Source organism: Microbacterium sp. SCN 71-21 (assembly GCF_001725695.1).
Lineage (GTDB): Bacteria > Actinomycetota > Actinomycetes > Actinomycetales > Microbacteriaceae > Microbacterium > Microbacterium ginsengisoli.
In genome coordinates this window covers 1-40,806 of sequence record NZ_MEGA01000007.1, presented here as the reverse complement: position 1 = coordinate 40,806, position 40,806 = coordinate 1, and the positions used below count along the sequence as shown (strand labels likewise).

At 70.9% G+C, this 40,806-nt stretch carries 29 protein-coding genes; 17 read left to right on the top strand and 12 right to left on the bottom strand.

Annotation, left to right across the window (positions count from 1 at the left end; genetic code table 11):
• Positions 1-9: 9 nt before the first annotated feature.
• Both ABT08_RS01885 and ABT08_RS01880 read right to left on the bottom strand, forming a co-directional pair.
• The gene (locus ABT08_RS01885; protein ID WP_502668161.1) at positions 10-750 is read right to left on the bottom strand and encodes a transposase; all 741 of its coding nucleotides are present in this window, start codon (positions 748-750) and stop codon (positions 10-12) included.
• 206 nt (positions 751-956) lie between these two features.
• The gene (locus ABT08_RS01880) at positions 957-1,226 is read right to left on the bottom strand and encodes a helix-turn-helix domain-containing protein (RefSeq protein ID WP_288113826.1); all 270 of its coding nucleotides are present in this window, start codon (positions 1,224-1,226) and stop codon (positions 957-959) included.
• Between the two features lie 554 nt (positions 1,227-1,780).
• Between ABT08_RS01880 and ABT08_RS01875 the strand changes: the two genes are divergently transcribed.
• Complete coding sequence (locus ABT08_RS01875; RefSeq protein WP_288113824.1) at positions 1,781-6,820, top strand: carboxypeptidase regulatory-like domain-containing protein; 5,040 nt, start codon at positions 1,781-1,783, stop codon at positions 6,818-6,820.
• Between the two features lie 287 nt (positions 6,821-7,107).
• Here the strand turns inward: ABT08_RS01875 and ABT08_RS01870 are convergent, their stop codons facing one another.
• Positions 7,108-7,500 carry a hypothetical protein gene (locus ABT08_RS01870; RefSeq protein WP_045245946.1) on the bottom strand — a complete coding sequence of 131 codons (393 nt, stop codon included), beginning with the start codon at positions 7,498-7,500 and terminating at the stop codon, positions 7,108-7,110.
• A 284-nt stretch (positions 7,501-7,784) separates the two neighbouring features.
• On the opposite strand from ABT08_RS01870, the gene ABT08_RS01865 reads away from it, so the two are divergent.
• From ABT08_RS01865 to ABT08_RS01850, 4 genes are all read left to right on the top strand, one after another.
• Positions 7,785-9,245, top strand: coding sequence for a LuxR C-terminal-related transcriptional regulator (locus ABT08_RS01865; protein WP_288113820.1), 1,461 nt, complete (start codon positions 7,785-7,787; stop codon positions 9,243-9,245).
• Positions 9,246-9,324: 79 nt separating this feature from the next.
• Complete coding sequence (gene galU / locus ABT08_RS01860; RefSeq protein WP_045245949.1) at positions 9,325-10,206, top strand: UTP--glucose-1-phosphate uridylyltransferase GalU; 882 nt, start codon at positions 9,325-9,327, stop codon at positions 10,204-10,206.
• Positions 10,207-10,373: 167 nt separating this feature from the next.
• A complete protein-coding gene (locus tag ABT08_RS01855) occupies positions 10,374-11,114 on the top strand; it encodes a cohesin domain-containing protein (protein WP_082486252.1) in 741 nt (246 codons plus the stop codon).
• 50 nt (positions 11,115-11,164) lie between these two features.
• Positions 11,165-13,006, top strand: coding sequence for an amidase family protein (locus tag ABT08_RS01850; protein ID WP_056206089.1), 1,842 nt, complete (start codon positions 11,165-11,167; stop codon positions 13,004-13,006).
• A 319-nt stretch (positions 13,007-13,325) separates the two neighbouring features.
• Here the strand turns inward: ABT08_RS01850 and ABT08_RS01845 are convergent, their stop codons facing one another.
• Positions 13,326-13,709, bottom strand: coding sequence for a hypothetical protein (locus ABT08_RS01845; protein WP_288113814.1), 384 nt, complete (start codon positions 13,707-13,709; stop codon positions 13,326-13,328).
• A 251-nt stretch (positions 13,710-13,960) separates the two neighbouring features.
• Here ABT08_RS01845 and ABT08_RS01840 point away from each other — a divergent pair, with 251 nt between their 5' ends.
• Genes ABT08_RS01840 through panB form a run of 4 tightly spaced genes read left to right on the top strand, consistent with a single transcriptional unit; the run spans position 13,961 to position 17,515 of the window.
• Positions 13,961-14,944: a TerC family protein gene (locus ABT08_RS01840; protein ID WP_288113813.1), complete on the top strand. Its 984-nt coding sequence runs from the start codon at positions 13,961-13,963 to the stop codon at positions 14,942-14,944.
• A gap of 44 nt (positions 14,945-14,988) precedes the next feature.
• On the top strand, positions 14,989-15,753 hold the full coding sequence (locus ABT08_RS01835) for a DUF2520 domain-containing protein (protein ID WP_288113811.1): 765 nt from the start codon (positions 14,989-14,991) through the stop codon (positions 15,751-15,753).
• Complete coding sequence (gene panC, locus ABT08_RS01830; protein WP_288113809.1) at positions 15,750-16,655, top strand: pantoate--beta-alanine ligase; 906 nt, start codon at positions 15,750-15,752, stop codon at positions 16,653-16,655. The genes ABT08_RS01835 and panC overlap by 4 nt, the downstream gene beginning before the upstream one ends.
• The gene (gene panB, locus ABT08_RS01825; RefSeq protein ID WP_288113808.1) at positions 16,652-17,515 is read left to right on the top strand and encodes a 3-methyl-2-oxobutanoate hydroxymethyltransferase; all 864 of its coding nucleotides are present in this window, start codon (positions 16,652-16,654) and stop codon (positions 17,513-17,515) included. The genes panC and panB overlap by 4 nt, the downstream gene beginning before the upstream one ends.
• Before the next feature lie 37 nt (positions 17,516-17,552).
• On the opposite strand, the gene ABT08_RS01820 is transcribed toward panB, so the two are convergent.
• Positions 17,553-17,696: a hypothetical protein gene (locus tag ABT08_RS01820; RefSeq protein WP_288113806.1), complete on the bottom strand. Its 144-nt coding sequence runs from the start codon at positions 17,694-17,696 to the stop codon at positions 17,553-17,555.
• A 58-nt stretch (positions 17,697-17,754) separates the two neighbouring features.
• Positions 17,755-18,582 carry a universal stress protein gene (locus tag ABT08_RS01815; RefSeq protein WP_288113804.1) on the bottom strand — a complete coding sequence of 276 codons (828 nt, stop codon included), beginning with the start codon at positions 18,580-18,582 and terminating at the stop codon, positions 17,755-17,757.
• Between the two features lie 153 nt (positions 18,583-18,735).
• Between ABT08_RS01815 and ABT08_RS01810 the strand changes: the two genes are divergently transcribed.
• Positions 18,736-20,268 (top strand): glycoside hydrolase family 6 protein, encoded by a 1,533-nt coding sequence (locus tag ABT08_RS01810; protein WP_288113802.1) that lies wholly within the window; start codon positions 18,736-18,738, stop codon positions 20,266-20,268.
• Positions 20,269-20,404: 136 nt separating this feature from the next.
• Positions 20,405-21,526, top strand: coding sequence for a response regulator transcription factor (locus ABT08_RS01805; protein ID WP_288113800.1), 1,122 nt, complete (start codon positions 20,405-20,407; stop codon positions 21,524-21,526).
• A 64-nt stretch (positions 21,527-21,590) separates the two neighbouring features.
• On the opposite strand, the gene ABT08_RS01800 is transcribed toward ABT08_RS01805, so the two are convergent.
• Together ABT08_RS01800 and ABT08_RS01795 are read right to left on the bottom strand one after the other, a co-directional pair.
• Positions 21,591-23,141, bottom strand: a complete 1,551-nt coding sequence (locus ABT08_RS01800) for a glycosyltransferase family 2 protein (RefSeq protein ID WP_084603768.1) — start codon at positions 23,139-23,141, stop codon at positions 21,591-21,593.
• Between the two features lie 225 nt (positions 23,142-23,366).
• The gene (locus ABT08_RS01795) at positions 23,367-24,035 is read right to left on the bottom strand and encodes a fructose 1,6-bisphosphatase (protein ID WP_288113798.1); all 669 of its coding nucleotides are present in this window, start codon (positions 24,033-24,035) and stop codon (positions 23,367-23,369) included.
• A gap of 243 nt (positions 24,036-24,278) precedes the next feature.
• Here ABT08_RS01795 and ABT08_RS01790 point away from each other — a divergent pair, with 243 nt between their 5' ends.
• Both ABT08_RS01790 and ABT08_RS01785 read left to right on the top strand, forming a co-directional pair.
• On the top strand, positions 24,279-25,883 hold the full coding sequence (locus ABT08_RS01790; RefSeq protein WP_288113797.1) for a sensor histidine kinase: 1,605 nt from the start codon (positions 24,279-24,281) through the stop codon (positions 25,881-25,883).
• Entirely contained in the window at positions 25,880-27,007 is a 1,128-nt protein-coding gene (locus ABT08_RS01785; RefSeq protein ID WP_288113795.1) for a hypothetical protein, read from the top strand. The genes ABT08_RS01790 and ABT08_RS01785 overlap by 4 nt, the downstream gene beginning before the upstream one ends.
• A 1-nt stretch (position 27,008) precedes the next feature.
• Here ABT08_RS01785 and ABT08_RS01780 read toward each other — a convergent pair whose 3' ends face one another.
• Positions 27,009-27,584 carry a hypothetical protein gene (locus ABT08_RS01780; RefSeq protein WP_045246296.1) on the bottom strand — a complete coding sequence of 192 codons (576 nt, stop codon included), beginning with the start codon at positions 27,582-27,584 and terminating at the stop codon, positions 27,009-27,011.
• A gap of 96 nt (positions 27,585-27,680) precedes the next feature.
• Positions 27,681-29,720 (bottom strand): acyltransferase family protein, encoded by a 2,040-nt coding sequence (locus ABT08_RS01775; RefSeq protein ID WP_288113794.1) that lies wholly within the window; start codon positions 29,718-29,720, stop codon positions 27,681-27,683.
• A gap of 124 nt (positions 29,721-29,844) precedes the next feature.
• Here ABT08_RS01775 and truA point away from each other — a divergent pair, with 124 nt between their 5' ends.
• Together truA and ABT08_RS01765 are read left to right on the top strand one after the other, a co-directional pair.
• On the top strand, positions 29,845-30,708 hold the full coding sequence (gene truA, locus ABT08_RS01770; protein WP_288113793.1) for a tRNA pseudouridine(38-40) synthase TruA: 864 nt from the start codon (positions 29,845-29,847) through the stop codon (positions 30,706-30,708).
• A gap of 52 nt (positions 30,709-30,760) precedes the next feature.
• A complete protein-coding gene (locus ABT08_RS01765) occupies positions 30,761-31,447 on the top strand; it encodes an endonuclease/exonuclease/phosphatase family protein (protein ID WP_056206066.1) in 687 nt (228 codons plus the stop codon).
• 56 nt (positions 31,448-31,503) lie between these two features.
• On the opposite strand, the gene ABT08_RS01760 is transcribed toward ABT08_RS01765, so the two are convergent.
• Positions 31,504-32,772, bottom strand: coding sequence for an MFS transporter (locus ABT08_RS01760; RefSeq protein WP_288113791.1), 1,269 nt, complete (start codon positions 32,770-32,772; stop codon positions 31,504-31,506).
• Between the two features lie 246 nt (positions 32,773-33,018).
• Here ABT08_RS01760 and ABT08_RS01755 point away from each other — a divergent pair, with 246 nt between their 5' ends.
• Positions 33,019-33,573, top strand: a complete 555-nt coding sequence (locus ABT08_RS01755) for a TetR/AcrR family transcriptional regulator (protein WP_288113828.1) — start codon at positions 33,019-33,021, stop codon at positions 33,571-33,573.
• Between the two features lie 4 nt (positions 33,574-33,577).
• On the opposite strand, the gene ABT08_RS01750 is transcribed toward ABT08_RS01755, so the two are convergent.
• The gene (locus tag ABT08_RS01750; protein ID WP_045246269.1) at positions 33,578-34,174 is read right to left on the bottom strand and encodes an arsenate reductase/protein-tyrosine-phosphatase family protein; all 597 of its coding nucleotides are present in this window, start codon (positions 34,172-34,174) and stop codon (positions 33,578-33,580) included.
• A gap of 365 nt (positions 34,175-34,539) precedes the next feature.
• Here ABT08_RS01750 and ABT08_RS01745 point away from each other — a divergent pair.
• The coding region (locus ABT08_RS01745) for a DUF5979 domain-containing protein (RefSeq protein ID WP_288113790.1) at positions 34,540-40,806 on the top strand (6,267 nt) is incomplete at its 3' end.

Here is a 40,806-nt window from a genome sequence, read left to right as displayed (position 1 = left end):
TGTCCCGCGTCAAGAAGTTGGCAGGGTTTCTTCGATTTCGAAGTTGGGGATGGTCGGGCTTGCGAGCCCGAGGTGGACGTCGGCGGGCCGGTTCCAGGCGATCGCCTCGTGCGGGCGGACGTGGTTGTAGTCGGCCCGGTACGCATTCACGTGCTCGACGAGCTGCAGGGCGTCGCCGATCTCTTCACGGAACAGCCACTCGTACTTCATCGACCCGAACCCGCGCTCGCGTGACCCGTTCTGCCCGGGCGTGCGCACCCGGGTGCGCACGTGCTTGAGCTCCGGGTGCGCGGTGATGAATGCCTCGAACGTGAACGACCGGAACGGGCCACCATTGTCAGTGACGATCGTCACGACGGGCTCGATCTCACCCGTGTCCGTGTCCACGGGCGCGTCATCGATCAGCGGGTGACCGAGCAGCTGCTCGGTCTCGTCGAGAGCCTTCTGCACGGCCTCGACGGCGTCGTGCTTGTTCGCCGTCGGAGACACGTGCGCGTCGAACTCGTACTTCGACCAGTAGTCCCGGCACGCCGCGATCCGCCACGTGCCGCCGGTCGTGGTCTCGTACTCGGAGAAGTCGAGCTGCCACACCTGGTTCGGGCCGGTCGGGTCCTTCGCGAACGCGGCCTTGCGCCGCTCGGCGCGCTTGCGCCGCTCCCGCTGGTACTCGGCGGGCAGGATCAGCCCCTCGTCGCGGAGGATCCGCAGCACGGTCGCCTGCGAGACCCGGTGACCATCGTGGCGGGTCATCGCCCAGACCTTCCGGTGCCCCCACGCCGGATGCGCCGACGCGTGCTTGACGACGACGTCGCGGACCGCGACACGCGCCGGCTGCGGCCACGGCCCTTTCGGCGGGCGGTCCAGCTTCGCTTTGGCCTGCCAGCGCCGATACGAGCGTTCGGGCACACCGATCAGCTCCACGAACCTCGCGGTCGGCATGCCCGCATCCCGGCGGATCACCTCGAGGTCCTCGAAGGGCCCAGCCGGCCCTCCGCGCTCTTCTTCCACACCCGGATCTCGACCGCGGCCTCACCGAGCGCCTGGGTCAGATCCGCGACCTCCGCCTCGAGCTGCTGCTCACGGGTCGACAGGCCAGACTTCCCCGCCGCGAGCCCCGTCTTCCCGGCCTCGAGGAAGTCCGCCTTCCACCGACCGATCGACTGCTCGCTCACCTTCTCGCGACGAGCGGCCTCCGCGATCGAGACCTCGCCAGCGAGGATGCTCAAGCGTCTTCTTCTCCACCGGGATCACTGGTGGTCTTCCCATGTCGGACTCTCCGTTCAGGACTCAACTAACAGCCCTGCCACTAAGTCTGACGCGCGACAGACCTGTTCAGCCCCCGGCAACAGCACCACGCGAACCGCAGACCTACCGCCGCCGAGGGTGACGCGCCGAACGCGGCCCGCGACAACGCGGCCCGCGACACGGCGTCACGCGCGTGGCGGAGTCGCGCGGGGAATTTTCCCCATGCCGACATTTGCTTGTGCATCGGCTGAATCGATACCTTGTTGCCAGGGGAGCCAGAAATGGCCGAAAACTGGGGGAAACATGGCACCGCGCCGTCGTCCGCGCACGCGGATTCTTCACACGCTCACCGCAGCGGCCATCACCGCAATCCTTGTCGGCGCGGGCGCGGGAATTGCCCACGCACAGAGCGCGGATCCCGCGCCAACGGCCTCATCGAGCGTCACCGCCGGAGCCGTCCCTATCGCGACCCCCGCGCCCGCAGCACCGTCAGACGCGACTTCCTCCGCGCCCAGCACACCCGCGTCCACGCCGGGTGAGACGACACCCGCAACCCCTCCGCCCCACTCCTGCGACCCCGCCGCCCACCCCCACGCCGACGTCATCCGCGCCCGCGCCTCTCGACCTGCCCTCGACGGGCGGCCCCGCCGCCGCTGACCGCAGCTTCACCGTCGACTCCAGCGCCGAATCCAACCCGCTCACCCCGATCACCGGCGCCCCGGGGGCCATCACCCTCACAGGCCGCGTCGTCGACTCGGTCAGCTCGGCCTCGATCAGCGGCATCGGCATCGCCGTCAGTGAGAACGACGGACCCGCCCGCGGCGCCACGACCGATGCCGACGGCCGATTTACGCTCGTGCTCGACCCGTCGACCTACTACTACATCGTCTTCCAGCAGTCGGTCCAGACCGCGCACATCGAACGCGACGCGAACGCCCAAGGATTCGTCGTCGGCGACGCCTACGACGTCGGCACCGTCACCATGGACCCTGGCGGCGTGATCTCCGGCACCCTCACCCTCCCCTCGCTCCCCGTCGACACCCTCTCCACGTGGGTCAGCGTCTCGCAGGCGAACGGCGGCTACTACGGCGGCTGGACCGGCGAGGCCGTCCCCGGCGGTGCCACCCCGTGGTCGGCCGTCGTTCCGGCGGGCTCCTACCGCGTGTCGTTCTCCAACGGCTTCGTGTTCCCCGAATTGTGGTGGAAGAACGCCACCAACGCCAACGCCGCGACCCTCGTGTCCGTGGCGCTCGGCGCGACGGTGACCGGCATCGACGGCACGCTCACCAGCGGCACGTACACCATCTCAGGCACCGTGCGCACCGTCGCGGGCTCACCCCTCGCGCAGGCGAGCGTTCTCGCCCTCAAACAGTCCGACTCGTCGGTGGTCTCCACGACGACGGATGCCGCGGGCCGCTACGTGTTCCCGAACCTCGCCGCGAGCACCTACAAGATCTGGGTCGTACCGAACCCCGGCGACGGCATCGCCACCTACTACGGCGGGCTCGCAGAAAGCGACGCGACGCCGATCACGCTCACCGCGGCATCCACCGCGGCAACCGCGATCGATGTGAGCATCGCCGCCGGCGGCAGGGTCGCAGGCACCATCCCCACGAGCCACCGCTCCGACGTGCAGGCTGTCGCCGTCGTTCCTACCACCGGCGGTGACCCCATCGGCTTCGGCTCGGTGAAGCCTGACGGAACATTCCTCCTGACCGACATCCCCGCCGGCGCGTACCGTCTGCAGTACTCGACCACGACGTTCTCCGACGCCTGGGGATCGCCCTTCACGGTGACGGACGGCGCCACCACCACACTCGATCTCGCCGCCTTCGACTACACGACGGGCTCCGTCACGGTCACTGTCAACACGGCCTCGAGCAACTGGTACTCGATCGGGTTCCTCGACGCCGTCACGCATCAGCAGATCGGCTACGGCTCGCAGACCGGCCAGAGCACCACAACCTACAGCCTCCCGGTCGGCACGTACATCGTGCGGTGGGGCGACTCGTCCACGCCCACCTACTACGGCGGAACCTCGCCCGAGACGGCGACCCCGATCACCGTGAGCGCCGACACCCCTGCGAGCATCACCCTGCAGGAGGGAAGCGGAACCATCTCCGGCACGATTCGGGACTCCGTCACCGGCCAGCCCGCCGCCGGTGTCGCAGTGGCACTGTACAACGCCAGCCAGCTCAGCTACCCCCTCTCGACCGCGACCACCGCGGCCGACGGCACCTATCGCTTCACCGGCCTCGCCGTGAACAACTACGCCGTCAAAGCCGGGGACACGAGCGGCTTCTACATCCCGCGCTGGCTCGGTGGCAGCGGAAACATGAGCGACACGACACCGATCTCCCTCGACGACGGCGGCAGCTACACCGCAGCCGATTTCTCGCTCACCCTCGGGGGGCGCATCACCGGCACGTTCACCGACGTCCTCAGCGCGTCCAACAGCTATGACTGGGCCTGGCTCACCCTCACCCCGCTCTCGACGACCACCACCGGAACCACGTCGATCAGCGGAACCGTCTCGCAGCTCTTCGGTGATGGCTGGACCATCGGCGGCGTCGCTCCCGGCACGTACTCCGTGAGCTACTCCTCGGGAACGACCAACGTCACCTTCCCCAACGCCGTGACGGTCGCCGCCGGGCAGACGACCGCCGGGGTCGCCCTCGCCCTCCCGCCCGTGCAGATCACCGGCACCATCCGCGCCGCCGCCGACGGAAGCCCCGTCGCCGCGACCGTCACCGCCTACTGGACGGTCACCGACTCCAACGGAAGCTGGACCCAATCCACCTCCGTCACCACCGACGACCAGACCGGTATCTACGCCTTCCGGTCGCTCGCGCCCGGAACCGACTACCGGCTGCGCATCGACACCCGCTCCTACAGCCCGTACATCGGTCAGTGGTGGCTCGGCGGCCACGACCAGGCGAGTGCCACGCCCATCACCGTCACCGCGGGCGCCGCCCCGGTCGTCGCCGATGCCGACCTCGCGAGCGCCATCCCAATCTCCGGCCGCGTCGTCGACGCGGTCACCGGCGACGGCATCCCGAACGTCTACGTCGGCGGCATCTACACCGACGTCTCTGGTCGCTTCACGACCTATGTGGATGCCGCGGGCCCCACGACCCTCACCGCCAACTCCACCAGCGCGAACACCGCGACCACGGTGTCGTTGACCGTGCCCGACGCGGGACTCGCCGACGTGCAGATCACCCTGCAGCGCGGTTACACGATATCGGGAACCGTCACAGCTGCGAACAATGGCGCGCCGCTCAGAAACGTGTGGATCACCGTCGTCCCCGAGAACGGCCCCGAATGGTCGAGCGTCGCGTCGGACTCGACCGGCTCGGACGGCACGTTCACCACCACTGCCCTCACGCCCGGACGGTACAAGATCCGCATCAGCAACCCGTCCGGCCTCTACGTCGCGCAATGGTTCGACGCCGTCGCGACAGCAGCCGGTGCCGCCACGGTCGCGATCGTCGATCGCAACCTCACCGGCATCGACGCGCGCCTCACCCTCGGCGGCGCGGTGAGCGGCCGCATCCTCGATCCGACCGGTCAGCCGCTCGCGGGCGTCACCGTCGGCGTCGCCACCGCGCCCACGCAGGTCGCGCCGCTCACGGCACGATTCTCGTTCGCGCCGACCGACACCCCCACCTCGAACCCGATCCTCGATATCCAGACCACGACGGACAGCAACGGCAACTTCGTGCTCCCGCCGCTGAACCCCGGCGACTACACCCTGTACGCCTACTCGCCGACGCTCGGAACCACCTGGTACGACGGCAAGTCGACCCGCGCCGATGCCGACATCATCCACATCGGCTCCGGTCAGACCGTCGCCCTGCCGAACACCGTGCAGTATCAGCCACTCGCCGACGGGCAGCAGCCGCTGACCCCCGAGCAGACACTGAGCTCCGAGTTCGCGATCGTCACGAACCCGACGGATGCCGCGGCCACCGCCGGCGACGAGGTCACGTTCCACGCGAACACCTCGGGGCTCCCGGTGCCCACCGTGCAATGGCAGCGCCTCGATGCATCCGCCACCGACTGGACCGACATCGAGGGCGCGACATCCACCGATCTCGCGCTGCCCGCCGTCAGCCTGGACGACGACGGCGCCCAGTTCCGTGCCATCTTCACCCAGGGCGATGAGCAGCTCGTCACCTCCACGGCGATGCTCACCGTGCAAGCCGCGGCCACCGCACCCGATGCACCCGACGTGCCCGCGACCGACGCCGTGACCAGCGGTTCGGTGCACCTCACGTGGGCGCCTCCGGCCGACGGCGGATCGCCCCTCACCGGCTATCGCATCAGCCTCTATCCGGCGGACTCCGACACTCCCGCCCGCGTGATCGACGTGGGTGCGGTGACCGATCTGACGATCAGCGGACTGACATCGGGAACCGCGTACGACGTGACCCTCGCAGCCGTGAACGCCGTCGGATCGAGCCCCGCCTCGCCCCGCGCGACCTTCACGACGACCACCATCACCGTGCCGGCGGCCCCCGCCCAGCCGGGCGTCGGCGCCGTTGACGACACCTCCGCCGCACTGACCTGGCCCGCGCCCGCCGACGGCGGCTCGCCTCTCACCGGATACACAGTCACCGCGTACGTCGGGGCATCGGACACCATCGCAACGACCTATCCGGTCGATGCAGCGGCCGACCCCGTCGAGTTCACCGCCACCGGCCTCGCGCCCGACACCGACTACACGTTCGCGGTGACCGCGGCGAACGCCGTCGGAACATCGGATGCCTCGTCCCGCACGGGCATCGTGCACACCGCGCCGACTCCGACGCCCACACCGACGCCGACGCCGACGCCGGCTCCGACCGTGACGGACACGCCCAGCGCGACGCCGACGCCGACGCCCACTGCGACACCGACGCCGACGAACACGCCGAGTCCGACGCCGACGACGGGAACGCCGACCCCGACCCCGACGACGGATACGCCGACGCCTACCCCGAGCCCGACCACGGACACGCCGAGCCCGACCGCCACGCCGAGCCCGACCGCCACGCCGAGCCCGACCGTGACGCCGACCCCGACCGTGACGCCGACCCCGACCGTCACGCCGACTCCGCCGAGCACCCCCACGCCGACCGTCACCCCCACGCTCCCGTCCACCGGCCCGAGCGAGCCGATCACGCCGAGCGAAGGCGACCTGACCGACGCGAACCGAGGATCGCTGACGCTGCCGGCATCCTCCACCACGCCGGGGGAGACCCTGTCGATCGGCGGGCTCACGCCGGGTGAGACCTATGACGTGTGGTTCTTCTCCACGCCCACCTACGCGGGGACGATCACCGTCGGCTCGGGCGGCTACGCGACCGTCGCGGTCCCCTCGACGCTCCCGGCCGGCGCACACCGTGTCGTCTTCACCGATCCCGCCACGGGCGCCGTGGTCGCCTGGGGTCCGGTGCAGGTGACGACGAACGTCCTCGCGCGCACGGGTGCGGTGATACCGACCGGGCTCGCCCTCGCCGGCGCGCTCATCGTCGCCGCAGGCATCGGCCTGCTGGTCTCCGCGGCACGCGCCCGTACCCGCCGGTCGTAGCCGAGACATCCGACTCCGCCGGGCACGCTTCCCCACGTGCCCGGCGGACGGATGCGCCCGCCGTCGAGTGCACCTGGCAGAACGCGCGCGTCAGCGCACCGGCGCCGACGTCGCAGCGCCACCCTCCGGGCTGAACGTGTAGTCGTGCGTCACCGCGAGATACACCAGCGCCGCCACTCCCACCGCGATCACCGCCACCATCACATACGCCCACCACGAATGGCCGGGCCGGCGCGGCGGGCCACCCCGTCTCGAGCCTCGAGTCATACCGACGATCGGGTCGTACGTCACAGCGGATCCTCCAGCCATCCGTCCAGCGGTCGCGGGCGCAACGGATCGCTCGGCCATGAGCGGGCAGCGCGGAACTCGATCGACGCGACCAGGTCGCGACGAGTGGAGACAAGGGCGAGCGTGCAGAACTGCACCCGCTCGTCATGGAAAGAACGGCAGTCCCACTCCCACGTGAGCACGTCCACGTCATCCGACCGCGACCGCGCCAGCATCGACACGACCGCATTCGGCCGGCGCACCTCCGTGTCGAACCAGAGCCGCAGCTGGCGGGCGCCCGCGAACCGGTCGTCGCCATCGACGATCGCGCCGTCACTGACGAAGCACGCGACGAACGCACGCTCGTCACGCGCGTTGATCGCATCCAGCACCGAGGCCACGATGTCGACCACCGAACCCCCTCCCCAGCGGAATCAGTGATGCGTCACGGCCCGGGCCGCGGCATCCGTCGAATTCATCGGATGCCGTGACGAAAAGGACCGCACGTGGGACCTAGTCTGGGAGCGGGGGCGGGCTCACCCGTGCACGGGGAACGGATTTCAACCGAATTCGTCCACATTTGGACCGGTTCGGGTCGTAATGGAGCTGATGGTCGCGTCTCAGCGCGCCAGATTTGTAGTGGCATGGACCTCCCCCTCTCTCTACCGGCGACGCGCCCGCACGTCGACGCGACGGCATGACCGTCGACGCGCGCACCACCTCCGACGATCTCGCGACCCGCCTGCGGCACGATGCGTGGCGCCTGCTGTTCGAAGACCCGGCTCGCCTGCGAACCGACCTCGCGGCACTCATCCGCTCCCAGCCCGACGCGCTCCCGCTCGCCCAGGGCTTCCGCGCCCTCGCCATCGACGTGATCGGCGCCGACCTGCTCTACGACATCCCCGGCGCCCCACTCGCGCGCGCCGGCGACGAACCCAGCCCCGGCATCCGACGGCTTCGAGGCCTCATCGAACACCGGCGAGCAGGGGATGCCGCGGCCGCCCTCCACCACATCGACACCGCCCTGAGCGACCCCGAGCCCCCGCTGCCGCTGTCCCGCGCGATCGTCGAAGAGCAACGTGCGCTCGTCCACCTCGCCTCCGGCGAGACCACCGCCGCGCTCAGCGCCCTCGCCGCCGCCGGAGCCCACGCGGCCGCCGCGCCCACCCTCGCGCAGCGCATCCAGTTCGAATCGGCCGTGGCGCACGCGCTCCGCGGCAACCTGCGCGACGCCCGCCACTACCTCGCCGTCGGAGAAGCCATCCCCGTCGCCGCGCCAGCCGGCGCCGTCACCGGCGAGTGGCGTGACGTCGCCCGCGGACTCATCGCCGTCGAATCCGTCTCGCACCCGCAGCTCACCGCCGGCCTCCACCTGCCACCGATCGAGAGCGCCACCGACCTGTGGCCGCTTGTCGCCCTCGTGCGCGGACGAGAAGCCCTCGTCGCCCGCGCACCGCTCCGGGCGCTCGAGACCGCAGAGTTCGCGCTCGACTGCCACGACGCCACCACCCCCTTCGCCGCGTCCGCGATGACCTGGCTCATGGTGTCCGCCCTCGTCGACCTCGACGACGCACCCCGCGCCCACGCGGTCGTCGCCACGGCTCCCCCCACCACCCTCGTCGACCTCGCCCGTGCGCGCCTCGCCCTGCACGAGAACGCCCGCGCCGATGCGCTGCGCATCACCGGCGCCGTGCTCGCCCGACCCGGCACCGCCATGGCAGAACGAGGCGAAGCGCTCCTCCTGCGGCTCTGGGCGGTCGCCCTCGGCGACGAGCTCGATCCCCGCGAGTGCACGATCGCCGCCCGCCTCGCCACCTTCAGCTCGCTCCGCCGACTCTTCGCCCTCGTGCCCACCTGGCTCATCGCGCAGATCGCGGCCGCCCTCGACGAGCCCTCCCGTGAGCGGATGTCCCGCGCCACCGTCGACCTCGCACCGTACCGCCCGATGACCGCCACACCACCGGTCCTCACCACCCGCGAATCGGCGGTGCTGCAGGCGCTGTTCACCTTCGACTCGATCTCGCAGATCGCCGCGGCGATGTTCGTCACCCCCAGCACCGTCAAGTCGCAGCTGTCCTCCGTCTACCGCAAACTCGGCGCGCGCGGTCGCGCCGAGGCCATGGCCATCGCCACGCGACTCGACCTCATCGACCTCTGAGCGGTGGGCCGAGGCATCCTCGCGTCATCGTTCGCCCCGCGTAACAGCCCGTTCACATGGCCCCCCTAGGTTCGCGCTCATGGGGATCAAGACCGTCATTCCGGCTGCCGGCCTCGGCACGCGTTTCCTTCCGGCCACCAAGGCCATGCCGAAGGAGATGCTGCCCGTCGTCGACAAGCCGGCCATCCAGTACGTCGTCGAAGAAGCCGTCTCGGCGGGAAGTGACGACGTGCTCGTCGTCGTCGGCCGCAACAAGAACGCGCTCGCGAACCACTTCGACCGGGTCACCGAACTCGAGCACACCCTCGAGCGCAAGGGCGACGCCGCGAAGCTCGCGAAGGTCATGGAGGCCAGCCGTCTCGCGGACATCCACTTCGTTCGGCAGGGCGACCCGCTCGGCCTCGGGCACGCCGTGCTGCGCGCCCGCCGACACGTCGGACAGGAGACCTTCGCCGTGCTCCTCGGCGACGACCTCATCGACGCCAGGGACCCGCTGCTGACCCGCATGATCGAGGCATCCGCCCAGAAGTCCGCCACCGTCATCGCCCTGATGGAAGTCGACCCGGCGCAGATCCACCTCTACGGATGCGCCGCCGTCGAGGCCACCGACGACGCCGACCTCGTCAAGGTCGTCGACCTCGTCGAGAAGCCCGCCGCCGCCGACGCGCCCAGCAACCTCGCCATCATCGGCCGCTACGTGCTCAAGCCCGAGATCTTCGAGGTGCTCGAGGAGACCGCGCCCGGCAAGGGCGGCGAGATCCAGCTCACCGACGCCCTCAAGGCCCTCGCCGCCGACGAGAGCATCGCGGGACCCGTCTACGGCGTCATCTTCCGCGGTCGCCGCTACGACACGGGGGACCGCCTCGACTACCTCAAGTCCAACCTGCTGCTCGCCCTCGACCGCGACGACCTCGGCCCCGACCTCGCCGCCTGGCTCAAGGAGCTCGCCACCGGCCTCTGATCGGGCATTCCATTCATCGGAAACAATTCCGAAACCGGACAGTGTCGTCCGAGAAATCTCGAACCTGAAAGATCCCCATGGGGAACCTCAGCACCAACTGAGCGCGCCGATCTTGGGGGTGAGCGCGTCGTACTCGCACATCACTCCACTGAAGGGTTCGCTCACCCATGCCTGCATCCACAGCAGCCGTGCGTTCTCGGCGCCTCGCGCGCACGACCGCACTCCTGATGTCGTTCGCCGCCGTCCTCGGCGTCGCGTTCGGCATCGCCCCGGCAGCCAACGCCGCATCCGTGCCGACCGTCGGCGTCATCACCCTCACGGCCCCCGCAACGGTCGATGAGGGAGACACCGTCACTGTCAGCGTCGCGGTCGACGCATCGACCGACCTGTTCGCCTACGACCTCGGCATCACCTACGACCCGACGCTGCTGAGCTACGACGGGTCGTCGGCCGTCTTCCCGGCCGGCGGCTACGGCACCTCCGCGCCATCCGGTGGCGTCGTGACCTTCACCTCGACGCGACTCGGCACGTCCCCCGCCCTCTCCGGCGCACAGACGCTCGTGACCTTCACCTTCACGGCCCGCGCCGGCGGCGCAGCGACGATCGCCCTGACCTCGCTCACCCTCGTCGGCACCGCGGCAGTGACCGACTCGCCCTCGCTGACCGCCGTCACCCCGGTCGTCACCGCGATCACGCCGGCACCCACTCCGACGCCCACGCCGTCGGAGACCGCCACGGCCACCCCGACCCCGACCCCGTCGGTCACCGGGTCGGCCGCATCGACCGACGACGACCTCGCCAACACCGGCGGCACGACCGGTGCCTGGATCGTTCTCGGCGCGGGCGGCCTCGCCCTCGTCGCCCTCGGCGTCGTCCTCGCCGCCCGCCGCAAGGCGGTGCAGCGATGAGCGTGAGCACCCCCTCGACCCACATCCCCCTCGATCAAAGGAGTTCCCGCGTGCGTCACACGTCCCGCGCGTCGCTCGTCGGGGTCGCCCTCGTCGGCGTCGCGGCGACCTTCCTCGTCGCTCCGGCCGCGACGGCCGCCCCCGCTCCGACGACCAGCGATGGTCACCTGCTCCTCGCGCCCTTCTACTCCGAGCTCGACCTGACCGGCGACGAGCAGGTCACGACGGCCGACCTCGATGTCGCCGCCGGGTGGCTCGGCCGCACCTCGACCGACGCCGGCTGGGCCGAGGCATCCGTCATCGACCTCGACCACGACGACAAGATCACCGTCGCCGACCTCGCGGGCCTCTCGCAGCGCATGATCTACGACGACGGGCCCTTCACACTGGTCGAGGCGACCACCGTCGACATGCAGGCTGCGATGAACGCCGGCGTGCTCACCTCGGTGAAGCTCACGCAGGACTACCTCGACCGCATCGCGGCGTACGACCGCGTCAAGGTCGACCCTGCGGGCAACGGGCGCCCGCTCAACTCCATCATCACCACCAGCACCGTCGCGCTCGACGCCGCCCGTGCGGCCGACGCCGAACGCGCCGCGCACGGCATGACGAGCATGCTCCTGGGTATCCCGATCGTGCTGAAGGACAACTACGACACGACCGACATGGTCACGACCGGTGGCTGTGGCTGCTGGAACAACAATCAGACGACGACGGATGCCGCCATGGTCACCGGCCTGCGCAGCGCCGGCGCCGTCATCCTCGCCAAGGCCAGCCTCGACGAGTTCGCCTACGGGTTCGTGTCGGAGTTCTCCTCCTTCCAGAACCCCGGTTCGTCGCTCCTCGTCGCCAGCCCCTACTCGACCTCCCGCACCGCCGGCGGCTCGAGCGGCGGCACCGGTGCGGCGATCTCGGCGAACCTCGCGGCGATCGGCTTCGGCACCGACACCGGCGGATCGATCCGCGTGCCCTCGACCTACAACCAGCTCGTCGGGGTGCGCCCGACGGTGGGTCTCACGAGCCGCGACGGCATCATCCCGCTCGCGCTCTCGCAGGACACCGGCGGCCCGCTGGCCCGCACCGTCACCGATGCCGCGATCGCCCTCGACGCCGTCACCGGCGTCGACCCGGCAGACCCCGCGACCTCGGCCCAGGTGGGTCTCGTGCCCGACTCCTACACGTCGTACCTCGACGCAGACTCCCTCGAGGGTGTGCGCATCGGCTACGTCGCGAGCATGGTCGGCTCCAATGCGACCACCGTGCGCCTCTGGAACAACGCCCTCGACGTGCTGCGCAGCAAGGGTGCGACGATCGTCCCGATCGCGTCCACGTCGCAGTTCAGTGCCGTGCTCAACGAGAGCAGCGGGTCGACGAACGAGTTCACCCACGACCTCAACACCTACATCGCGACGCATCTCGCACCCGGCGTCGCGGCACGCACGCTCAACGACATCATCACGGGCGGCAATTACGTCACGTCGCGCCGGTCGACGTACGTGCAGCGCGCCGCGATCAGTGAGCAGACCTATCAGGACTGGGCGGGCCCGACCGGCACGCACACGGTCGCGCTCGCGACGGGCAAGACCTACGTCACGCAGCTCATGGCCGACAACAACCTGTCGGCGATGATCTACCCGTCGGGCAACCCCTACGGCACGCAGGGTACCAACATGCGCCTGAGCCCCAACACGGGACTGCCGGCGGTCACGGTGCCGATGGGTCAGGCGTCGAGCACGGAGTCGATCCCCGGCGCCGGCGTCAACCTCGAGTTCGTCGGCCCGGCATTCACCGAGGGTCCTCTGCTCGGACTCGCCTATGCGTTCGAGCAGGCCACCCACGCCCGCACCACCCCGGCCCTCTACGGCGCGCTCACCACGACGCCCGCACCGTAAGTCCGACCTGAACGCCTCGAGGCGGGTCCCGAGTGGGCCCGCCTCGAGGCGTTCGCCCTGTGGCTGCGCGTCCACAGCAATCGCACCGCCGCCGCCCAGAAGCCACCGAGGAACGGAACGATCCGGTCGAATCCGAACGAAACCGGACGACGGAACGCGGTGCCCGCGGGCTGAGATGGCAGAGGTTTCACTGCGTGGGTCGCCCCGCAACCTTGCCGCTGACGTCACGCGGGGAGATGTGCGACCGTTCCGCCTCGCGCGGATCCCTCCGCGAGGCGATCTTGGGGGCCGGAGGGGTCCGCGCGAGCCCTCTGCCCGATCACACCGCGCTGCGCGCGAGTCCGATCCGCACACCGAAGTCGGATGCATCGAATCCGCCGTTCGACTCGACGTAGGCGATGAACGAGGCGACGATCACGAGCGCCAGCGTGACGGGCGGGACCCACAGCCGCACCGTCCGGAACCGTCGCACGAAGGTCTGCACCGACGCGCCGACAGCGAGCAGAAGCACGACGGCGATCGTGTACGAGCTCGCCGCCCGCTCGACCGCGGCTCCGTCGCACCCCGCGCAGTGATGCACGTAGACGACGCCGGCGAACAGCCGCCACGCGGTCTCCGCCGCGAGCGCGACAGCGGCGACCCATACGGCCACCGCGATGAGGCGACCCGATTGCCAGTGCTCCGCCGTACCCCCCCCCGCCATGGCGCCACCCTCACCCGGCCGCGAGGCGACGGTCAACCCGAGGCGAGGTCTCGTCACACAGATTTCACGCGAGCGGCCGTGGCATCCGTTCAGGCCGGGTGCCCTAGACTCGATCACGACAGGGGGAGTACTCCCACGCGACGGACCCGTCAATACGGATGCGCAGACGCATCCCGGCCCGTCGGCCCCGCACCCGGGGTGGAGGAGACCTTGGCGACATCCGTGTTCCGCCCTACCCTCTGGAGTTCCCTGTGAACGTCACCCCCCTCGTCTGGATCATCACGATCGCGGTCACCATCGCGTTCTTCGTGTACGAGTTCTTCGCCCACGTGCGAAAGCCCCACGAGCCGACCATCGGCGAATCCGCCCGCTGGTCGGCCTTCTACATCGGGCTCGCACTCCTGTTCGGCGTCGGCATCGGCGTGGTCTCCGGCTGGACATACGGCGGGGAGTACTTCGCCGGCTACCTCACCGAGAAGGCGCTGTCGATCGACAACCTCTTCGTCTTCCTCCTGGTGATGACGGGCTTCGCCGTGCCGAAGGCGTACCAGCAGAAGGTGCTGATGATCGGCATCGTCATCGCCCTCGTGCTGCGCGGCGGCTTCATCGCGATCGGCGCAACGCTCATCGAGAACCTCTCGTGGGTGTTCTACATCTTCGGTGCGCTGCTGCTGTTCCTCGCCTGGAAGCAGGCGTTCGGCAACCACGAGTCCGACCCCGCCAACGGGGCGTTCATGCGCTTCGTGCGCCGCCACCTTCCCGTCACCGACGACTACCACGGCGACCGGCTCACGGTGCGCCTCGACGGCAAGCGCTTCGTCACCCCGATGCTTCTCACGATCATCGCGATCGGCTTCATCGACCTGATCTTCGCGGTCGACTCGATCCCGGCGATCTACGGGCTGACCAACGAGGCGTACATCGTGTTCACCGCCAACGCGTTCGCGCTCATGGGCCTGCGGCAGCTGTTCTTCCTCATCGGCGGACTGCTCGAGCGCCTCGTCTACCTCGCGCAGGGGCTCGCCGTCATCCTTGCCTTCATCGGCGTGAAGCTCGTCTTCCACGCGCTCCACGTCAACGAGCTGCCCTTCATCAACGGCGGCCACCATGTGGAGTGGATCCCCGAGATCCCCATCTGGTTCTCGCTGCTGTTCATCGCCGCCACGATCGCCGTCGCGACGGTCGCGAGCCTGGTGAAGACCCGGGGCGACCGGGCGGTGACGACGGGGCACTAGCCTCACGGCCCGGCCCCGGTGTGCGAGGGGTACGGTGTACGCGGATGTCCCGCACTCACCCGAACCCCGCAGGCGACGCCGCCCTCGGCCGCATCGCCGTCGTCGGCGACGGCAGAATGGGCCGGGCGCTCATCGCCGCTCTCGCGGAGATCGGGGTCACCGCGGCCGGCCCCGAACCCCGTGGTGCCACCGGGTCGGGCGCCGACATCGTGCTCCTCGCGGTGCCCGACCACGCGATCGCGGAGGCCGCTGCCGCCATCGCTCCCGGCCCGCTCGTCGGGCACCTCTCCGGTGCGCTGGGGCTGGCTCCGCTGACCCCGCACGAGTCGTTCAGCATCCACCCCCTCATGACCGTCACCTCCGCCGGTGCCCGCTTCACCGGCGTCACCGCGGCGCTCGCCGGAAGCAGTCCGCGCGCCCTCGCCACAGCCGAACGGCTCGCCGCGAAGCTCGGGATGTCGCCGGTCGCCGTCGCCCCCGACGACCGGGCGGCGTACCATGCGGCCGCGTCGATCGCGGCGAACTTCCTCGTGACGGTCGAGGCGTTCGCCGAGCAGCTCGCGTCGACCGCGGGCATCGACCGCGCCGCCCTCGTCCCCCTCGTGCGCGCCGCCGTCGACAACTGGTCGGCGCTGGGGGCGCCGGCCGCCCTCACCGGTCCCGTCGCCCGGGGCGATGACGACACCGTCGCCCGCCAGCGTGCCGCTATCGCCGAGCGCGCCCCCGAGCAGCTCGCGCTGTTCGATGCGCTCGTCGATGCCACGCGCGCGCTCGCCGAGCGCTCGCGCACCTCGGCGGCCCCGGCATGATCGTCGCGACGACGCTCGCCGAGCTGCGGTCCGCCCTCGCCCCGCGCCGCGACGCCCCGATCGCCGTCGTGCCGACCATGGGCGCCCTGCACGAGGGTCACCTGTCGCTGGTCACGGCAGCCCGCGCGCGTGCGGCCACCGTCGTGCTCACGATCTTCGTGAACCCGACCCAGTTCACCGAGCAGGCCGACCTCGACGCGTACCCCCGCGCTCTCGACGACGACCTCGCGAAGGCGGGCGCCGCGGGCGTCGACGTGGTCTTCGCGCCGACCGCCGCCGAGATGTACCCGACCGGCTTCGCGACCACGGTGTCGATCGCCGGACCCCTCACCGAGACCTTCGAGGGCGCCGTGCGCGGCCGCGCCCACTTCGACGGCGTCGCCACGATCGTGAGCAAGCTGCTGCTCGCCGCGCTCGCCGACACCGCGTACTTCGGGCAGAAGGACGCCCAGCAGGTCGCCGTCGTCCGACGGCTCGTGCGCGACCTCGGCATCCCCACCGAGATCGTCGTCGTGCCCACGTCGCGCGACGACGACGGCCTCGCGCGATCGAGCCGCAACGTGCGGCTGACTCCCGCCGACCGGGTCCGTGCCCTCGCCCTGCCCCGCGCGCTGGCCGCCGCCGCCCGAGCCGCCGCCGACGGTGAGCAGGATGCCGCGGCTCTCCGCGCGATCGCGGCGCACGAGCTCGACGCCGCCGGTCTCACCCCCGACTATCTCGCCGTCGTCGACAGCGATGGCTTCGCCGAGCTCGACCGTCTCGACCGCGACGCGGTGCTCGTCGTCGCAGCCCGCGTGGGAGCCGTGCGACTGCTCGACAACGTCGTGCTCGCGCCCGTGACGGCGAGCAGCGACATCCTCGACGACCGTCCCGTCGCCGCACCCACCGGGAGCCCTCGATGACCGAACGCCCGCCCGTCACCCTCGCCCGCATCGCCGAGATGCACGCCGCCGGCGAGCAGATCGTCATGGTGACCGCCTACGACCATCCGTCGGCCCGGGCCGCTGAGCGCGCCGGGGTGGACATGATCCTCGTCGGCGACTCGGCCGCCCAGGTCGTGCTCGGGTACGACGGCACCGCGCCCGTGTCGCTCGACGAGATGCTGATGCTCGCGCGCGCCGTGCGCCGTGCCGTGCGCACGGCCTTCGTCGTCGTCGACCTGCCGTTCGGGGCGACCGAGATCAGCGACGAGCAGGCCGTGGCCTCCTCGCTCCGGCTCGTGAAGGAGGCGGGCGCCGACGCCGTCAAGCTCGAGGGCGGGCAGCCGGCGCGGCTGTCGCGCATCCGCGCGATCGTCGCGGCGGGTATCCCGGTCGTCGGGCACATCGGTCTCACGCCGCAGACCGCGACCGCGCTCGGAGGGCTGCGCGCCCAGGGCCGCACGGTCGACACCGCCCTCCGCGTCGCTCAGGAGGCGCTGGACGTCGAGGCGGCCGGGGCGATCGCTCTCGTCGTCGAGGCCGTGCCCGCGGCGGTCGTCGCCGAGATCCGCGGAGCCCTCGGCATCCCCCTCATCGGCATCGGCGCGGGTGCCGCCGACGGCCAGGTGCTCGTGCACCACGACCTTCTCGGCATCACCGCCGGGCGCACCGCACGGTTCGTCAAGCAGTATGCGGCGCTCGGTGACGCGATGGCCGAGGGCATCGCCACGTACGCGGCCGAGGTGCGCACGGGGGAGTTCCCGAGCGCCGAGCACACCTACCCGGTGGCCGACGACGTGCTCGACCAGGTGCGCGCGCACCTCGCGGCGCGCGCGCACTGACGCTCCGCGCGGCCGGCGGGCCCGGCGGGTTCGCGCGTCACCGCACGTAGCTGCCGTAGTAGGCGAACGCCGCCCACACCAGCACCGCGACGCCCACGGCCAGCAGCGCCACACCGACATACATCAGCACGATCGCCGGCCGCACCGGCGGCCGCTTCCGACCTTCGTCAGGGATCCCCATACCGCGGATATTACTGACGCGGTGTGTCCAGAATGTGTCCGATGCCGGATGACGACGCTCAGCGCACGACGGCGGTGACCGTCGGCAGGGCGCCGACCACGTGCTCGCTCACCGAACCGAGCACGAAACGGGCGAACGCGCCCCGCCCGTGAGAGCCCACGACGAGCAGCGCCGCACCGGCGCCGGCCTCTTCGAGCGCGGTCGCCGGGTCGCCCTCGAGGGCGTCGCCGGTCACGGCGAGGTCGGGGTGGGCGGCCGCGACCCGCTGCACCACCGCGTCGACGTTCGCGGTCGCGATCGCCGCGAGATCGGTGAGGTAGAGGTCGGGGTACAGCCCGAAATCGCCGGGCACGGCGACCGGTGTCCACGCCGACACGACGCGCAGCGGTTCGCCGAGCCGCGCGGCCTCGGCGGCGGCGAACGTGATCGCGGCGTCCGAGACATCCGAGCCGTCGACACCGACGACGACACCCGATCCGGAGGCGTCGGCGGCGGGAACGACCACGACGGGGGAGTGCGCGGCGGCGGCGATGCGCGCCCCGTGCAGTCCGCGCCGACCGGATCCCCGCGACTCGCCGCCGATCACGACCAGCTCGGCATGAGCGGATGCCTCCACCAGCGCGGCGACCGGATTGCCATGGTCGACGCGCGTCGACACGGCGACCCCGCGGTCGCCGAGACGTGCCGCCTCGGCGGCGACGGCGTCGGTCGCGTGGGCGAGGGCGGCGTCCAGCACCTGCTCCTCGCCGACCGCGCCCACGGCGCCGCCGACGATCGCGAGCAGCTCGACCGCTGCGCCCGTCGCCGCCGCTCGGGCCACCGCCCAGTCGCCGGCATGTCCCGACACCGTCGCATCGACGAATCCCACCACGATCGCACCAGTCATGGCCGCCCCTTCGCTCGTGCCCTCAGCGTATCCCCGGCACCGGCGGCAGGCGAGGTCGATGACCGGGTAAACCCCGGCGCGAGCGGCCCCCGTGTGTCGGGCGATCGCAGCGTCCCCGGGCGCCCGCCGGGGATCACTCGATAGAGTCGCCAGGTGAGCACTCCGCCGCACGACGGCTCCGACGCGCCAGATCCGGTCGACGCGCCCGACGCCGCGCACCCGACACCGATCGTTCGCGCGCCGAAGCCCCCGCGTCATCCCGCGTCCCACCCGGCACGACGTCTGCAGGAAGCCGCGGGGTCGGCGCCGGCCGCGGAGAGCGCCCCCGCGGATGCCCCCTCCGCCTCCGCCGACGCCGCGACCAACGAGGACGCTCGGCGCATCGTCGCGAACCGCGACGCCTATGTGCTGCGCGTCGACACCGCTGCCGTGCCGGTCACCGGCCCGGCCGTCGACGACAGCGCATCGATCCGTTCCGGCGACGCCGTGGAATCGGCGCCGGAGCACGCCCTCGTGTCCGACGCCGCTGCGCCGGACGCACCTGCCCCGAACGCACCTGCCCCGAACGCTGCTGCGCCGGACGCTGCGTCGGTGAACGCCTCTGCATCGCATGCCCCCGCCGCCGCTCCGCGCGGTCGCCGTGCCCCGCGCCGGACGCGCGCGCCCCGTGCTCTCCGCACGCGACGTCAGAAGTGGATCCGCGGCCTGATCATCGCCGCCATCGCGCTCGTCGTGGTCGTCGTGCTCTCGGGCCTCGCGATCGCCGGCATCGCCGTCAACACCCTGGTGAACACCGTGTCTGCACAGCCGCCCCGCGTGGGCACCACGATCGTCGCTCCCGACGAGTCCAAGGCGGCCAAGGCCGCCGCCGCCGAGACGCCCGGCTCGGCCGAACAGGCGGCAGCCGCCTACCTCGCCGCCCAGCCCACCGCCTACTGGCTCACCCCCGAACAGGATCCGATCGGCGAGGTCTACGACCGTGTCGCCCACCTCGCCACCGAGGCCCGCGCACAGAAGGCGTCCCTCGCCGTCGTCGTCTACGGGCTCCCGGGCCGTGACTGCGGAAACCACTCCGCCGGCGGTCTCGACGAAGCCGACTACGTCACCTGGACGACCCAGATCGGTCAGGCGCTCGCCGCGGCATCCGACCTGCGAAAGATCGTCATCCTCGAACCCGACAGCCTCGCGCTCGCGCCGCAATGCGGCAACCTCAGCGACCGCGACACCCAACTGCGCGGGGCGGTCGACGTGATCGCGGGCACCAACACCTGGATCTACCTCGACGGCGGACATTCGTCGTGGCTTCCGGCGGCGCAGATGGCCGACCTGATCAAGAGCGTCGGCGTGCTCGACAAGGTGCGCGGGTTCGCGACGAACGTGTCGAACTTCAACACCACCCAGAACGAGTTCAGCTACGCCCATGCCGTCGCCGCCGCCCTCGGGACCGGTCACGCGATCGTCGACACCTCGCGCAACGGCGCCGGACCCACGAGCGACAACCAGTGGTGCAACCCGGCAGGTCGCCTCGTCGGCGACAAGGGCGGCACGTACGGCGACGACGTCGTCGACACCAACCTGTGGATCAAGCCGCCCGGCGAGAGCGACGGCACGTGCAACGGCGGACCCGACGCGGGTGTCTGGTGGCCTGCGGGCGCGGTCGCGCTCACACAGGGCCTGGTGAAATGACGCACGCCGTGTTGCCGGACCCACGCTCCGGCTTCTCAGGGCTGTAACAGAACTATGGAACAATGACGAAGCGCTCGGGGGCCCGCGGGGTGACCGACGCGTGTCCCTCCGGTTCCTCCACGAGAAGGCCACCTGAATGAGCACACCTGAAGGCGGGCAGAAGACCGCCGTCATCGTCGAGGACGACCCCGACGTCCGCCACCTCCTCGTCGAAGTGCTCGAGGCCGCGGGATTCTCGACGGTCTCCGTCGGAAACGGCATCGACGGTGTGCGTGCAGTGCTGGCCTACCAGCCCCTCATCACGACGCTCGACGTGAACATGCCGGGCATCGACGGGTTCGAGGCGGCCCGTCGTATCCGCGAGAAGAGCAACTCCTACATCATCATGCTCACCGGCCTCGCCGACGAGGCCGACGTGGTGCTCGGCCTCGGCGCCGGCGCCGACGAGTACATCGTCAAGCCGTTCCGCCCGCGCGAGTTCCGTGCGCGCATCGAGGCGCTCCTGCGCCGACCGCGCCCCGACGGTGCGACGCCCCCGGCGACCCGGCAGGAGAGCGTCGGCCCGTCGTTCCCCGGCGCCCGGCCCGCGGCATCCGCCTTCCCGACCCCGCCCGGCGCACCCGAAGGCGACCTGCCCCCGGCCTCGTGGGCGACGCCCGCCGCCCCGGCGGCCCCCGCCGCCCCGGCCTACGTCGAGCCGCAGCCGGTGGCTCCGGCCTACGTCGAGCCCCAGCCGGCCGCGCCGGTCTACGTCGAGCCCCAACCGGTCGACGCGCCGCCCTACGCCGAACCGCAGCCCTACCCGGCGGAGCCCCCGGCATATCCCGTCGTCGTGCCGGCGGCACCGCCCGCGCAGGCGATCGTCCCCGTCTACCCTTCGCAGGAGCTCGCCCGTCCGGGGATGCCCGCGCCGGGCGGCGGCTACTGGATCACCCACCGCGACCTCCAGCTGAACCCCGAGACGCGCATCGTGCTCATCGGCGGGCAGCAGGTCGAGCTCACCCGCACCGAATTCGACCTGCTCGCGACCCTCCTCGAGTCGAAGCGTCGCGTGCGCAGCAAGGCCGACCTCACCCTCGTGCTGCGCGGCGAGTCGTACGTGACCTCCTACTACGTCGGCGAGGCCGACAAGCGCGCAGTCGAGGCGCACATGACGAACCTGCGCCGCAAGCTCGGCGACAACCCGTCGAACCCCCGCTACATCGAGACCGTCCGCGGCGTCGGCTACCGCCTCACGACCGAGCTGCTCTCACCCTGACGCGCGGAGAAACGCGAGGGGGCGGCATCCGATCGGATGCCGCCCCCTCGCGTTTCTCGGGATGTCAGACCTTGTACCCGTGGTGACGGCGCACGAGCTTGCTGAACATGAGGAGCGTCTGCAGCACGGTGACCACACCGACGATGGGCCATCCGACCCACAGGATCGACGACTGCGCGACCGGGCCGAGGATGCTCCAGATCGCGGCCGACGCGATCAGCACCGCGATCAGGAGGATCGCCGGCACCCAGTAGCCCAGCGAGCCGCCGCCGCGTTCCGCTTTGGCCTGCATGGCCCAGTTGTCGACCTTCTTCTTCGAGAGGAAGCGGCTCCAGGAACGGAGGAAGTGGCCGATGCGCACCCACATGAACATCTCCGCCGGCAAGAACAGCACCGCGAAGAGCACGTCGCGGTTGTCGCAGTACTTCATCGTGCGCGCGATGCGCAGGTTCAGCAGCATGGCGACCACGGGCGGGATGAGCCAGAACGCCGAGAACACGAAAGCGTTGATCGACAGCGACGCGGCGAGCAGCGTGATGAACGCGACGCGCACGAACAGGTTCGTCAGCATGCCGAAGTTCTCGAACCAGCGCAGGCGCAGGTTGGGGTGGAAGGGCTGTCCCTTCGTGTCGCCGCGCTGGCCGGGCCACATCAGCTCGATGGCGCCGTACGTCCACTTCACCTGCTGCGCGTCGTAGCCGCGCAGCGTCGTCATGCCGCCCACGTACGCGCGCGCGTACGGGCTGATCTTGGTCAGGTAGCCGGCGCTCTTGATCTGCAGCGAGAGGAGCGAGTCCTCGACCTCGCTGTCCTTCACCCACGGCGTCGACTGGTGGTTGGCCTTCATCGCGTCGCGGAGGGCGTTCGTCGAGAAGATCGAGAACTGACCGCCCAGCACCGCCATGTTGCGTCCGCGCAGCAGGTTCTGCAGGTTGAAGGCGGCGAACTGAGTGCGCTGACCGGCGATGAGGAACTTCGCCAGCAGGCCCTTGATCGGCCGGTCGTCGATCGTGTAGATCGCCGAGATGCCGCCGATGCGGGAGTCGCCCATCGCCTCGGTCTCGAGGTACTCGACCGCCTTCGGGTGGGCGATCGTGTCGCCGTCGACGCCCAGGAGGAAGTCGCAGCCCTCGACGAGCGAGTAGCCGTAGTTGAGGGCGCCCACCTTCTTGTCGGGGTTCTTGCCGATGTCGTGCACGAACACCTCGGTGAACTGCTCGCCCAGGTCGGTCGTGATCTCGTGGGGTCCGGCGTACTCGGCGGCGATCTTCGCGGTCTGGTCGGTCGTGTTGTTGATCACGACGTGGATGACATCGGGCACGCGCGTCTGCGAGAGGAGACCCTCGATGACGTCGGCGATCGACTCCTCCTCGTTGTACGCCGGGATGACGCAGCCGATCGTGGAGCGGCGCGTCTGGCCGTCCTCGAGCACGGCGGTGAAGTCCTCGGAGAACTGGTCGGCTCCGTACGAGGCGTCGGCCGGGTAGCCCGGTGCCGGTGCGTAGCTGGGCGCGCCGTAGGCGGGTGCTCCGTAGCCGGGGGCCGGAGCGTACCCGGGGGCGGGCGCGTAGCCGGCGCCACCCGGGTAGGGGTAGGTCGGGTCGTAACCGGTCACAGCGGTCGACTGTGGCGCGGGCGTGGGCCGGTACTCAGCCAACGGGACCTCTTTCTCGCGATGGGGGAAGGCACGACTCACGCCGTGTAAAACCCATCATGCCCCGCGATCCGCAAGGTCGGGAGGGCCTGTAGGCACGGAAGTCAGAGACTTTCCGCAAGATTTCCGCAAGACGCCGGGGTGGGGCATCCGCGCTCGCGTTCCTCTGCCGCCGTCTAGGGCGGGCTATTGCTGGAAGATCGCGATCGGAACGGCCTCGTAAACCGACTGCTGGCCGAACGAGGTGTCGGTGTTCGCCTGTCCCTCGACCCACACGTTCATCGTGAACGACAGGGTGAGCCCGTACGTGTCGCCGGGGAGCTGGTGGATCACCGTGTCGGGAACGAGGAACCCGCCCTGGTAGGTGTTCAGCAGCAGGCCCTTGTCGGAGCGGAGCGTGTCGCTCGGCACCATCGTGCGCGGGTCGGCGCTGAATTGGAACGGAGACTGCACCTGTCCGGAGGTCTGCGCGGTCTGCGAGGAGATCGTGATCGATGAGAGGTAGACGCTGCGCTTCTGCGCGAGCACGGCCTTGTCGTCGACGCGCTTGTCGTAGACGTTCACCGCGAACCCGAAGTGCTTGTCGTTGCTCGGCGTCCACTCCTGCGTCTTCTTCGGGTCCTGAGCCCAGACGTTGAGCTCCAGCACCAGGCTGTCGGCGAGGTCCGTGTCGAGCTGCACCGAGCCGTCGCTCGTGAACACCGAGTTGTAGAGCAGTGACGCCGACGGGCTCGAGGAGGGTCCGGCGGTCGGCACGACGGTCGTGGCGCTGCGACCGGACAGCGCGTTGATCGCATCGATGATCTGCGAGCACCCCGTCGCGGAGGCGACCACGATGGCGGAGAGGGCGACCACGACGGCCAGCCGAGTGGAGCGACGCAACGAACGACCCATGACACTCCCTAGCTCTCGGACCGTGGGGATGGGGATCGCGGACTCCCGGGCGAGGAGATCGCAACCACGCTCAGGACGAATCGTGCGGCACCGCCCCGGGCGTCACGAGTATACGCAATGGCCATGGCTACACTCGACCACATGTCCGCTGGGGACGGTGAACCCGATCGCCGCCTGAGGGCGCCTGTCGGCGCGCCTCGGGGCGTGGCTGGTGCGCGGACGCGCTCGATCTGGCAGTCGCAGCTGCTGCTGTGCGCCGTGGTCCTCGTCGTGGTGCTGGTCATGCTGGTCCTGCAGCCGGCCCAGTTCTCGACGGGCACGTTCGCGATCGGCGCGGGCGGGGCCATCGGCCTCACGGTCGTCACGCTGGTGTTCCCCTGGCATCGGGTGGGCCGGCCGATCGTCGTGCTCGTCCCGTTCCTCGACATCCTTGCGATCGGGGTCATGCAGTGGGATGCGGGCTTCGCGCTCGACTTCCTGTGGGCGTTCCCCGTCGTCTGGCTGGGGTCCTTCTTCTCGATCTGGGCGATCATGCTCGGTGTCGGCGGGATCGGCGCGACGATGCTGCTGTCCGCGATGCTCACCGACGCCGACAGTCGCACGATGGTCGCCTACATCGTGGTCTTCCTCTCGCTCGCCTTCCTGGCGCTCGCCACCTCGATCAGCGCACGCCAGACCCGCGCGTTCAAGCAGCTGCTGCGGCGCCAGACCGCGAAGCTGCAGGACTCGCTGCACGGGGTCTCGGCGCAGCGGCGCCGTGTCTCGCAGATGTTCAACGCCCTCGACATCGGGGTGGCGCGTCTGTCGGCGCGCGGCCAGGTGCTCGCCCTCAACGAGACCCTCGTGCGTCTGTACGGACTCGACCCCGAGGACATCGATCAGCCGGGCGCGGCAGTCGAATACGACGAGCAGGGCGGAACGGCCATCCCGCAGAGCCGGCGCCCCCTCACCCGTGCGCGCCGGGGCGAGACCCTCGACGACGAGCGCGTGTGGCTGTTCGACGGCGAGGGCGAATGGCGAGCGCTGAGCGTCTCGACCCGCGTGCTCCCGGCGGGTCTCGACGAGGACACGACGATCCTCTACCTCGTGCACGACGTCACCGCGCTCATCGAGTCGGAGCGCGCGCGGGAGAAGCTCGCCACCGTGGTCTCGCACGAGCTGCGCAACCCCCTTACCGTGATCGCCGGGCACACCGAGCTCGCCCTCGACGACGTCGACGATGCGCCCCAGCTCGCCGAGCATCTGCGCGTCATCTCGGGCGCGGCCACCCGGATGGATGCGCTCATCGCCGAGCTGCTGACCTACGCCCGCGGCGGATTCTCGGCCGAGCCGGTGTGGTCGGCGGTCGACCTGACCGAGCTGCTGCGTCTGTCGCTGGAGTCGTTCGCCCCGACGGCGGAGGCGCGCGGGGTGCGGCTGACCGCCGACATCGAGAGCGGGCTGCTCGTCGACGGCGACGCGTTCCGGCTGCGCCAGGTCATCGACAACGTGCTCAGCAATGCGATCAAGTACACCGGCGCCGACGGGTCGGTGCGGCTCGTGGCGCGCACCGTCGAGCACTCCGCGCTCATCGAGGTCTCGGACACGGGCATGGGCATCGACGCCGACGACCTCGGGCACGTGTTCGAGCCGTATTTCCGTGCCCGCTCCGCGCAGGACAGCGGGGTCGGGGGCACGGGGCTCGGCATGGGGATCGTGCGGGAGATCCTGGTCGCCCATCGCGGCGAGATCGGTCTCGAGAGCACCGTGGGCAAGGGCACGCTGGTGCGCATGCGCATCCCGCTCTCCGACGCCTGGGTGCTCATATGAACGACCCCGTCGCCTACGGACTCGCCGTCGGCCAGGCCACCCTCGCGACGCTCGCCCTCGTGCTGATGACGGGCCTCGGCTACGTGCGTCGTCCCCATCCCGCGACGCTGCAGTGGATGCTCGTCTTCGTCGCGGGAGCGGCGGGCGTCTACCTCGGGATGTACGCCGACAGTGCCGGGGAGGAGTCGCTGCGGCGGCTCTCGCTCGGCATCTCCCTCGGTGCGGGCATCTTCATCTGGTCGGGGCTGCGCTCGTGGCGCGGCGTGCGATCGGACTGGGCCGTGCCCGTGCTCTACGTGGCCCTCGCGGCATCCGTGCTCGCGGTCGTGCCCGACGAGTGGTTCGGCCTCGCGTTCGCCGCCGCCTACGCCGTCTCAGGGGTGTTCGCGCTGCTGAGCATCATCGAGCTTCGCCGCATTCCCGAACGTGCCGATGGGATGCTGCTCCCGCTCGCCCTCATCTCCGGCGCCGTGACCGTCGTCGCCGCAGGCAACCTCGTGCACAGCATCATCGCCCGCCCGCGTGGCCCCGAGGACCTCGGCATCCTGCGGGTGCTCGACAGCGTCGGCGCGATGATCTACATCGTCTGCGCCCTGGTGACGCTGCTGTGGCTCGCGGTCGGGCGCGGGGCCGCGGCATCCGGTGTCCCGACGGGGCTCGCCGCGTTCATCGCCGGCGGCGGCGACAAGCTCGCGCGGGCGGCCGACCGGGGCGAGCGGGCCTGGTCGGTGCTCTCCATCCGCCTCGACGACGTCGACGACCTGCGGATCGCCGCCGGCGGCAGCCTGTTCTGGCGCATCGTCGACACGGTCGAACGCGATGTGCGCGCGAGCATCCCGAGCGAGGCCGACATCGCGGTCTCCTCGCCCGGGCACCTGTACGTGCTGCTGATGCGCCCGCCGATCGCGATCGAGTCGGCGCTCGACGACCTGCGCGCACAGGTGTCGCGTCTCGACACGTCGCGACCGCTCGCCGTGCAGCTGTCGGTCAGTGTCGGATGGTCGAGCGTGGACGTCTCGGGCTACGACATGGAAGCGTTGCTGCGCGACGCCCGCGCGGGTGCCGCACGGGCATCGGCCGACGGCGGCGACCGATGGGTCCGCGTGACGGAACCGGTGGCCTGACTCAGCCCTGCGCGATGGCGACCGAGAGCAGATCGCTGCCCGTCTGCTTCGCGTACTCGCTCGAGGTCGGCGTCGTCTGCACGAGGAAGTCGTAGGTGAACTGGATCTGCACCGAGGTCGCTCCCTGAGGGACCTCGCCGATGGTGAAGGTCTGAGAGTAGCTGTACGGCGAGAGCGCGAGGTAGCCCGGCGGAACCGTCGACGTGTCGGACTGCGGGCTCAGCGCGGGGAACGTCTCGCCGTTCGAGCCCTGCGGGATCGCGGTCATGGTCGCCGACTGCAGATAGACCTTCTGGCCGTCGTTCGGGTCGACGGTCGTGGTCAGCGACAGCGAGATCGGCTTGAGCGCGCCGGCCTTCCAGCGGTCCATCGACAGTGTCGACCAGTAGTTGACGGTGGCCGTCACCGACCCGCTCTTCACCGTGCGCTGCGTCGAGCCGCTCGAGAGGTCGTTGGACACCGGCGTCGGCACGGCCGACGGCGTCGTCATCGTGGGGGAGGGCGTGCTGTTCTGCTGGCCGGCCCACGGTGCGATGCCGCAGCCCGTGAGCCCCGCGGCCAGAGTCAGGGCGATCATCGCCCCGGTCGCACGTCGAGCCGTCGCCTGCACGGTGTCCCCTCTCCGCGACGGTGCTGCCGTCGCGGGGCCAGTCTATGCGGCGCCGCGGCGCGCTCAGCCGTTGTCGAGGTCGCACGCGCCGGCGCACAGCACCCCGGCGAGCTCGCGGAGCGCCCCGAGCCGCTTCAGCTGCTGGCGTTCGGCGTCGGCGCGGGACAGGCCGTCCTCGACCGCCCCGGCGAAGATGCGCCCGCCGGCTCCGCCGGGGTGGATCTGATCGCCCGCGAGAAGGTCGACGTGCGGCGAGATCGCGTCGTACCAGTCGGCGAGCGAGACGCCCGGATGCTGGCGCGCGAACGCGCGCAGCTCGTCGTTGACGCCGGGGATCCATGATCGCGGCGCGAACGCGTTGACGAGCACGACGGCACGGTCGGGTCCGGCGATCCGCACGATCTCGTCGAGGGTGTTCTGGCTGATCGCGCCGTTCGTGCCGAGTCCGATGACGATGTAGGGACGCAGCTGCCCGTCGGCGGCGAGCTGCGAGAGGATGCCCGGCGCGGCGTACATCGAACGGGAGACCTTCGCGTCGACGGAGATGCCGGGGAACGTCGCCATGAGGCTCGGCGCAGAGGCGAGCATCACGCTGTCGCCGATCGCGGTGATCTGACTGCCCGGGATCGGCGGGCTCGTCGCGGCCACGCTCGGGGCGACCGGGGAGACCGTCGCCGCGGCGGGATCGGCGCCCGCGGGTGCGCTCGCGCCGGGCGTCGGGGTGCTCGCGTCGACGGCGGCTTCGCCGGCGGCGACCGCGTCGGCGGCGCTGGAGCGCGTCGGTGCGACGGCGACCGCGGTGGATGTCGCCGACACGAGTGCGACCGTGACCACGACGCCGAGTGCCGCCCCCGCCCGCCGCCACGCGGTGCCCCTCAGCGCGCGGCCCCATTCGCGGATGCTCGCGCGGAATCCGTCGCGACGCACCGGCGTATCGACCAGGCGCAGGGAGAGGTCGGCGGCGACGAGGGTGAACACGAGCGCGGCGACACTGAGCTGCCACGGCATGCTCGCGTCGGCGCCGCCCGTGCCCGAACGCGCGAGCGACGCCGTCAGCAGCACCATGATCGGCCAGTGCCAGAGATAGATCGCGTACGACCGCACGCCGATCCAGCGCAGCGGCGGGATGTCGAGGGCGCGTCCGAGCACGGCACCCGGCCACGTGCACGCGAGGATCACGACACCCGTCAGCGCGCTCGCGGCGATGAGAACCCCGGGGAAGGTCCATGCCGTGGCGGTCTCCGGCAGCAGCGCCAGCGCGACGAGTGCCGCGGCGGCGGCCGATCCGGCGACGAGAAGGATGCCGCGCGTCGCCCGCCTCCGCACCCACGGCCGCGCCGAGGCGCGCACGGCGGGGAGCGCGAGTGCCAGCGCGGCGCCGAGCAGCAACCCGAACGCGTGGCTGTCGGTGCCGAAGTACGCGCGGGTGATGGCCCCGCCCGTGGCCCCGCCGGTGACGGCGTCGCCCGCTCCGCCGGCCGCATCCCCGGGGGCCGAGGCGACGAGCACCGCCATCCAGACCGCGGATGCCACGGCCGCGGCCATGACGACGGCGATGCCCACACCGCGACGCCCGATCGCGAACCGGCCCGCGCGTCGCCCGATGAGCACGCCGAGCAGCAGCACGAGCGGCCAGAGCACGTAGAACTGCTCCTCGACGGCGAGCGACCACAGGTTGCGGAACAGCTCGGGGGCCGTCTGCGCGAAGTAGTCGCCTCCCGCGGCGACGGCGAGCCAGTTGTAGCTGAACGTCGCCGCCCCGAGCACCTGGCGACCGAGGTCGGTGAGGATGTCGCCCCCCACCGCCAGTGCGATGCTCGCGCACACCACGACGACCAGCACGAGCGCGGGCAGCAGGCGGCGGGCGCGACGGCGCCAGAACCCTGCGAGCGAGATGCGGCCCGTGGCATCCTTCTCTCTCGTCAGGAGCGACGTGATGAGGAAGCCGCTGATGACGAAGAAGACGTCGACGCCCAGGAAGCCGCCGACGAACGGCCCGCCCGGGAACACGTGATAGGCGACGACCAGCGCGACCGCGAGGGCGCGCATGCCGTCGAGACCGTCGAAACGGCCTGCGGGGGTGGGGCGAGGTGTGACAGACATCAGGAGTGGGGTTCCGGGGGTCGGCCACCGAGTCTACGTCGGCGGTGCGACGGGGTTCGAGCGTCGGCGTGTCGGCCCGAGCGGGCGCCGGGGCGTGTCTGCGGGCGCTCGTTAGGATTTCGGCGTGCGCATCCGTTTCGATCTCGCCTACGACGGCGCTGACTTCTCGGGCTGGGCGCGCCAGCCGGGTCTGCGCACGGTGCAGGGCGTACTCGAGGGTGCCGTCGCGCGCGTGCTCGGCGGCGAGCCGCGCCTCGTGGTCGCGGGACGCACCGACGCGGGCGTGCACGCGAGCGGACAGGTCGCGCACCTCGACCTCGACGAGATCCAGCACCGCCGGCTCGACGCCGGGCGGGGCGATGTCGACCAGCTCGCCCGCAAGATCACCGGCGTGCTCGGACGTTCCCCCGATGTCGTCGTGCACCGCACCTCGATCGCCCCCGACGGCTTCGACGCCCGCTTCTCGGCCGTGTGGCGTCGCTACACGTACCGCGTGGCCGACGAGGTCACCGGCTACGACCCGCTCGAGCGCACGCGCACCACCTTCGTGCGGGCACGCCTCGACGAGCAGGCGATGGATGCCGCGGCCCGCGCCCTCATCGGGCTCCACGACTTCGCCGCCTACTGCAAGCCGCGCGAGGAGGCCACGACGATCCGCACGCTGCTCGACTACTCGTGGCGGCGCGACGAGACCGGCACGCTCGTCGCGCACGTGCGCGCAGACGCCTTCTGTCACAGCATGGTGCGCGCCCTCGTCGGCGCCTGCGTCGCGGTAGGGCAGGGGCGCCTCGCGCCGGACGACCTCGTGCGGCTGCGAGATGAGGCGGTGCGCACGAGCGCGTTCCCCGTGCTGGCTGCCCACGGGCTCACCCTCGCCGAGGTCGGCTACCCCGCCGAGGACCTGCTCGCCGCGCGCGCCGACCAGACGCGTGCCCGCCGCGAGCTCGACGGAGCGCGTCCTTCGGCGACGCATGAGCGAACCCTGTGAGATCCACCGTGCGCCCGGCGCCGCGCCGGCACCGGCCTATCGTGGAAGCACGATGAAGGTCATCTCCTACAACCTGCGCAAGCACCGGGCCGCCGGCGAGCTCATCCACCGCGTCGCGGAGCACGACCCCGACGTGCTGTGCCTGCAGGAGGCGGACACCACCGACATCCCCGATCGCCTCGGCGGCCTCGTGCTCGCCGACGCCACCCAGCGCAACCGGCTGGGTCTCGCGGTCTACTTCCGCGAGAGCACGTTCCGGCTGCAGGAGGTGCGCGCCATCTCGCTGAAGAAGTCGCTGCACGACATGGTGCTCAAGCCCGCCGAAGAGCGGATGCTGGGGGTGCGCCTGCGGGACATCGACCACAACAGCGAGCTGCTCGTCGCCTCGTTCCACGCCGCCCCCCTCACGGCGCTGAACTCGCTGCGACGCCATCAGATCCGCACGGCGCTCGCCGAGCTCGCCGACCTCGGCCCGGGACTGCCGACGCTCATGGTCGGCGACTACAACTACCCCGTCTTCAAGGAGAAGCTGGGCGAGCGCGTGCGCGACCAGGGCTACGAGCTGAGCCTCAGCGACTCCCGCACCTACACGCGCTACCGGTTCTTCCGCGGCCACTACGACTTCGCCACCTCGTCGGGGTTCACGATCGCCGACATCCGCACCCTCCCGCAGGGGCTCAGCGATCACCTCCCGATCCTCGTGACCGCCCAGCCCGACCCGGCGCGCATCGCCGCCTGAGTCGCGGCGCCCGTCGCCGCGTCACCGCGGGTGGGCGCCGGCGTCAGGAGTGCGGGTCAGGCTGCGGCATCCACGGCGCTCGGCGTCGCCGCGCGCGGGAGGCGAGCCGCGTCGGTGAAGCGGGCCCGGGCGATGACGACCGCGGCGACGACCATGAGCAGCGCCCCCAGCCAGTAGGGCGCCGCGTGGCTCACGACGGCGTAGAGGGCGCCGGCGAGGAGCGGCGCCACCGTGCTCATGGCGGCGTTGAGCGACTGCGTCGCGCCGCCCAGCCAGCCTTGCTCGTCGCCGCCGACGGCGTTGGACATCGCGCCGTCCATCGCGGCCTGCGCGGCACCCTGACCCGCGGCGAGCAGGAGCGATCCGGCGATGAACACCCACGGCTGGGCGAGCACCGAGGCGACGAGCGCGAGGGCCGCGAGTCCCAGCGCCTGGCCGATGATGCCGCTGACGATGACCGCGCGCTCGCCCATGCGGGGGAGCAGCACTCCGAGCAGGGCGCCCTGCACGATGATGTCGATGATGCCGACCGCGGCGATGAGCAGGCCGATCGCGGTCGGACCCCAGCCGATGGAGTCGTAGGCCATCACGCTGAAGTTGTTCACGAACATGCCGAACGGCAGCGCGAGCAGCGCGAAGCCGATCATGAGGCCGCGCAGCTCGCGGCGGCCGAAGGCCTCGCGGAACACGGCGAACGGGTGGAGGTCGGCGACGCGGATCGAGGCGATGCGGTTCTCGGGGCGCAGGCTCTCGGGCAGCAGGAAGATGCTCAGCAGCGCGATCACGAACGACACCGCGGCGGTGAGGAAGACGGGCAGCTCGACGCTGATCGCGGCGAGCAGGCCGCCGACCGCCGGCCCCACCATCGTGCCGATGCCGGAGAGGGCGCCGAGCAGGCCGAAGCGCTGGGCGCGCTTCTCGGGCGGGGTGATGTCGGCGAGGTACGCGAACAGAGCGGGCAGGTCTCCGGCGGTGGCGCCCTGGATGACGCGGGCCAACAGCAGCACCCAGAGAGCGCCGCCGATGCCGAACAGCGTCATGCTGACGGCCGCGCCGAGCGCGGCGACGATGATGACGGGTCGGCGACCGAAGCGGTCGGACAGGCGACCGAGGAAGGGTGCGATGAGGAAGGCGCAGAGGCCGTTGACGGCTTCGAGCACGCCCACCCACACGGCGAGGTCGCTCTCGTTGGACACGTAGCGCAGGACGACGAAGGGGAGCACGGGGAGGACGACGGTCATGCCGGCGGTGGTCAGCATCGTCAGGACGATGAGCATGATCCAGGCGCGGCGGTCGCTGCGCGGGCTGGTCGAGGAGGAGGTCATGCGATAACTGTATCGATACCAGTTTTGTTGTCAATACAGTTTCGAACCCGATCTGGTTAGACTGGTGGCATGAGCACGTCTGAGCAGCCGGGGCGGCGCGAGGGTTCCCCCGCGCCGGAGGGTCGGCAGGAGAGTTCCCCTGCGCCGGACGGCCGTCGCGAAAATTCCCCTGCGCCGGGGGGTCGGCGCGAAAGTTCCCCTGCGCCGGAGGGCCGGCGCGAAAGAAAGAAGCGCGCGACGCGCAAGCTGATCTCCGACACCGCCACCATGCTGTTCCTCGAGCGCGGGTTCGCGAACGTCAGCATCCGCGAAGTGGCCGATGCCGCGGATGTCTCGCCGACGACGGTGTTCGCGCACTTCCCGCAGAAGGAGGCGCTCGTCTTCGACGAGGACGACGAGCAGCGCGACAAGCTCATCGCCTCGGTGCGGGACCGAGGCCCCGGCGTGTCCGTCCACACGGCGCTGCACGACTTCTACCTCGCGGAGATCGCGGCGAACGTCGTCGAGCACGGCGATGCGGTGTCGCGCCGGTTCATGGAGTTCCTCAACGCGACCCCCGCTCTGCGCGACTACGCGGCACGCATGTGGCTGCGCCATGAAGACGCACTGGCAGCCGTGATCGCCGCCGACGCGGGCGTCGACGAACCGTCGCCGGAGGTACGCGCCTACTGCAGGTTCGTGCTGCAGATCCAGATCCTCGCGAGCGAGAGCGACGACCCCATCGGCGTCTGCGCGGCGGGCTTCGCCGTGCTCACCGACGGCTGGCGTGCGGTCGAGCGCTCGCTCGGCGCATCGGTGTGAGCATTCAGGCCTCGAGGGCGAGACGGACGAGCAGGTCGATCGCGTCGATCCCCGGGCCCATCTCCGCCGCCGCCCGCTCGTAGGTCGCGCGTGACCGCCCGATGGGGTCGATCACATCGTCCTCGGTGAGATCGACCGGAGGCTCGACCTCACCGCGCGCGGTCGCGAGCCGCGCCAGCATCGCCTCGACACGGCGGGCGGGGACGGAGCCCGCGACGGCCGCCGCGGCGCGCAGGCCGTCGTCGCCCACGGCGGCGGCCAGCCGAGCGAGCTCCCGAGCGGTGAAGCTCGACCGCAGCCGAGAGGGCGCCAGTTCCACGACCGCGCGGCGGTGCTCCCGCGACATCCCGATCACGACGTCCGGGGTGCGCAGGTGCGATTCGGTGAGCCACACTGCCGCGTGCGCCGCGGCGGCCTCCTCGGGCACGCCCGCGGCGACCGCGAGGTCGACGGCCTCAGGGGTCATCGTCGCGCCGGTGCGCGCGCGAACGCCTGCACTGGAGACCACGACGTCCAGCCCCCGCAGCCGCTCGGTGAGCACCAGCTGCGCGTACGGCGAACGGCACACGTTGCCCGTGCACACCACGAGGATCTCGATCACTGCAGCCGCCCCTTCCCGCCGCGATCCGACGCGAGTCTAGCGATGCTGGATGGCGCCCGGTCGCCGCATGACGCCTCCCGACGCGCCGCCACGTGCCGATCCGGCACACCTGTGCGCACGTGCCGATCCGGCACACCTGAGCGCACGTGCCGATCCGGCAAACCTGTGCGATAGTGAGGGGGTACCCCTCCGGGCGCCGCAACTTTGCTCAGGGGGGTCGGCTCACGCATGTCGGGGAGCCTTCGCCGCTCGTCACCCGAGACGGGCGTGCGCCGTACGTGATGACGAGCGACGATGTGTGTCGCGAGCCGTCGCGCCTATTGGGGGGTGTCTCGGTGCGCCTGTTCTCTGTTTTCCGTCGTCGTGTGGTCGCGGTGGCCGCGGCATCCGTCAGTGTCGTCGTGATCGCCGCGGGCCTCGTCGCGATCGCCGCGCCCGCGCAGGCCGCCACCATCAACGCCTCGCAGGGCATCGTCAAGACGGCGATCCTCCCGAGCACGCCGCTCACGCCGGGCACGTCGTTCTCGTATCGGCTCGACTTCAGCTGCGGCACCTCGATCACGGGCGTCACCGGATGTGACACCACGACCATCACCGACCTGCTGCCCGAGTGGATCGACTACGTCGGTGCGAGCTCGTTCCCGGGCACCGCCCCCGGAACCGTCACGACCTCCGCGGTCGGAGACCGCACCCAGGTGGTGCTGGCCTTCACCGCCCCCGTGCAGACTCCGTCGGCGTCGACCGGACTGCCGCTGGGGTCGTACCAGATGGACATCCAGGTGCGGGTGTCGCCGAACGCGCCGTGGACCATCGACGGCACGACGATTCCGAACACCGCGAACATCGCGTCGGCGAACGCCGACCCCAAGTCGAGCACCGCGACCGTCACTCCCGTCGTGCCGCAGACCCCTGCAGCCACGGCGGACAAGTCGTTCTCCCCGACCCAGAACTTCAACACCCCGGGGCTCACGACCACCCTGACGCTCACCGGCACGAACACCACCAACGGCCCCGCCGACAGCCTCGTCGTGCAGGATCCGGCCGGGCCCGGCAACCCGCCGACCGGCGCGACGAGCCCGTTCCACTACCTCGCCTTCACCGGGTTCGGCGCGATGACCCTGCCCGCGGGCGCGACCGGCGTCACCGCCGAGGTCTACTCGTCGCTGGACAGCCAGTGGCACACCGTCTACACCGGCGCCGGTCCGCCGGTCTACCCGACCACCGGTGCGCCCGATCCGGCGGACGTCTACGGTGTGCGCTTCACCTACACCGGCGCGACTGGGGCCGCCATCGAGCGCGGCGCTGCGGGAGTCGCCGCGATCGCCCTCGCCCAGCGCGCGAACGTCGCGGGCCTGCCGGCGACGACCGTGAGCAACAGCATCACCGCGAGCGCGACGCTCGGCACGCTCACGGCGAACTCGCCGCTCGTGAGCAAGAACTACCAGATCGTCCCCTACGGACTGCAGGTGACGGCGGCGAAGACCTTCGACGCCGACCAGGTCAAGGCCGGCGACCCGACCACGGTGCGCCTCGGCGCGACGAACGCGGGGACCGTCGGGCTCCGCTCCCTGTCGATCACCGAGCCGGGCGCCGCGACGACGAGCCCGAACCCGCTCGCCGACGAGCTCACCTTCGCGGGCTTCGGGCAGGTCGGCACGAGCACGACGGGTGTGCAGTGGCCCGACGGCGCCACCTCGGCGACCATCGTCTACACGTATTCCGACAACACGACCTCGGCGCCCCTCTCGACCACGACGGCCGACACGATCCCCGCCCCCGATGTCGCGACGCGCGTCGTCGGCTTCACGGTCACCTTCTCCTCCACGGCCACCGGCGGGATCGTCCCCGGCGCCGAGGCGAAGCTGCCGTTCATCGCGAACACCTCGCGTCCCACGCCGCTTCCCGACCGCACCGACGTGGTCAATGCCGTCGATGTGACCGGTGTCGCCGTCGACGACCCCTCTCGCACGGCGACGGCCCACGCGCAGGACACGCTCTCGATCTACGGTGACCGTCTCGGCGTGACCGTCGCGAAGACGATCACGCCGTGTCAGGGATACCTCACCGCCGGCCAGCAGTTCATCGCGCAGATTCCCGCGACGGTCGCCGGATTCCCGGCGACGACGGTGAACCCCACCCAGGTCGTCGTGACCGACTCCGACGCGCTGTCGGCCGACTGGTGGGACCTGTATGACGCCACCCAGCTCACGCAGCTCGGCATCCCCGGGAACGCCAGCCTCACCGTGCAGTACCAGACTGCGCCGGGCGTGTGGACGAACCTGCCGGGAGCGATCGGCCTGACCGCTCCGCCGCAGTACCGCACGATCGACATCCCCTCCTCACTGTCGGGGTCTATCACCGGGCTCCGCTTCGTCTACGACGCGCTGAGTGGGCAGAGCTTCGCCCCGGGTTCGACCTTCCAGCCGAACATCACCTTCACCACTCGGGCCGTGACCCGGTCCAGCTCGACCCCGATCGGGTCGGTGCCGACCAATGCGACCATCCCCGGACCGGGATCGGGCACGACCGACGTCGTGCAGCGCGCGAACTGCGGATCGGCGGATGCCTCGGCGACGAGCCCCGCGCTCTCGGCGACGACGGTGAACACCTCGCCGTGCGCCGTCGTGAACCTGGTTCCGCTCGGGGGAGGGAGCGGAACAGGCCCCGACCTCGTCGACAAGTCGCTCAACCCGATCGCGCTGACGGAGCGTACGCAGGCCACCGCGACGGGAACCCTCAACTGGTCGACGGGGGGGCTGACCGGCATCGCCCAGCAGTACGTCACCGAGATCGGCGCGGCCGGTGGGCCCGCGACCTCGGCGTCGCTCGGCACCTCGTTCTTCAACACGTTCGATCTCACCCGGATCGCGCCGATCACGAAGACCTCCGACCCGGCCATCGCCTACGACACGCTCGCCGCCGTGGAGCTGTTCAACGGCCAGACGGGGGTGTGGACTCCCGTCACGATCTCCGGCGCGACCTCGTGGGACGGCCCCACGTCGGGTTCGACGGTCTTCCCCGGGTACACGCTGAGTGCGAGTGAGCGTTCCACCACGACGGGCGTGCGCTTCCTGTTCGAGGAGAGCCCGAACCGGGCGTCTGTGCTCACGCCGGGCTCGCTCACCCAGCCTGCGGTGGGCAGCGGGGTGACGGCGACACAGAACCGGCGCCCGATCACGCTGACCTTCCAGCTGCGCGACGTGCTGCGCTCCGACGGCACGACGCCGGTGCTCTACAACGACCTGTACAACACGTCGACGCCCGGCCAGATCCACAACACGGTGACCTCTGACGCCTGCCTCACCGACTTCGTCGCCGGTGTCTGTGCGGACGGATTCTCGACGACCGATGGTGCGGACATCGCACTGCTGAACGCGACGGCGACGATCACGACGACCAAGACCTGGTCGGGCGGCCCGATCGGCGTGCCGCCGTCGGGAACGCCCGCCGCGGACTACCCGTCCACGCGGGCGACCCTCGACGTCACCAACAACGGCCCGCAGCTGGTGAACTCGATCACCGCGACGGAGCCGTCACCCGGAGTGCTGCCCGGCGACGCCGCCTTCGCGGGCAGCGCGTTCGACGCGTTCACGCTGACGGACATCGCCGGAGTGACCGCACCGCAGGGCGCGACCGCGACCGAGCTGATCCTCACCTACGCCGACGGCACGACCTCGTCCCCGTACACGATCGCGCAGGCCACCGCGTTGACCGCCGCCGATCTCGTGAACGTGGTCGGCATCTCCGCCACCAGCACCGGGCGCATCCAGCCGACGACCTCCGGCAACACCAACGGGCGTCTGCGCGTGGTGATCGACCTGCAGCTGCGCGAGACGTACCGTTCCGACCCGGCGACCGCAGTCGCCGCCGGCAGCGTGCCGAACACGCTGATCGGTCAGCTCGCGGACCCGTCGATCGAGACCGCGGGTACCTGCGCGGACTCGCCGGTCGCACCGAGCCCGGCACCGAACACCGTCATCGACTGCGACAGCGCGGCGATGCAGATCACCAACACGCAGACCCGCACCGTGACGGCCGCGAAGAGCTTCGCGCCGGACAGCCAGCAGTACGAGAACGAGTCCGACACGTTCACGATGAACATCGCGGGCACGCCGGGCGGAACAGCTCGCAGCAACCAGGTGCAGCTGACCGACCACTCGCCCGCGTTCTTCAACGCGTACTCGTTCGCCGGTCTCGCCTCCACCTTCGCGATCGCGAGCCCGGCCAACCGGGTCATGGTCGAGGTGCTCACCGGCGGCACCTACGCGGTCGCCCCCGACAACTCCCTGACGCTCACCGGCGGCACCTGGCAGACCGTGGTCGGCACCGCCGGCACCGCGTGGAAGTCCGCCGCGCAGGCGCGCACCGCCCTCCCGGGCGGCACCGCATCGAGCACGGCCACCCTCGCCGGCGGTGGTCTCGTGACCTACGGCGCGATCCAGGGTGTGCGCTTCACGTATCAGCGGGTCGCCGCGGCCTCCGTCAACGACCCGGCAGCCGCCCTGCTGCTGCTCGAGAACCCCGCGACGCCCACGCTGAACGCGGCCGTCTCGATCCAGCGCCGCACGGCGCTCGTCACGGGCGGTCCCGTGCCGACCGATCTGGCGGGCAACAGCCCCGCGCCGGGCACGACCGCCGCGGGCAGCTTCCCGAACAGTGTCGAGGCCCGTGCCAGCGGCGTGCCCGGCAACGGAGTCGACGCGGTCGACACCGCATCGGCGACCATGCACTTCCTGCATCTGCCCACCGAAGCCCGCCTCGTGAAGACCCCGTCCGGCACGATGCAGCCCGCCACCACCTTCACGGTGGGACTGGCGACCACGAACAACGGTCAGTATCCGATCATCGACCCCGTCATCACCGACACGCTGCCGGTGGGAACGGCGGTGGCGGGTGCCCCCGACTACGTGTTCCCCGCGGGCGTCGATCCGACCGACGCGTCGTCCTACACCTTCGCCCGCACGGGCGGCACCGCCCCCGGCGCGCCGTACACGTCGGTGCCGGTGGATCCGTCGCAGGTCACCGTGCACGTGACGTACTCGACGGGTTCGACGCCGGAGCCGATCGCGATCCGCTTCTCGTTCGCGTCCGGCACCGCGCTGGGCCTCGGCGAGACGTACACGATCAGCTTCCCGATGCGCCTGCGCCCGGGTCTGCTCGCCGGCCAGGTCATCACGAACACCTACTCGCTCGACGGCCAGCGCCAGTTCGACCAGTGCAACCTGACCGGTCCGCCCAGCGACACCTGCTCGACGTCGGCCGCCGTCAGCGTGCTGCCGCTCGCGAACCTCGGGATGTATCAAGAGGTTCGTGCCGATGACGCGAGCCTCGGCGTGACCTCGTCGAACTCCACGCCCTGCTCGAGCGCCGACGCGACCAGCGACGGCTTCTACTCCGGGCACTGTGCGCCGATCACCAAGCCCGGAGCCGTGAACACCTGGCGCGGGCAGTACACGAACCAGGGCACCTACTCGCTCGACACCGTCTCGAGCATCCTGTATCTGCCCAACCCCGGCGCGAGCGGCATCACGCTGCCGTCCGCGACGACCGAATGGCACCCGACTCTGAGCGCACTGCCGACCCTGCAGGCCGCGGTCGCGCCGGGCGCGACGGCGAGCTACTACTACTCGAGCGTGACGCCCGGCACCGCGCTCTGCGACGACGTGCTCAACCCGGGGGGCAGCTGCCCGCCGGGGTACTGGAAGCCGCTCGACTCGTCGGTCGACCTCAGCACGGTGACGGCGATCTACGCGGTCGTCGACTTCGCCGGCGGCGGACACGCGCTGCGACCGGGGGAGACGTTCACCCTCAGCTTCCCGACGGATGCCCCGCCGGCAGCGGTCAACAGCGGCACCAACCCCATCGCCTGGAACTCGGCGATGACCGGCGCCACCTACACCGCGGGTGGCTCCTCGGTCACGCTGCTGCCGTTCGAGGTGCCTGTCGTCGGCGCGGCGCTCGCCTCGGGAAGCATCACGATCGAGAAGACCGTCACGGGTGATGCCGCGGGGGAGTCGTGGGTGCCCACGACCTTCTCCGGCTCGCTGCAGTGCACATCGAACGGCGTGAGCGTCGCCTCGGCGTCGCTACCGACGGTGCCGGCTCTGACCGCCAACGTTCCGGTCACCGTCGGCGGGCTCCCGTGGGGTGCGGACTGCGCGTTCGTCGAGTCGAACTCGGGGGCGGCGTCCTCGGTGAGTCCCGCGTCGATCACCGCTGTCTCCGGCACGACGCCCCTGCAGCTGCAGACAGTGACGAACGTCTACGACTACGCGAGCCTCACGGTGTCGAAGACCGTCACCGCGAGCACCGGCTTCCCGATCCCCACGGGCTTCGGCTTCTCGGTGGACTGCACCTTCAACGGCGCGAGCGTGCTGAGCACCACCTTCACGCTCGATGACGGCGGATCGCGCACGTTCACGAACCTGCCCGCCCGCGCGCACTGCACCGTGACCGAGACCGACCCGCTCTCGGCGCAGAGCACGGTCACGAGTGTCGACGTCACGAACCCGACGGTCACCCCGACCACCGACCAGGCCACGCGCACGGCGGACATCCCCGAGCTGAGCCCGAACGGCACCGGTGGGGCGACCCAGAACGCCGTGTCGTTCGAGAACCTCTACGACGTCGCC

Bases quoted from the DNA above. Each gene is read 5' to 3' on its own strand.
- panB (WP_288113808.1), top strand. From the start codon at position 16,652: ATGACCGAACGCCCGCCCGTCACCCTCGCCCGCATCGCCGAGATGCAC.
- ABT08_RS01865 (WP_288113820.1), top strand. From the start codon at position 7,785: ATGACCGTCGACGCGCGCACCACCTCCGACGATCTCGCGACCCGCCTG.
- ABT08_RS01885 (WP_502668161.1), bottom strand. From the start codon at position 750: ATGACCCGCCACGATGGTCACCGGGTCTCGCAGGCGACCGTGCTGCGG.
- ABT08_RS01855 (WP_082486252.1), top strand. From the start codon at position 10,374: ATGCCTGCATCCACAGCAGCCGTGCGTTCTCGGCGCCTCGCGCGCACG.
- ABT08_RS01760 (WP_288113791.1), bottom strand. From the start codon at position 32,772: ATGACCTCCTCCTCGACCAGCCCGCGCAGCGACCGCCGCGCCTGGATC.
- galU (WP_045245949.1), top strand. From the start codon at position 9,325: ATGGGGATCAAGACCGTCATTCCGGCTGCCGGCCTCGGCACGCGTTTC.
- ABT08_RS01815 (WP_288113804.1), bottom strand. From the start codon at position 18,582: ATGACTGGTGCGATCGTGGTGGGATTCGTCGATGCGACGGTGTCGGGA.
- ABT08_RS01805 (WP_288113800.1), top strand. From the start codon at position 20,405: ATGAGCACACCTGAAGGCGGGCAGAAGACCGCCGTCATCGTCGAGGAC.
- ABT08_RS01820 (WP_288113806.1), bottom strand. From the start codon at position 17,696: ATGGGGATCCCTGACGAAGGTCGGAAGCGGCCGCCGGTGCGGCCGGCG.
- panC (WP_288113809.1), top strand. From the start codon at position 15,750: ATGATCGTCGCGACGACGCTCGCCGAGCTGCGGTCCGCCCTCGCCCCG.
- ABT08_RS01785 (WP_288113795.1), top strand. From the start codon at position 25,880: ATGAACGACCCCGTCGCCTACGGACTCGCCGTCGGCCAGGCCACCCTC.
- ABT08_RS01845 (WP_288113814.1), bottom strand. From the start codon at position 13,709: ATGGCGGGGGGGGGTACGGCGGAGCACTGGCAATCGGGTCGCCTCATC.
- ABT08_RS01765 (WP_056206066.1), top strand. From the start codon at position 30,761: ATGAAGGTCATCTCCTACAACCTGCGCAAGCACCGGGCCGCCGGCGAG.
- ABT08_RS01780 (WP_045246296.1), bottom strand. From the start codon at position 27,584: ATGATCGCCCTGACTCTGGCCGCGGGGCTCACGGGCTGCGGCATCGCA.
- ABT08_RS01775 (WP_288113794.1), bottom strand. From the start codon at position 29,720: ATGTCTGTCACACCTCGCCCCACCCCCGCAGGCCGTTTCGACGGTCTC.
- ABT08_RS01835 (WP_288113811.1), top strand. From the start codon at position 14,989: ATGTCCCGCACTCACCCGAACCCCGCAGGCGACGCCGCCCTCGGCCGC.